58 protein-coding genes are annotated in these 55,589 nt (G+C 67.6%); 26 read left to right on the forward strand and 32 right to left on the reverse strand.

Annotated features, from left to right (window positions below; translation table 11 throughout):
- Positions 1-669 precede the first annotated feature (669 nt).
- Positions 670-1,137, forward strand: a complete 468-nt coding sequence (locus A3CU_RS48865; RefSeq protein WP_063628975.1) for a MarR family winged helix-turn-helix transcriptional regulator — start codon at positions 670-672, stop codon at positions 1,135-1,137.
- 163 nt (positions 1,138-1,300) lie between these two features.
- On the opposite strand, the gene A3CU_RS0138955 is transcribed toward A3CU_RS48865, so the two are convergent.
- The 5 genes from A3CU_RS0138955 to A3CU_RS0138975 are packed head-to-tail and all read right to left on the reverse strand — an operon-like array spanning position 1,301 to position 6,620.
- Positions 1,301-2,623 (reverse strand): MFS transporter, encoded by a 1,323-nt coding sequence (locus A3CU_RS0138955; protein WP_043844056.1) that lies wholly within the window; start codon positions 2,621-2,623, stop codon positions 1,301-1,303.
- 15 nt (positions 2,624-2,638) lie between these two features.
- Positions 2,639-3,907 (reverse strand): M20 family metallo-hydrolase, encoded by a 1,269-nt coding sequence (locus A3CU_RS0138960; RefSeq protein WP_156960779.1) that lies wholly within the window; start codon positions 3,905-3,907, stop codon positions 2,639-2,641.
- A gap of 34 nt (positions 3,908-3,941) precedes the next feature.
- On the reverse strand, positions 3,942-4,466 hold the full coding sequence (locus A3CU_RS0138965) for a hypothetical protein (RefSeq protein ID WP_084144184.1): 525 nt from the start codon (positions 4,464-4,466) through the stop codon (positions 3,942-3,944).
- Positions 4,456-5,235, reverse strand: a complete 780-nt coding sequence (locus tag A3CU_RS0138970; protein ID WP_052372930.1) for an IclR family transcriptional regulator — start codon at positions 5,233-5,235, stop codon at positions 4,456-4,458. The genes A3CU_RS0138965 and A3CU_RS0138970 overlap by 11 nt, the downstream gene beginning before the upstream one ends.
- A 5-nt stretch (positions 5,236-5,240) precedes the next feature.
- Entirely contained in the window at positions 5,241-6,620 is a 1,380-nt protein-coding gene (locus tag A3CU_RS0138975; RefSeq protein WP_052372932.1) for a dihydroorotase, read from the reverse strand.
- Positions 6,621-6,971: 351 nt separating this feature from the next.
- On the opposite strand from A3CU_RS0138975, the gene A3CU_RS0138980 reads away from it, so the two are divergent.
- Complete coding sequence (locus A3CU_RS0138980; RefSeq protein ID WP_027946802.1) at positions 6,972-7,754, forward strand: nuclear transport factor 2 family protein; 783 nt, start codon at positions 6,972-6,974, stop codon at positions 7,752-7,754.
- Positions 7,755-7,938: 184 nt separating this feature from the next.
- Here the strand turns inward: A3CU_RS0138980 and A3CU_RS0138990 are convergent, their stop codons facing one another.
- The gene (locus A3CU_RS0138990; RefSeq protein WP_027946803.1) at positions 7,939-8,778 is read right to left on the reverse strand and encodes a helix-turn-helix domain-containing GNAT family N-acetyltransferase; all 840 of its coding nucleotides are present in this window, start codon (positions 8,776-8,778) and stop codon (positions 7,939-7,941) included.
- Between the two features lie 100 nt (positions 8,779-8,878).
- On the opposite strand from A3CU_RS0138990, the gene A3CU_RS0138995 reads away from it, so the two are divergent.
- From A3CU_RS0138995 to A3CU_RS0139005, 3 genes are read left to right on the forward strand one after another with little or no spacing between them, the layout of a single operon-like run.
- Entirely contained in the window at positions 8,879-10,216 is a 1,338-nt protein-coding gene (locus A3CU_RS0138995) for an FAD-dependent oxidoreductase (RefSeq protein ID WP_027946804.1), read from the forward strand.
- A 12-nt stretch (positions 10,217-10,228) separates the two neighbouring features.
- Positions 10,229-11,443 carry an MFS transporter gene (locus A3CU_RS0139000; protein WP_027946805.1) on the forward strand — a complete coding sequence of 405 codons (1,215 nt, stop codon included), beginning with the start codon at positions 10,229-10,231 and terminating at the stop codon, positions 11,441-11,443.
- The gene (locus A3CU_RS0139005) at positions 11,440-12,489 is read left to right on the forward strand and encodes a flavin-containing monooxygenase (protein ID WP_027946806.1); all 1,050 of its coding nucleotides are present in this window, start codon (positions 11,440-11,442) and stop codon (positions 12,487-12,489) included. Before A3CU_RS0139000 ends, A3CU_RS0139005 begins: the two co-directional genes overlap by 4 nt.
- Positions 12,490-12,973: 484 nt before the next feature.
- Here A3CU_RS0139005 and A3CU_RS0139010 read toward each other — a convergent pair whose 3' ends face one another.
- Positions 12,974-13,552 carry a TetR/AcrR family transcriptional regulator gene (locus tag A3CU_RS0139010; RefSeq protein WP_027946807.1) on the reverse strand — a complete coding sequence of 193 codons (579 nt, stop codon included), beginning with the start codon at positions 13,550-13,552 and terminating at the stop codon, positions 12,974-12,976.
- A gap of 81 nt (positions 13,553-13,633) precedes the next feature.
- Here A3CU_RS0139010 and A3CU_RS0139015 point away from each other — a divergent pair, with 81 nt between their 5' ends.
- Positions 13,634-14,689, forward strand: coding sequence for a saccharopine dehydrogenase NADP-binding domain-containing protein (locus A3CU_RS0139015; RefSeq protein WP_027946808.1), 1,056 nt, complete (start codon positions 13,634-13,636; stop codon positions 14,687-14,689).
- Positions 14,690-14,739: 50 nt separating this feature from the next.
- Here A3CU_RS0139015 and A3CU_RS0139020 read toward each other — a convergent pair whose 3' ends face one another.
- Complete coding sequence (locus A3CU_RS0139020; RefSeq protein ID WP_027946809.1) at positions 14,740-15,480, reverse strand: SDR family oxidoreductase; 741 nt, start codon at positions 15,478-15,480, stop codon at positions 14,740-14,742.
- Positions 15,481-15,539: 59 nt separating this feature from the next.
- On the opposite strand from A3CU_RS0139020, the gene A3CU_RS0139025 reads away from it, so the two are divergent.
- Positions 15,540-16,109, forward strand: a complete 570-nt coding sequence (locus tag A3CU_RS0139025; RefSeq protein WP_027946810.1) for a TetR/AcrR family transcriptional regulator — start codon at positions 15,540-15,542, stop codon at positions 16,107-16,109.
- Positions 16,110-16,277: 168 nt separating this feature from the next.
- Here A3CU_RS0139025 and A3CU_RS50385 read toward each other — a convergent pair whose 3' ends face one another.
- Positions 16,278-16,829, reverse strand: a complete 552-nt coding sequence (locus A3CU_RS50385; protein ID WP_156960780.1) for a hypothetical protein — start codon at positions 16,827-16,829, stop codon at positions 16,278-16,280.
- A gap of 223 nt (positions 16,830-17,052) precedes the next feature.
- Between A3CU_RS50385 and A3CU_RS0139035 the strand changes: the two genes are divergently transcribed.
- Positions 17,053-17,877, forward strand: coding sequence for an aldo/keto reductase (locus A3CU_RS0139035; RefSeq protein WP_027946811.1), 825 nt, complete (start codon positions 17,053-17,055; stop codon positions 17,875-17,877).
- Between the two features lie 75 nt (positions 17,878-17,952).
- Positions 17,953-18,747, forward strand: coding sequence for an SDR family NAD(P)-dependent oxidoreductase (locus tag A3CU_RS0139040; protein WP_027946812.1), 795 nt, complete (start codon positions 17,953-17,955; stop codon positions 18,745-18,747).
- 189 nt (positions 18,748-18,936) lie between these two features.
- Here A3CU_RS0139040 and A3CU_RS0139045 read toward each other — a convergent pair whose 3' ends face one another.
- The 3 genes from A3CU_RS0139045 to A3CU_RS0139055 all read right to left on the reverse strand — a co-directional run bounded on the left by A3CU_RS0139045 (position 18,937) and on the right by A3CU_RS0139055 (position 20,601).
- On the reverse strand, positions 18,937-19,209 hold the full coding sequence (locus A3CU_RS0139045; protein WP_027946813.1) for a hypothetical protein: 273 nt from the start codon (positions 19,207-19,209) through the stop codon (positions 18,937-18,939).
- A 174-nt stretch (positions 19,210-19,383) separates the two neighbouring features.
- Complete coding sequence (locus A3CU_RS0139050) at positions 19,384-19,860, reverse strand: DUF2269 family protein (RefSeq protein ID WP_027946814.1); 477 nt, start codon at positions 19,858-19,860, stop codon at positions 19,384-19,386.
- 30 nt (positions 19,861-19,890) lie between these two features.
- Positions 19,891-20,601, reverse strand: a complete 711-nt coding sequence (locus A3CU_RS0139055) for a DJ-1/PfpI family protein (RefSeq protein ID WP_425388314.1) — start codon at positions 20,599-20,601, stop codon at positions 19,891-19,893.
- Between the two features lie 130 nt (positions 20,602-20,731).
- On the opposite strand from A3CU_RS0139055, the gene A3CU_RS0139060 reads away from it, so the two are divergent.
- Positions 20,732-21,685: a GlxA family transcriptional regulator gene (locus tag A3CU_RS0139060; protein WP_027946816.1), complete on the forward strand. Its 954-nt coding sequence runs from the start codon at positions 20,732-20,734 to the stop codon at positions 21,683-21,685.
- A gap of 10 nt (positions 21,686-21,695) precedes the next feature.
- Here A3CU_RS0139060 and A3CU_RS0139065 read toward each other — a convergent pair whose 3' ends face one another.
- From A3CU_RS0139065 to A3CU_RS50390, 3 genes are read right to left on the reverse strand one after another with little or no spacing between them, the layout of a single operon-like run.
- Positions 21,696-22,133, reverse strand: a complete 438-nt coding sequence (locus A3CU_RS0139065) for a hypothetical protein (protein WP_027946817.1) — start codon at positions 22,131-22,133, stop codon at positions 21,696-21,698.
- 53 nt (positions 22,134-22,186) lie between these two features.
- Entirely contained in the window at positions 22,187-23,455 is a 1,269-nt protein-coding gene (locus A3CU_RS48875; RefSeq protein ID WP_052372938.1) for an alkyl sulfatase dimerization domain-containing protein, read from the reverse strand.
- 29 nt (positions 23,456-23,484) lie between these two features.
- Positions 23,485-24,123 (reverse strand): TetR/AcrR family transcriptional regulator, encoded by a 639-nt coding sequence (locus A3CU_RS50390; protein WP_169739742.1) that lies wholly within the window; start codon positions 24,121-24,123, stop codon positions 23,485-23,487.
- A 406-nt stretch (positions 24,124-24,529) separates the two neighbouring features.
- Here A3CU_RS50390 and A3CU_RS0139080 point away from each other — a divergent pair, with 406 nt between their 5' ends.
- Positions 24,530-25,171, forward strand: coding sequence for a hypothetical protein (locus A3CU_RS0139080; protein ID WP_156960781.1), 642 nt, complete (start codon positions 24,530-24,532; stop codon positions 25,169-25,171).
- A 72-nt stretch (positions 25,172-25,243) separates the two neighbouring features.
- On the opposite strand, the gene A3CU_RS0139085 is transcribed toward A3CU_RS0139080, so the two are convergent.
- Positions 25,244-25,630, reverse strand: a complete 387-nt coding sequence (locus A3CU_RS0139085) for a hypothetical protein (protein ID WP_156960782.1) — start codon at positions 25,628-25,630, stop codon at positions 25,244-25,246.
- A 125-nt stretch (positions 25,631-25,755) separates the two neighbouring features.
- On the opposite strand from A3CU_RS0139085, the gene A3CU_RS0139090 reads away from it, so the two are divergent.
- Positions 25,756-25,962, forward strand: a complete 207-nt coding sequence (locus A3CU_RS0139090) for a hypothetical protein (RefSeq protein ID WP_027946820.1) — start codon at positions 25,756-25,758, stop codon at positions 25,960-25,962.
- A 94-nt stretch (positions 25,963-26,056) separates the two neighbouring features.
- Entirely contained in the window at positions 26,057-26,365 is a 309-nt protein-coding gene (locus A3CU_RS0139095) for a hypothetical protein (protein ID WP_027946821.1), read from the forward strand.
- Between the two features lie 38 nt (positions 26,366-26,403).
- Here the strand turns inward: A3CU_RS0139095 and A3CU_RS0139100 are convergent, their stop codons facing one another.
- Positions 26,404-28,536: an MMPL family transporter gene (locus A3CU_RS0139100; protein WP_027946822.1), complete on the reverse strand. Its 2,133-nt coding sequence runs from the start codon at positions 28,534-28,536 to the stop codon at positions 26,404-26,406.
- A 181-nt stretch (positions 28,537-28,717) separates the two neighbouring features.
- Between A3CU_RS0139100 and A3CU_RS0139105 the strand changes: the two genes are divergently transcribed.
- From A3CU_RS0139105 to A3CU_RS0139125, 5 genes are all read left to right on the forward strand, one after another.
- Complete coding sequence (locus A3CU_RS0139105; RefSeq protein WP_043844062.1) at positions 28,718-29,305, forward strand: TetR/AcrR family transcriptional regulator; 588 nt, start codon at positions 28,718-28,720, stop codon at positions 29,303-29,305.
- Positions 29,306-29,753: 448 nt separating this feature from the next.
- Positions 29,754-31,031 (forward strand): sugar ABC transporter substrate-binding protein, encoded by a 1,278-nt coding sequence (locus tag A3CU_RS0139110; RefSeq protein WP_027946824.1) that lies wholly within the window; start codon positions 29,754-29,756, stop codon positions 31,029-31,031.
- Entirely contained in the window at positions 31,031-32,017 is a 987-nt protein-coding gene (locus tag A3CU_RS0139115) for a carbohydrate ABC transporter permease (RefSeq protein ID WP_027946825.1), read from the forward strand. Before A3CU_RS0139110 ends, A3CU_RS0139115 begins: the two co-directional genes overlap by 1 nt.
- Entirely contained in the window at positions 32,014-32,844 is an 831-nt protein-coding gene (locus tag A3CU_RS0139120) for a carbohydrate ABC transporter permease (protein WP_027946826.1), read from the forward strand. The genes A3CU_RS0139115 and A3CU_RS0139120 overlap by 4 nt, the downstream gene beginning before the upstream one ends.
- A gap of 2 nt (positions 32,845-32,846) precedes the next feature.
- Positions 32,847-34,292: a glycoside hydrolase family 3 protein gene (locus A3CU_RS0139125; RefSeq protein WP_027946827.1), complete on the forward strand. Its 1,446-nt coding sequence runs from the start codon at positions 32,847-32,849 to the stop codon at positions 34,290-34,292.
- An 18-nt stretch (positions 34,293-34,310) separates the two neighbouring features.
- Here A3CU_RS0139125 and A3CU_RS0139130 read toward each other — a convergent pair whose 3' ends face one another.
- Entirely contained in the window at positions 34,311-34,751 is a 441-nt protein-coding gene (locus tag A3CU_RS0139130; protein ID WP_027946828.1) for a VOC family protein, read from the reverse strand.
- 471 nt (positions 34,752-35,222) lie between these two features.
- Here A3CU_RS0139130 and A3CU_RS48885 point away from each other — a divergent pair, with 471 nt between their 5' ends.
- The 4 genes from A3CU_RS48885 to A3CU_RS0139150 all read left to right on the forward strand — a co-directional run bounded on the left by A3CU_RS48885 (position 35,223) and on the right by A3CU_RS0139150 (position 38,838).
- Positions 35,223-35,987, forward strand: a complete 765-nt coding sequence (locus A3CU_RS48885; RefSeq protein WP_052372941.1) for a histidine kinase — start codon at positions 35,223-35,225, stop codon at positions 35,985-35,987.
- Positions 35,988-36,244: 257 nt separating this feature from the next.
- Complete coding sequence (locus A3CU_RS48890; RefSeq protein WP_156960783.1) at positions 36,245-37,366, forward strand: AI-2E family transporter; 1,122 nt, start codon at positions 36,245-36,247, stop codon at positions 37,364-37,366.
- A 48-nt stretch (positions 37,367-37,414) separates the two neighbouring features.
- A complete protein-coding gene (locus A3CU_RS48895) occupies positions 37,415-38,305 on the forward strand; it encodes a DMT family transporter (RefSeq protein ID WP_052372944.1) in 891 nt (296 codons plus the stop codon).
- 128 nt (positions 38,306-38,433) lie between these two features.
- Positions 38,434-38,838 (forward strand): ChaB family protein, encoded by a 405-nt coding sequence (locus A3CU_RS0139150; RefSeq protein ID WP_027946829.1) that lies wholly within the window; start codon positions 38,434-38,436, stop codon positions 38,836-38,838.
- A gap of 686 nt (positions 38,839-39,524) precedes the next feature.
- On the opposite strand, the gene A3CU_RS0139160 is transcribed toward A3CU_RS0139150, so the two are convergent.
- On the reverse strand, positions 39,525-40,439 hold the full coding sequence (locus tag A3CU_RS0139160) for an MBL fold metallo-hydrolase (protein WP_169739743.1): 915 nt from the start codon (positions 40,437-40,439) through the stop codon (positions 39,525-39,527).
- Positions 40,440-40,695: 256 nt separating this feature from the next.
- Between A3CU_RS0139160 and A3CU_RS0139165 the strand changes: the two genes are divergently transcribed.
- Entirely contained in the window at positions 40,696-41,286 is a 591-nt protein-coding gene (locus A3CU_RS0139165; protein WP_027946832.1) for a TetR/AcrR family transcriptional regulator, read from the forward strand.
- A gap of 238 nt (positions 41,287-41,524) precedes the next feature.
- On the forward strand, positions 41,525-41,938 hold the full coding sequence (locus A3CU_RS0139170; protein ID WP_156960784.1) for a peptidase inhibitor family I36 protein: 414 nt from the start codon (positions 41,525-41,527) through the stop codon (positions 41,936-41,938).
- 15 nt (positions 41,939-41,953) lie between these two features.
- Here A3CU_RS0139170 and A3CU_RS0139175 read toward each other — a convergent pair whose 3' ends face one another.
- The 7 genes from A3CU_RS0139175 to A3CU_RS48905 form a co-directional block, all read right to left on the reverse strand.
- Positions 41,954-42,913: an isopenicillin N synthase family dioxygenase gene (locus tag A3CU_RS0139175; RefSeq protein WP_027946834.1), complete on the reverse strand. Its 960-nt coding sequence runs from the start codon at positions 42,911-42,913 to the stop codon at positions 41,954-41,956.
- Entirely contained in the window at positions 42,910-43,869 is a 960-nt protein-coding gene (locus A3CU_RS0139180) for a nucleoside hydrolase (protein ID WP_027946835.1), read from the reverse strand. Before A3CU_RS0139180 ends, A3CU_RS0139175 begins: the two co-directional genes overlap by 4 nt.
- A complete protein-coding gene (locus tag A3CU_RS48900) occupies positions 43,862-45,268 on the reverse strand; it encodes a purine-cytosine permease family protein (RefSeq protein WP_052372948.1) in 1,407 nt (468 codons plus the stop codon). The genes A3CU_RS0139180 and A3CU_RS48900 overlap by 8 nt, the downstream gene beginning before the upstream one ends.
- On the reverse strand, positions 45,265-46,491 hold the full coding sequence (locus A3CU_RS0139190) for a cytochrome P450 (protein ID WP_027946836.1): 1,227 nt from the start codon (positions 46,489-46,491) through the stop codon (positions 45,265-45,267). Before A3CU_RS0139190 ends, A3CU_RS48900 begins: the two co-directional genes overlap by 4 nt.
- 106 nt (positions 46,492-46,597) lie before the next feature.
- Positions 46,598-47,518, reverse strand: a complete 921-nt coding sequence (locus A3CU_RS0139195) for a pseudouridine-5'-phosphate glycosidase (protein WP_027946837.1) — start codon at positions 47,516-47,518, stop codon at positions 46,598-46,600.
- A complete protein-coding gene (locus tag A3CU_RS0139200) occupies positions 47,515-48,375 on the reverse strand; it encodes a carbohydrate kinase family protein (protein WP_027946838.1) in 861 nt (286 codons plus the stop codon). Before A3CU_RS0139200 ends, A3CU_RS0139195 begins: the two co-directional genes overlap by 4 nt.
- 17 nt (positions 48,376-48,392) lie before the next feature.
- On the reverse strand, positions 48,393-49,439 hold the full coding sequence (locus tag A3CU_RS48905; protein ID WP_063628976.1) for a LacI family DNA-binding transcriptional regulator: 1,047 nt from the start codon (positions 49,437-49,439) through the stop codon (positions 48,393-48,395).
- A gap of 186 nt (positions 49,440-49,625) precedes the next feature.
- Here A3CU_RS48905 and A3CU_RS53755 point away from each other — a divergent pair, with 186 nt between their 5' ends.
- Positions 49,626-49,784 (forward strand): hypothetical protein, encoded by a 159-nt coding sequence (locus tag A3CU_RS53755; protein WP_169739744.1) that lies wholly within the window; start codon positions 49,626-49,628, stop codon positions 49,782-49,784.
- A 28-nt stretch (positions 49,785-49,812) separates the two neighbouring features.
- Here the strand turns inward: A3CU_RS53755 and A3CU_RS48910 are convergent, their stop codons facing one another.
- The 6 genes from A3CU_RS48910 to A3CU_RS0139235 all read right to left on the reverse strand — a co-directional run bounded on the left by A3CU_RS48910 (position 49,813) and on the right by A3CU_RS0139235 (position 54,707).
- Positions 49,813-50,751, reverse strand: a complete 939-nt coding sequence (locus tag A3CU_RS48910) for an SDR family NAD(P)-dependent oxidoreductase (protein WP_052372952.1) — start codon at positions 50,749-50,751, stop codon at positions 49,813-49,815.
- A 136-nt stretch (positions 50,752-50,887) separates the two neighbouring features.
- On the reverse strand, positions 50,888-51,616 hold the full coding sequence (locus tag A3CU_RS0139220; RefSeq protein WP_027946840.1) for a class I SAM-dependent methyltransferase: 729 nt from the start codon (positions 51,614-51,616) through the stop codon (positions 50,888-50,890).
- Complete coding sequence (locus A3CU_RS48915) at positions 51,609-52,109, reverse strand: cytidine deaminase (protein WP_052372954.1); 501 nt, start codon at positions 52,107-52,109, stop codon at positions 51,609-51,611. Before A3CU_RS48915 ends, A3CU_RS0139220 begins: the two co-directional genes overlap by 8 nt.
- 100 nt (positions 52,110-52,209) lie before the next feature.
- Positions 52,210-53,187 (reverse strand): HNH endonuclease signature motif containing protein, encoded by a 978-nt coding sequence (locus tag A3CU_RS48920; protein ID WP_063628977.1) that lies wholly within the window; start codon positions 53,185-53,187, stop codon positions 52,210-52,212.
- A complete protein-coding gene (locus A3CU_RS54970) occupies positions 53,141-53,461 on the reverse strand; it encodes a hypothetical protein (RefSeq protein ID WP_245617530.1) in 321 nt (106 codons plus the stop codon). Before A3CU_RS54970 ends, A3CU_RS48920 begins: the two co-directional genes overlap by 47 nt.
- Before the next feature lie 541 nt (positions 53,462-54,002).
- Complete coding sequence (locus tag A3CU_RS0139235; protein ID WP_043844130.1) at positions 54,003-54,707, reverse strand: nucleotidyltransferase domain-containing protein; 705 nt, start codon at positions 54,705-54,707, stop codon at positions 54,003-54,005.
- Between the two features lie 232 nt (positions 54,708-54,939).
- On the opposite strand from A3CU_RS0139235, the gene A3CU_RS48925 reads away from it, so the two are divergent.
- Positions 54,940-55,566: a TetR/AcrR family transcriptional regulator gene (locus A3CU_RS48925; protein WP_043844064.1), complete on the forward strand. Its 627-nt coding sequence runs from the start codon at positions 54,940-54,942 to the stop codon at positions 55,564-55,566.
- Positions 55,567-55,589: the final 23 nt, after the last annotated feature.

Here is a 55,589-nt window from a genome sequence, read left to right on the forward strand (position 1 = left end):
GNCGGGGACGTCCAGTGTTCGGTGCTCCAGTCCTGCACGTGCAGGGTTTCCGGCTCGGCCGCGTCCGGACCGAACAGCTGGGTCAGCTGATGGTTTCCGCGCGTGCATGACCAGTTTGCCCAGCGAGCAGGGGAAGCGCAGCGCCGTCGAATCCGACGACGGTGAGCTGCCTGTGCGGACTCAGTCCGTCGATGAGCCCGGCCAGCCTCGGGTCCGCGGCGGCGTCGATCCTGAGCCATCGTCGCCGCGGTGGCCGCCGGGCTGGCCGGCCCCCTCATGACCGTGATCGGTTTCGGCGGACTCAACGCATTCGCCGCAGCACTCATGCTTCCCGTCCTTGTCTTCAGCTGCTTCCTCGCCCGAACGAAACGGTGACCGCACAGTGCCCGACCGGAGCGAACGGCGGCGCGACCGCCGCAAAGCCCAACGAGTCATCACCATCGCACGGCGGACCCGGCGCAGCCGGGTCTCCCTGACCATCTGTGTCGTCGCGGTCGTCGTGCTCGCCGCCGTCGTCATCGGCGGCGTCCGGTACGAAAAACACGGCGAAGCCGAAGCCGCGCGGGACGTGGTTAAGATGTCTGCGCAAACAAATGTTTCCGGAGATGCGCTGCCTGTGCAGTCAGGTTCTGGGAGTGACGCGGCCCGGCGTCACGGTAGTGTTCATGCATGGCGACCCCGCGTTTGACCGAGATCGAGGACGAGGCCTGGCAGGGCTTCCTGTACGCGCACGACCGCATCTGGCGAGAGATCGAAGCCGGCCTCGCCCCGCTGAACGTGAGCATGGCCGAGTACAGCGTCCTGTCCCTGCTCGGCCGGGCCGGTCGAACGGGCATGCGCATGTCCGAGCTGGCCAAGCGCCGCGTGATGTCCACCGGCGGCTTCACCCGGCTGGCCGACCGGCTCGAGCACCGCGGGCTCATCGAGCGCCGGCGTGCGGCAGAGGACGGGCGCGGATACGTCGCCATCCTCACCGCCGAGGGGCGGACTCTCCTGCGCAAGGCATGGCGGCAGCAGTACGGCGACCTGCGTCGTATCTTCCTCGACCGGCTGGACGACGACGACCTGCGCGACCTGGCGCGTGTCTGGTCGCGGCTCGACCCAGACCGTGGTGACGACGCCACAAGTCAGCGGTGAACGACCGAACACACCGGGGCGATGAGGCGGCGCAGGGCCGTCGAGCGCGAGACCGACCGGCAGACCGCTGGTCGCGCTGAGCCCGGTCGATAACTCCGATGCCGGGGGCGCCTGGGGTGGCGTTCTGGATGAAGAGGCCGAGTGCCTCGACGCTGTTCGTGTCTTAGGTTTCCAGTGCTGGTTCGGCGGCTTCGCCGGCCGTTTCGTCCGCGGCGACGCGGTCGATTCGACGGAATAACGCGGGCACCGATGCCAAGCAGGCAACCGAGCCAACGGCCACCCACAACGCGGGGGAGTAGACGCTCACGCGCGCTACCGCCCAGGTCATCAACGCCGGGGTGAAACCGGCGAAAAAGATTGCCGCGATGTTGTAACTCAGCGCCAGGCCGGTGGAGCGCACCGCGACAGGAAACATCCGCGGCAGCGTGGACGGTGCCACACCGGTGAACGCGGCGACGTTGGCGCACAAGGCCATGTGCACGATCAACAGGACCGGAAGGGTCGGCTGGGCGTGCAACCACAGCAGGCACAACACCGGCAGCACCAGCATGGTCGCCGAGCTGTACACCACGATGCGCCGGGCCCCGTACTTGTCCGCGGCCTTACCGGCGAGCATGCAGCCGATCACCAGCACCACGTTGCCGACCAAAGACGCCAAGAACGATTGTTGGGAGGTGAAACCCAGCCCGGTCGCTTTGTCCTTGTAGTAGGTCGGCGCGTAAATCACGAAAGCGTAGACACATACCGTCCACAACACGGAGAACGCGAACCCGATGATGATCTCTTTGGGATGTTCGGTTACCAGCTTGCGGAACGGGTTGCGCCCATCGGTGTTGTCCACCCGATGTTGCTTGAATGACTCGGTTTCCGGCAGGCTGCGGCGAATATACAGGCCAACCGGAATGATCAGCAGTCCGATCACGAATGGAATCCGCCACGCCCAGTCGTTCACCGCCGAATCGGAAAAGGCCGTTGTCACCGTCACGCCGATGATCGCGGAGATCAGGTTGGCGATGCCCATCGACGCCTGTAGCCACGCGGCATACCGTGCCCGGCGGCCGCGTGGCGCGTGTTCGAGCAGGAAGGCCGCGGCGCCCCCGATCTCCCCGCCGGCGGAGAATCCCTGCAGTAGCCGGCCGGCCAGCAGCAGGACCGGCGCCGCGATGCCGATCAGCGTGACCGAAGGGGTCGCCGCCAGCACCAGAGTGCCCAGCCCCATCGTCGCGATGGACAACATCAGTGCGGACTTCCGGCCCACCCGGTCGCCATAGATGCCGATCAGCACCGCGCCGAGCGGGCGGGCCACAAAACCGGCACCGAACACCATGAACGTATTGATCAGCGCCGAGGTCGGGTCGTCCTGCTGAAAGAAGTTATGTGCCACGTAGGTGGCGAAGAAGGCATAAACCGAGAAGTCGTACCACTCCAGCGCATTGCCGATGGAGGCAGCGATCACGGACTGGCGGGCGACCGATTTGGACGTCATGATGTGCTGCCTTTCTTACGCGCTACGCAGTCCGTCGCGCTGGTCGAGCGTGAAGAGCGTGCTGGCGAGCATGTGCGCTCCGCGCGCGATGTCCGCGGTGTCGGTGAACTCTTCCGGACAGTGGCTCTTGCCCGCCACGGACGGCACGAAGATCATCCCCATTGGACCGAGCCGAGCGAGATGCGCCGCGTCGTGTCCCGCGCCGGACGGCACCGCTTGCCAGGTGTACCCGGTACCTCCCGCCGTCTCGGCAATCACGTCTTGCACCGCGGTCGCCGCCGGCACCGGATCCTGATCGGTAAGCCATTCCACGTCGAGTTCGACACCGCGCGCCGCGGTGGCCGCGACTACCTGATCCACCAGTTGCTGGCGGGCGCCGTGCAGCCAGGAACGATCCACGCTACGCAACTCGGCCCACAGCCGCGCCTCGTTCGTGATCACACCCATCGACCCGGGCGACGACTCGATCGAGCCTGGTGTCGCGACCCCATGCACCGGGGCGCCGCACCCCACGCGCTCGACCGCGAGCACCGCCTCGGCCGCCGACACCAACGCATCGTGGCGGTCGCTCATCGGGGTGGTGCCCGCGTGTCCGGAGGAGCCGGCGAACCGCAGCAGGACCCGGTCGATACCCGCGATAGCGGTCACCACGCCGATCTCCGTACCCGCGCGTTCCAACTGCGGTCCCTGCTCCACATGCAGTTCGAGGTAGGCGTGCACATCCGACGACGACCAGGCCTGGCGCAGGGCCGCGTCCGGGTCCAGGCCGAATCCGGCCATGGCGTCCCCGAGCCGGGTGCCGGTGTTGTCGGTTCGATCCAGGTGCTTGGCCGCCAGGGTGCCGGTGATCGATCGCGACCCCATGCAGGAAATACCGAATTCGTTGGCTTCCTCGCCGAGGAAGTCCACCACGATCAGGTCGTGCGCGAGCGTGATGCCGCTCTCCTGGAACCGGATCGCCGCCTCGATACCGGAGAGCACGCCGACGATCCCGTCGTAGCGTCCCCCCTGGCGCACCGTGTCGGTATGCGACCCGGTGACCAGCGCCGGACCGCCGCCGTGCCGGCCGGCCAGCCGGCCGACGATATTGCCGGCGGGGTCCACCGTGGGATTCAGCCCGGCCGCGGCCATCCGGGCGCGGACCCAGTCCCGGGAGGCACGGTACGGCTCGGAAAACACCTCCCGCGTCCAGCCGGCGAAGCTCGAGTCGTGAAAGGCTGCCAGCTCGTCGATGCCGTGCGACAGCCGCTCGATATTCGGCCGCAGTGCGTCCAGGTCGACCATCATCCCGCCTCTCGGTTGGTCGGCAATTCGCGCATCAGTCCTGTTCCTCGTGTTTGACGTCGGTCCACGGATAGGACTCCATGAATCCGGGAATGGTCAGGACTGCCTTGGCCTGGCGGGTGTCAAGCACCGAGGCCGCCTGCACGCGTAGGTTGTTGCTGTTTTCGGAAACCACCGCGCCACGGTCGGCGGGACGGAGCATGGCCACGGCCTGCCGGGCCATGCCGGCGCGGGCCTGTCGCGCTACCTCGTCCGGCTCGGTCTCCCGGCGAGCCCGCCACTGAGCGAGGTCCATACCTTCTGGCACATAGCCATACCGGGCTTCATGTGCCGCGGTCTGGTCGGTGACGATGGCGGGTAGTTGCCGGCCGCGTTCCGCGATTTCGGTGAAAACCGTGGCCGCCGCGTACACCACCAGATCCTGCGGTCGCTCGCCGACTTCGCGCACATTTTCCAACATGCGCAACAAGGCTTCTGTGCGCCAACTCCGGCAACGCAGGCCGGTACCCCGAGCGGCGACCACACCCCCGGTAGTCCCGTGCACCGGCTCAGCCGCCATGGCGCACCTCGTCGTCCGGCGGGGTCCACACGGTCGAGACGCTGCTCGGCAGCTGGGAGACGATGTCCGCCGCGGCGGCCCGCAACAGCTCGATCGGCTCGGCAGGCTCGGCGAGGTCGCGATCCCGGCCAACCATGGACAACGCGCACAGACAGGACCCCGCCACCAGCACCGGCACGCCGATCGCGCTCATACCCGGCGTCAGCCAACCGCGCGAAACGTGAAAGCCCTGCCGGCGAATGACCGCCAGCTCCCGGCGCAATGTGCCCGCATCGGGTGTGGCGGCGGTGAATCGCGGCAGTTTGCCCTGCAACACTTGGCGGATCACCGGTTCCGGGGCGGTCGCCAGCAGCGGTGTGGCACTGGCCCCGGCGTACAACGCCAGGATCTGCCCCGGTCGAAACGCAACGCTGCCGCTACCGCTGTACCGGGCATCCAAACACAAGGCGGCGGCATGGACTCGGACGGTCAGCGCGACGTTGAGCCCGGAGTCGCGACGCAATCCGATGAGCACCGGCCGAGCAAGATCGACGAGGTGTTCGGACCGATCCGCGGAGCGGTCGGCGAGCCGCCTGCTCGGCTGCAGCATACCGTCGACCTCGGCGAGAAAACCGGCCTGTTTGAGCAGCCGCACGTAGCGATAGGCGGACGAGGATGGCAGGCCGAGCCCGGCCATGACGTCCGAGACCTCGGCCTGTCCTCGGTCCTGGATGAACGCCAGCACCCGCAACCCTCGATCAAGCGAAGTCAACTCGCTACGTTCGGCCACTACCGTCACCTCCGGCGCACCTGCTCTCCATGTCCGGGAGCGCCAACGAGGCCGGTGTTCGCGTCCCACACCACGGTTCCACGACTCAGTGTGAGCGTGACCCGCGCACCGGGCAGCCGTTTGTGATACGGGCTCCAGCCCGCGTTCGAATGCAGTGCCGAACCGTCGATCTGCCACTGTTCGTCCGGGGTCAGCACCAAAATGTCGGCGTCATAGCCGGTCGCCAGCCGGCCCTTGCGGTGACCAATGCCATATCGGTCGGCCGGGTTGGCGGTCAGTGCCGCGACCGCCGCGGTGAACTCGGGGCCTTGCCCATACCGGCGAAGGCATTCACCAAGTGTGGTAGCCACCATTGTTTCGGTACCTGGCGTGCCGGAATGGTTGTCCAGGATCCGGTCGTGGTCCTTCTGGGCAGCCGGCCAGGGTGCATGGTCCGAGGAGATCACCGAAGCGGTCCCGCTGGTCACCGCCTTCCACATGGCTGTCCGGCTGGCGTCGTCCCGGACCGGGGGGTTGATCTTCAACCGGCCACGCAACGTGGCCATGTCGTCCTCGGTGAACAGCAGGTAGTGCGGGCACGTCTCGAACGTCACGTCCACACCCTGGCTTTGGTACCAGGACACCAAATCCGCCGAACGCCCCAGCGAAAGGTGGCACAGGTGCAGCGCGTTGCCCTGGTTGGCGGCGATCTCCATGGCCGTCAACACGCCGAGGGTCTCCGATACCGGTGGCCGGGTCCGCCCGTGCACGGCAGGGTCGGTGGACGCCTGGTTGGCGGGATCGGCCAGCAACGCCTTGATGATCTCGTTGTTCTCCGCGTGCGTGCACAGTGTGGAGCCGGCCTCCCCGGCCGCCTTCATCACGTCCAGCAGTTCACTGTCATTGATCCGGGGAAACCGGAACGGGTCGGTGTCGAACAGCGACACCTTGAACCCGACCACGCCGGCATCCACGAGGTCCGCGGTCCGTCGCCACCCGCCGCCAGGCTCCATCGTGCCCAGCAGGGCGACATCGACGACGGCTTCGTCGGCGACGAGATCCAGCTTCGCGTTCACCCGGTCTCTGCTGTTCACCGGACCGGTCGCGTCGAACGGCATCTCGACGATCGTGGTGACCCCGCCCGCGGCTGCCGCCGAAGTGGACGCCCGCAGCCCTTCTCCGGCGTGCGAGTACGAGTGCACATGAGCATCGACCGCTCCGGGCAAGAGCAAGGACTCACCGACGTCGATCAGATTTTTCGCGCTGGACGGCTCGCCGAAGGCAACGTCCACGATCCGACCGTCCGCAACCCACACCGCGCCCCGGTGGTAGCGGCCTTCACTGTCGGGAATCCGTCCTGCGAGCACCGTCTCGGCTCGTGCGGTGTCAGGTTGCGCGGTGTCCATGCCGGCAACCTAGGTACCAGGGCCAAACCCGAGACACCGGATTCCCGCAAAATGGGAATCCCTGCCATGAGCCGGATCATCGGCAGCCCCGCCCACGGTTCGGGTTGTTTTGTCGGGTACCAGGACCGCGCGGCCGGTGAGGCGTCCCGATGCCAGGTCGGCCGGTGCCGTGTCGTGGACAGCGTCCGCTGCCCGGGCCAGTCCCCAACGGAGCTGTCACCAGCCGTCATCTGAGGCGTTTTTGCAGGTCACCGGCATGGTGAGTGCTCGCCGACCCGCGGTTTGACGGTGTGCCGCTCGGCGAGGACCGTTGTCGGTAGGGGACCGCGCAGAGGAAGGGCGTGTGACTCGATGAGCAATATGCACAGCAGGCCGATGTTCGACGTCGAGGCGTTGCGTCGCGGCGTCGAGGAGCGCGACGCCGCGACCATGCGGAGCCTGTACGCGGAGAACGCGCAGATGACCGTAGTGGACCAACGCGACCAGCCAAGCCACCCGCACCAGATTTCCGGGAACTCCGCGATCGGCGAGTTCTTGGACGAACTATGCAGCAGGGACATGGAGCATCGCCTGGAGCAGGTCGTCGTCTCCGCCGACGGCAGCCACGCGGCCTACCTTGAGCGCTGCCGCTACCCAGACGGCGCGACGGTGCTGGCGACCTCGATGCTGGACCTGCGCGACGGGCGGATCACCGCGCAGACCAGCCTTCAGGCATGGGACGAGGAGAGCGGCGGCGCGAGGCCGCAAGACGCACCGGCCGCAGCCGCGGAAGCGGCCGAGCGGGTCGAGCACCTGGACTTCGGCAAACCGGACGAGGTGCGCACCTTCGACCACGGACGCGCGGAGATCCTCAACGTGGGCGGCGGGATCATCGGCCGCCTGGTGCTCGAGCCGGGCTGGCGCTGGTCTCGAGACGTCAAGCCCCTGGCCGGGACGCAGTGGTGCGAAGCACCGCACTTCCAGTACCACGTATCCGGCACGCTCCGCGTCCACATGGCCGACGGAACCGAGTTCGACGCGAAGCCAGGGGATCTGACGATGTTGCCCTCGGGGCACGACGCCTGGGTGATCGGCGACGAGACGGTCGTGGTCGTGGACTGGCAGGGCGCCGTCCACTACGCCGAGAAGTCCTGATCCCCAGCCGGCAGCCGATCGACCGGCGCGGGCTTCGGTGGCTCGATCTTCTTCGGACGGCATCGGACCAACAGCGCCGCAGCCGTCGGGAGCACGACCGCGCGGCTTTTCACCAGATGCTCGATGAGGCGACGGCAGGCGATCGCCAGCTCACGCTGGCTTCTGGTAGCGGCAGCCGCTGAGGTCAGTCGACGGGTGAGCGGCGTTCGAGGAAGACGGTGTCGTGCCAGGTGCCGTCGCGTTGGGCGATGCGTTCGCGGATGCCGACGGTGCGGTAGCCGGCGGCGTGGTGCAGGGCGATGCCGGCGCGGTTCTCGGTGAAGACCGAGGTTTGCAGGGTCCAGAGCCCGGCGGCGTCGGCAGCCATAACTTGCTTGTACAGCAAGGCTTTCCCGACGCCGCGTCCGCGGTGGCCGTCGGCGACGTAGACCGAGGTTTCCGCGACCCCGGAGTAGCAGTCGCGGGTGGAAACAGGACTGGCCGCGGTCCAGCCGACGACCTCGCCGTCGATCTCGGCCACCCACCGGTGCTCGGGCAGCCACTTGGCGTCCAGGGTGGCGCGGCTTGGCACCGTGGTCTCGAAGGTGGCGATCCCGGTGGCAATGCCCTCGCCATAGATGCGGCGCACCGCCCGCCAGTCGCCAGGCTCCAAGGCGCGCACGGTGACCTCCGCTGGCAGGTTGTCCGGGCAGCAGGGGCGCGGGGCGAGCAGGCCCATGACGGCGTCCGCAGCGTGCGGCAAGCCCGCGCAGCACGCTGCGTTGACGGTAACGATGGTGGCCGTGCCCTCCTTGCGCACATGCACGAACCCGACGTCGGCGAGCTTGCGCACGTGGTGCGAGGTCGTGGACTGGCTGGTACCCACGATCTCGGTCAGCGCGCCCACCGTGATGCCTTGAGGACTGGTGGCTACCGCGTGCAGCAGTTTCACCCGCACGGGCTCGGCCAGGCAGGCAAACCACTCGGCGTAGGTGGCGGCCTCCCCGGTGGGCAGGACCTGGGCTTGCGGCAACGCGATCGGCATGCCGCCAGTGTATCGATCCGTATCGATGGTTGCATTCATCGAACGTGGTCGATACTCTCGTCGTGTTCAATCGAGGTTGATCGATGAAAGAGGTAGTGGGATGAGCGACTTGCCGGTGGTGGTCGTCGGAGCCGGGCCGGTGGGCCTGGCCGCTGCGGCGGAGTTGGCCGAGCGGGGACTGCAGCCGTTGGTGCTTGAACGCGGCGGGCAAGCGGGGGCGGCGGTCGCACAGTGGCATCACGTGCGGCTGTTCTCCCGATGGGCCGAACTGGTGGCCCCGGCCGCAGGCCGGCTGCTGGAGCCCCACGGCTGGCAGCACCCGGATCCGGACGGCTATCCGACCGGGGCCCAGTGGGCGCAGCGGTACCTGCGTCCGCTGGCCGAGGCACTGGGCGAGCGGGTCCGGTTCGGCACCGAGGTCGTGGGGGTGGCCCGGCGTGGCCGTGACCGGGTGGTCGACGACGGGCGGGAGTCCGAGCCGCTGACCGTGCATGTGCGCACCGCCGACGGCGACGAGGCGCGCATCATCGCGCGGGCGGTCATCGACGCCTCCGGCACATGGACATCCCCGAACCCGCTCGGTGGGGACGGCCTGCCCGCGATCGGGGAGGCCGCAGCCGGCGACCGGATCGCCTACCAGGTCCCAAACCTCGTCGACGCCGCCACAGCCGGCCGGTATGCGGGCAAGCACGTGGTGGTCGCCGGCAGCGGGCACTCCGCGCTGACCGCGTTGGTCGCCTTCGCCGAGTTGGCCGAGCAACACCCGTCGACCCGGATCACATGGCTGCTGCGCCGCGGCGTGGTCGGGGCGGTGTTCGGCGGCGGTGAGGCCGACCAGTTGCCGGCCCGCGGTGCGCTGGGGTTGCGCGCGAAGGCGGCGGTCGAGGCGGGCCACATCTCGGTGGTCACCGGGTTCCGCACCGAATCGGTGGTGCGAGACGAGGCGGGGCTGCTGACGTTGGTGTCCGCCGAGGGCCATCGGGTGGAGGCTGTGGACGAGGTCGTGGTCTTGACCGGCTTCCGCCCGGAACTGTCGTGGCTGTCGGAGGTCCGGCTCGCGCTGGACGCGACGTTGCAGGCGCCGGTGGCGTTGGCGCCGCTGATCGACCCGAACGTGCACTCATGCGGCACGGTGTACCCGCACGGGGTCACCGAGTTGTCCCATCCGGAACCCGGGGTGTTTCTGGCAGGCATGAAGAGCTACGGCCGCGCCCCGACGTTTCTGGCGATGACCGGCTACGAACAGGTGCGCTCGATTGCCGCCGCATTGGCCGGTGACCGGGAATCCGCCGAGCGGGTCGAGCTGGTGTTGCCCGAGACCGGCGTGTGCGGCGGTGCGGGTCTCTTCGACGGTCCCGCCCGGGAGCGGGACGGCGGGTGCTGCGGCGCACTGGCCGAGCCGCAGCTGCTGACCGTGTCCCCCTCGGCCACGCGCTGAGCGGGGAACGCGGTGGCTTTCGGGGCGTTCGCACGGCCGGACGCGGTCAGCCAAGCGGGGTTACGTCGTGTGCTGGTGACCTTGTGCGTCACCGAGATCACCAGTTGGGGCGCGCTCTACTACGCCTTTCCCGTGCTGGCCGGGGATATCACCGCCGCGACGGGCTGGCCGACCGCGGCGATCACCGCGGCGTTGTCGGCCAGCCAACTCGTCGCCGCCTTGGTCGGCATCCCGGTCGGCCGGTGGCTGGATCACCATGGCCCGCGTGGGGTGATGACCGCGGGGTCACTGCTGGCCGTGCCCGCCCTGGTCGCGGTCGCCACCGCGCAGAACCTGGCGTGGTTTCTGGGGGCGTGGCTGCTGGTCGGAATGGCGATGGGCGCGGTGCTGTACCCGCCGGCCTTCGCTGCTCTGACCCGTTGGCACGGACCGGGCCGCGTCCGCGCGTTGACCATGCTGACCCTCGCCGCCGGGCTGGCCAGCACCGTGTTCGCCCCGTTGACCGCCGCACTGGCCGCCCACCTGGACTGGCGCGCGACCTACCTCGTGCTGGCGGGCATCCTTGCGCTGGTCACGATTCCCGGGCACTGGTTCGGTCTTGTCCTGCCATGGCCGGAACGCCCGAAGGCCGAAGCCGGGTACGAACACGCTCATCCGGGAAAGGTGGCACGCAGCCCGGCGTTCGTCACGCTCGCGATCGCGTTGAGCCTGGCCGCGTTCGCCACCTTCGCCGTCGTGATCAACCTGGTGCCGCTGCTGGCCGAACGTGGCATTGGCACCGGCATCGCCTCGGTCGCGCTGGGCCTCGGCGGCGCGGGCCAGGTCCTCGGGCGGCTCGGCTACACCACCCTGACCCGGCGCACCACGGTGCGGGCGCGCACCGCGCTGATCCTGCTGGCGATGGCGGTCACCACCGCCCTGCTCGGAGTGCTCACCTCCGCAGCCGCGTTGATCGGCGCCGCGATCCTGGCGGGCATGGCACGTGGTGTGTTCACGTTGCTGCAGGCCACCGCCGTGACCGACCGGTGGGGACCCCGGTACTACGGGCAGCTTTCCGGTCTGCTGTCCGCGCCGTTGACGGTCGCGATGGCGCTGGCCCCGTTCGCCGGCGCCGCGCTGGCCGGCCCGCTCGGTGGCTACGCCACCACCTTCCTCGTCCTGAGCACGGTCACCGCCGCCGCTGCCGTGCTCTCCCTTGCCACGAATCCGGAAAGGAATCTCTCGTGACCGATGTCGATGCTCTGGTGATCGGCGGTGGGCAGTCCGGCCTCGCCGCCGCCCACGCCCTGCGGCGAGCCGGCCGGGTACCGGTGGTCCTCGAAACCGGCCCGGAACCGGTGGGGTCGTGGTCGTCCTACTACGACAGCCTCACCTTGTTCTCCCCGGCCCGCTACAGCGCCCTGCCTGGCATGGCCTTCCCCGGCGATCCCTGGCACTACCCGCATCGTGACGAGGTGATCGACTACCTGCGCCGCTACGCCAAGAACCTCGACGCCGAGATCCGCACCGGCCACCGCGTCGAGCGCATTCGCCGCGACGGCAAACGATTCGTGGCCGATGTCCACAATGGTGAGACAGTGGGTGCGCCTGTGGTGATCGCGGCGACCGGTGCATTCGGCCGTCCCTACCGGCCGAACCTGCCGGGACTGGACTCGTTCACCGGCACCGTGCTGCACGCTGCCGACTACCGCGAACCCACCGGTTTCGCCGGGCAGCGGATCGTCGTGGTGGGTGCGGCGAACTCGGCGGTGCAGATCGGGGCCGAACTCGCCGGGCACGCCCGGGTCACGCTGGCCGCCCGGCACCCGATCAAGTTCGCACCACAGCTCATTCTGGGGCGGGACGTGCACTTCTGGTCCGTGGCCAGCGGATTCGACCACCTACCGATCGGACACCTGATGCGCAACCCGCCGCACATGCCGGTCAACGACGACGGCCGCTACCGCCGCGCCATCAACGCGGGCAACCCGGACCAGCGACGGATGTTCACCGCCATCGAGGGCAGCCGGCTCACCTGGCCGGATGGCACCCGGGAGCACGTCGACACGATCGTCCTTGCCACGGGCTACCGCCCGGAACTGTCCTACTTGGACTCGACTGGGGCACTCGGCGGCAACGGGCTGGCCTATCAGAAGCGCGGGCTGTCCACGACCGTGCCGGGGCTGGGCTACGTCGGACTGGAATGGCAGCGCAGCTTCGCTTCCGCCACGCTGCGAGGAGTCGGCCGGGACGCCCGTTATGTCGCCGCGCGACTCCTGCGCGTCCGCCCCTGACCTCCAGGCCCCGTACCCCAGCAGGTACAGGCGCGGCTCGTCGACCGATCGCGTGCCCACGGTCAACTGGAGACGCGCCGCCCCGACCGGCCGGTACCGTCGCGGTCGGGGCGGTTGTGCAGCTGCTGGCACCGTATTGGCGTGCAGCGTCTTCTCCTTGGAGCCGAAGGCGTCGAACAGGTCCAGGGCCAGTTGCCGGCCGATGGCGATCACCCCTCCCGCGTAGCCGACCGGGCCGCCGACCTCGGGCAGCGAAAGGAGGCAGTGAATCGCATGGTCGTGCCTTTCGGGAGTGCTCGTGAACGGCGCTCCCGGACGACCTATCGTCCTACCGTGACCCTCGAGGGGAGCACCCATGTCGATACGTTCACGGGTACCACCTGCTCGTTCTCTCGCACGGTCTCCGGCAAAGTAGCAGTGGCCGCCGTGGTCCGCCACCAGTTTCTGCGGAGGCTCCGTGGCCGGACTCCACGGAGCCGCTCGCCTAGGTCGACGGCGTATTCGTCAGGTGCCTCATCGCCGCCAGGGTCTGGTTGATGGTGTCCGGGAGGTCCGGATCGCCGTGCTGGTTGAGCCAGCGGGTCACCGCTATCCGGAACGTGGTCACGGCGATCTCGGCCGCCAGCCGGGCGGTCAGGTCGTCGACGCCGCGGTCGCGGAAGCCCTGCTCCAGGGCCTCTGACATAAGCGAGAACTTGCGCAGCTCGCGCTCATGCAGGGCGGGTTCGGCGTCGATCACGGCCCGTCGGCGTAGCAGGTAGTCGAGGCTGCGGCCCTCGAAGATCTTGGCCGCGGTCGGGGCCAGGGCCTCGGTGATCAGTTCCAGCGGGCCCAGCGACGGCGGGGCCTCGGCCATGAGGCGGGCCACCCGCTCGGGCACCAACTCCTCGCCGGCGAACAGCACCTCACGCTTGTCGGCGAAGTGCCGGAAGAACGTACGGGTCGTGAGCCCGGCCCGCGCCGTGATCTGCGGCACGGTGGTCTCGGTGAAGCCCTGCTCGAGGAAGAGATCGAGCGCGGCCTGCTCGAGCCGTTCTCGCGCACCCGGCTGCCATCGACCCATGCGGCAAATTCTAGTGATGACACGTCGTGTCATGCTATGCAATAGTGATGACACGACATGTCATGACTGACGGAGGGGAACATGGCGGGTGAGATCTGGGTGCTCGGCGCGACCGGACGGGTCGGCCGGGAGGCGGTGGAGCGTCTGCGGCAGGCGGGCGCCGAAGTGGTGGTGGCCGGCCGCGATCGGGAGCGGCTGACCCGGGTGAGTCCGGACGCCCGGGCGGTGACCGGCTCGCTCGACGAGGTCTGCGCGCGGCTGGCCACCGAGGCGCCGACCGTCGTGATCAACACGGTGGGCCCGTTTGCGGTCACGGCTCCGCAGGTCGCGCAAGCCTGCCCGCCAGGCACCCACTACGTCGACGTCGCCGACGAACTGAGCGCGTTCGAGCTGCTCCACGGCATGGACCGGGAGGTGGCGGCGACCGGTCGCACGCTGGTCTCCGGGGCGGGCTTCGGCGTGCTCGCGACCGAGAGCATCCTGCTGCATCTGCTGGCGGTCGAGGAAAAGCCTTCGCGAGTACGCGTCGACGCCGTCGCGTCGGTCGCGATCGAACCCGGCGCTCTCGGCGAAGCCCTGGCCGCCACCATCGTGCACGCGTTGCTCGACGGCGGCCGCGAGGTCCGGCAGGGCCGCATGGTCCGCGCCCGGGCCGGCCGTGCCGCCGAGCGATTGACCACCCCCGACGGCGACGTGGTCACCACCGCTTCTCTGGGCGGCGGCGAGCTCTTCGCGGCCTGGCAGGCCAGCGGTGCCCCGTCGGTGATCGGCGCCTCGGCTCTCGCCCCGGCCAACCCGGCCGTCCGAGCGGTTCTGCCGGCGATCGGTGGCGTGCTGCGTTTGCCCGGCCTGGCCGGCTTCGCCACTCGGCGGCTCTCCCGCATCACGACGACCACGGCCAAGGAGCGCCCGCGCCGATCGTCCTGGGGCCGCGCCCGAGTCGAATGGCCGTCCGGTCGCGTGCGTGAGGGCTGGCTGCGCACCGGCGAGGGCATGACGTTCACGGTCGGCGCCGTCACCGAGGTGGCCCAGCGCCTGGCCAAGGGCGAGGGCCGCCCCGGTGCGTTCACCCCGGCCAGGCTTTTCGGCCCCGAGGTGGCGCTGGCCGCCGGCGCCGAGTTCGTGGTCACGGACTGAAGGCAGGCGTTAGGCTCCAGGGAGTCCTATCGTGCCGATGAGCGGGTCACTCAGCCTTGCCGGGTCGGTCGAATAGTCAGGTCCCCGATTTCGACGTCGTCGGGTTGGTCGATCACGAATGCGATGGCCCGAGCCACTGCCGTGGGGTCGATACCGAGCTCGGCCATGTGCTGCCTGGCCTGCTCACGCACGGCAGGATCGTCGACGGCGTTGTCGATGAGCTCGGTGCGGACGTAGCCCGGGGAGATCGACGTCGTCCGCAGAACCCCGTCGGTGCTCTCTTGCCGCAGACCCTCCAGGAGCGTGCGTACCGCGTTCTTCGTCCCGGCGTACACCGCCTGGGTGGGGACGATCTTCAGTCCGGAGGTCGAGACGACAGTGACGAGGTGACCACTGCCCTGACGGCGGAACACTGGCAAGGCCGCGGCGATCCCGTGCAGGATCCCCTTGACGTTCACGTCGACCATCGCCGACCAGCCCTCGACGTCCAGGTCGGCGACGGGGCTGATCCTGCTGATCCCGGCATTGCCCACCAAGACGTCCAGACGGCCGAAGCGCTCGACGGCGACGGTGACGAGCGACTGGAGGTCGTCGGGATTGGTGACGTCCACGCGCGTGGCGGCCGCCTTGCCACCGGCGGCTTCGATCTCGGCAGCCAGCCGGTCCAGCCGGTCGGTGCGGCGGGCGCCGAGGACGACGGCCGCACCGAGTGCGGCGAGGTGGCGAGCTGTTGCTTCACCAATTCCGCTGCTGGCGCCAGTGATGGCAACGACCTTGCCGTGGATGGTCATGAAGATCCTCTGCCTAGAATGGACACATGTCCGGTTACTCCCATGACCTTAACGGACACATGTCCGGTTCTGTCAAGAACGCCGGACCCCGGCGTGCGGACGCACAGCGCAACCGCGAACGGATCCTTCAAGCGGCGCGCGATCTCGTGCACGAGCCGGGAGAGCTGAAACTCAACGCGGTCGCGAAGGCCTGCGGCATCGGGCAGGGCACGCTGTACCGGCACTTCCCGACACGTGAGGACCTCCTCGCCGAGGTGTACCGCCGTGATGTGGACGAGCTGGTCGCCGCGGCTCCGCGTCTGCTGGCAACTCACCAGCCACTGGATGCGTTGGCGGCGTGGTTCGACCGGGTCGCCGCCTACGCCCGGGTCAAGCGCGACGTATTCGCCGCCGTCGAAGCAGCGACGTGGCAGGACCTCGCCGCCCACAGCCTCGGCCCGATTGGTCAGGCGGTGGAACTGCTGCTGGCCGCCGGCCGCTCGGCCGGCAGCATCCGCGCCGACGCCGAAGCCCGCGACGTCATCGTGCTCATCAGCTGGTTATCGCGGCTGGACGACGCCGAACTCGACGCGCGAGGGCCACGGTTGCTGTCGATCCTCGTCGACGGTCTCCGCGCACACCGTCGCTGAAGCGAATGCGCTGTGGGCGCGCTCGTCACTTCATTGGGGCCGTCACCGGGCATCACAGATCGCCAAGCCCGATCGGCTGCGTGTCCGTCTACAAGCGACAGCGAGCGGAGAGCTGTAGACCAGTAGCAGGTTCTCTCGGTAGGGCGGCGTGTCGATCCGACGGACCGATCAGGGGCACGTCCAGCCGTTTCGGCGTCTCCGTTTGCCGCCTGCGTCCGGCCACTCCATGACCAGTTCTTCCCCGGGAGCGAGCCGCGCCCAACGCTCGGCCACCTGCCGGAGGACGTCGGCAGCTGCCATCACTCGCAGCTCGTCGACCCGGGCGTCGGGCAATGTCGAGAGCACGTCGCTTGCCGCGGTGCGGACCTGCGCTGTGCTGGTTATTCGTTCGTCCGCGACTCTGGCCACCAACCCGGCCATCAACTCGGCCCGCTGTAGCCGGTCCGACCGGGCACGGATGGCGGCGGCCGACCGGTCAGCAGCATGCGGCGGGCGTCGGCCGTCGAGATGTTTCATGCTCTTGAACACCGCGCCCTCGGCGACCGCACCCCAGAACCCGCCGTCCTCGCCGGTCTCGCGTTCCGCCACGAAGTGCACCAAGTCGTGCGGGACCGCCGAACTGGCGATGCCCTCACTTATTTGATAGCGGACCCCGTCCGATCGTTCGACAACGCAGTAAGCCCGCCTGCCGTCCACGAGACGGGGGAACCTGACCTTCACCCGACGATTCTGACACGCATGCCCGGATCGCACGCAACCATTTTCAGGCTGTTCCGGGGCCCTCGCGTCTGATCGCGTGCACTGCTCCCGCAGTCGCGGTCCACCTGGGCTCGTGCCAGTGTGAAGTACGACGCGCCGCGCACCGGCCCCGTCACCGGAGCCCGACCGGGTCGGGTTGGCTTGGCTCGGCTCCACGGACCAATACGCAAGACAGGAAGGAATCATGGTTTCCATCCCCACCTTCACGCTCAACAACGGCGTATCAATGCCACAGCTGGGCTTCGGCGTCTTCCAGATCCCCGACGAGGAGACCACCGCTGCCGTGGCCACCGCTCTGGAGGCCGGCTACCGCAGCATCGACACCGCTGCGGTCTACGGCAACGAGCGCGGCGTCGGCAGGGCCATCGCCGACTCCGGCATTCCCCGCTCCGAACTGTTCATCACCACCAAGCTGTGGAACGACGACCAGGGTTACGACACCGCGCTCCGCGCCTTCGACACCTCCCTGGACAAGCTCGGCCTCGACCACGTCGACCTGTACCTGATCCACTGGCCTACCCCCGCCCGCGACCGGTACCTGGACACCTGGCGCGCCCTGGAGAAGCTGCTCGCGGACGGCCGCACCCGCGCCATCGGCGTCTCCAACTTCCAGCCCGCCCATCTGAAGCGCCTTCTGGAGCACACCGGGATTACGCCGGCGGTCAACCAGGTGGAGCTGCATCCCGCCCTCCAGCAACACGAACTGCGTGCCTTCCACGCCGAGCACGGCATCGCCACCGAGGCCTGGAGCCCGCTCGCCAAGGGAAGGATCCTGGGCGAGGAGGCCATCGTGACAATCGCCAAGGCATACGGCGTGACTCCGGCGCAGGTCGTGCTGCGCTGGCATCTGCAGACCGGCAACATCGTGATCCCCAAGTCCGCCACCGCCGAACGAATCCGGGAGAACCTCGACGTCTTCGGATTCGAGCTCACCCAGGCCGACCTGACCGCACTCGCCGCTCTCGACCGGGGCATGCGCACCGGCCCTGATCCCGACACCCTCAACTGATCCGCGCAGTCCCGGGGGCCTGCCCGTGATGTCGCAGGGCGGGCCCCGGGACAACTGCAAGGAGGGCCGCACACCATGCAGATCGATCTTTCCAGCCGGAGCGCCTTGGTCACCGGCTCTACGCAAGGCATCGGTCATGCCATCGCCGCCGGCCTCGCGCGGGCCGGCGCCCGCGTCGTCGTCAACGGCCGTGGCAGTGAGCGCGTCGCGGACGCCGTCCGGACCGTGCGTGCCGAGTCCGGCAGCGAGAACGTCGTGGGCGCGCCCGGCGACCTGGCAACAGAGGAGGGCGCCCGCTCCGTATTGGAAGCTGTACCGGCGGTTGACATCCTCGTCAACAATCTCGGCATCTTCGGCGCCGCACCGCCCCTGGAGATCGACGACGCCGAGTGGCGCCGCTACTTCGAGGTCAACGTGCTGTCCGCGGTACGGCTCATCCGCGCCTATCTGCCGGGCATGAAGAAAGACGGCTGGGGGCGCATCCTGAACATCGCGAGCGACTCGGCCGTGGTGATCCCGTCCGAAATGATCCACTACGGCATGACGAAGACCTCCCTGCTCGCCATCAGCCGCGGCTTCGCCAAAGACGCCGCCGGAACCGGCGTCACCGTCAATTCCGTGATCGCCGGACCGACACACACCGGCGGCGTGGAGGACTTCGTCCGTCAACTCGTCGGCGACCAACTGCCCTGGGAGCAGGCGCAGCACGAGTTCATGGTGAAGTACCGCCCACAGTCACTGGTCCAACGCCTCATCGAGCCCGAGGAAATCGCCAACCTCGTCGTCTACCTCGCCTCGCCCTACGCGTCCGCCACCACTGGTGGCGCCGTCCGCGTCGACGGCGGCTATGTCGACTCCATCCTCCCCTGACCGCGGCCCAGCCAACGAAACCGGGCGATCGGCCAGCCTTTTCAGGCGCAGATCCATGTCGTTCGTAGTATTGGGAAGTACCCGGTGAAGAAAGATATTCCATGGGCAAGTATTGGTTACTGAAACCGTCTGGAAATACCGCGTTTTCGTATTGATGAATGACATGGCGTTCGATGCCGCCACACTTCGCTATGGGCTGGGCTTCGAGCCCTGGCGCATGCGGGCGAGTTGCCGCATGACGAGCAGCCCACCGATGCCGGGAACCAGGGCCGTCGCCCGCGTGCGGGTGGTTCGGCTCTGGCGGAGGGTGAGGACGATGACGAACAGGTAGGCACATCCGTGCGTGGGGCCGACCGTGGAGGACAACTGCGGCCAGTGCACGGTGGCCAGATTGGTCAGTAGCACAACCAAGGTGGCAAGCTCCACGCCCGCCGCGATGCGCAGGGCCTGTGGTGGATTCATTGCTGTTTCCTCCGCGAGTTTGCGCGCGACGGCGATCGTGTCGACGGGGCGCTTCATGAGTGAGCAAGTCACGTCCTCGACGACGGCACCCCGCCGCCCCGATAGCGGGGCCTGGCGGCGGCGCGCGCGGTGGTCACCGTGATTGCCGCGAGTTGACACAAAGGGTGTCATGCCCTACACCCCCGTCGTGGAGCCGGGGCGGACGATCATGAGCACGGTGACCGCGGCCCACAGCAGGTTGAACATTCCGGTGTACATGGCCAGCCGCGCCGGCCCGCGTTCATCGGGTCTGGGGTTCGGGTGCCCTGGGCCCGGTACCGCGGCGAGGATGTGTTGCTGGCGGGGGAGAACCAGCAGCACAAGCACACCGGCGGCGGCCGCGGTCAACGCGATCGAGGTGATCAGCCACGCGTCGCCCAGCACGCCGAGGGAGTTCGCGGTGGCGAGCCCGAACACCGGAACCACGATTCCGACCGCGGCGTAGACCCGGCAGATCCGGTGCAGGGAGCGCAGAACGGCGAGGTCCCGGCCGGCGTCGGACGCCGCCAGGGTGCGGCGCGCCGTGGCCGGAAACATGCTCGCAGCCACCGTTACCGGTCCGATCGCGACAATGGCGGCGAGCACGTGGACCGAGAGCAGGAACTTCGTCATCGGCGTTCTCCCGCGGACATTCCACCCACCTCAGCCGTTGACCGTGGGTGCGAGTCCGGTGTTGCGCCAGACGATGCCGCGGCGTTCGTGGGCGAACAACCTCTCTGCGGCATGGGCGATGCGTGGGCCTAGTTCCCGCTCCAGCAGGTATAGCCCGAGGTCGAGCCCGGAGGTCACGCTCGACGCCGTGACCAGGTCTCCGTCGTCGACCACGCGGGCGTCGATCGCGACGACGCCGGTGGCGGCCAGACCGTCCAGCCCGAGATGGTGCGTGGTCGCTGGACGGCCCGTGATCAGCCCGGCCATCGCGAGCACCATCGAACCCCCGCACACCGTGGCCACGGTCAGGCCGGGGCGGTCGAGGGCCTGCTTGAGCAGGCCGGGCAACGGCGTGTCGAGGGTGCGGGCCAGGATGCCCGGAATGCTGTCGTCCCGCACGTCGTCTTCTCCTGTGGGGAAGCTACCGGCAGCTCCGGGCACGACGATCAGGTCGGCGCGTTGCGGCTCCAGCCGGGCTGTCGCCGCCAACGACAGCAGGCTCATCCCGCTGGGTACCTGACGTGGCCCCTCGGCCGAGACGAGTTCCGCTTCCAGCGTCCCGTCCGTGATCGCACCACCGGCGGCCAGTACCTCGTACGGTGCGATGGCGTCCAGCGGGTCGAACCCGTCGAACAACACGATTTGCGCGAGCAATCGGATCAATCCCTCCTCGTTGGTGGTGACGCCGACGCTAGTCACCACATGCGACTGGTGGAATCGGCTGGATTGCCATATTTCAACGGATTCTCGCCAGGGCTGCTGAACAGCGGATATTCACGAACAACCTGGCCTGTGCCTTGGCGGCAATGAGCGGAAGACCTATCTTGTTGCCATGCACACCGTGGCCGTGCTCGCCCTGGACAAGGTCATCCCGTTCGATCTGTCCACCCCGATCGAGGTGTTCACCCGCACCCGGCTGCCCGACCAGCGCCCCGCCTACCGCGTCCGGACCGTCGGCGTCACCCCCACCGTCGACGCCGGAGCATTCACGCTGCAAGCACCGTGGGGTCTGGACGCCCTCGGTGACGCCGACATGATCATCGTCCCGGGCTGCGCCGATCCCACCGCCCCCGTCCCGGACGACGTTCTCAACGCACTTCGGCAGGCTGCGGCGCGCGGCACCCGGATCGCCTCGATCTGCGTCGGCGCGTTCGTCCTCGCCGCCACCGGCCTGCTCGACGGGTTGCGCGCGACCACGCACTGGCTCGCCACCGGCCTGCTCGCCGACCTTCACCCCGCCATCGACGTCGACCCCGACGTCCTTTACGTGGACAACGGGCAGTTCCTCACCTCGGCCGGAGCCGCGGCGGGCCTGGACCTGTGCCTGCACCTGATCCGCCGTGACCACGGCTCCGCCGTGGCCGCTGATGCCGCCCGGCTGTCCGTCATGCCTCTGGAACGTGAAGGCGGGCAGGCCCAGTTCATCGTCCACGACCAACCGCCCACCCCACGCGGGTCCGTGCTGGAACCCGTGCTGCAGTGGATGGAGGACAACGCCGCGAAAGACCTCACCCTCGAAGAAATCGCCGCCCACGCCGGCATGAGCACCCGCACGCTCAATCGCCGGTTCCGCGAGCAAACCGGCACGACACCGCTCCAATGGCTGCTGCGCAGCCGTATCCGGCAGGCCCAGTACCTGCTCGAAGCCACCGACCACCCCGTCGACCGCATCGCCGCGCAGGTCGGATTCGGCTCACCTACAGCCTTCCGCGACCGTTTCAAACGGATCGTCGGCACCAACCCACAGACCTACCGCTCGGCCTTCCAGACAGTCACCACAGACTGAGCCGAAGACCTCACGACGTTGATACGTCCCGCCCCGGATCGCGGTCGGCGCTGATGCGGCGCAGCAGCGTGTGATGCAACGACGGCCCGCCCACGGCCACCGTGATGGTGAGCGCCAGCGCGGTGAGCAGCGCCGACCACGAGGTCCAGTGGTCCAGCAATACCTCCAGCCCGATGGCGGCCGCGACGAGCAGGACCTTGGCCACCACCAGGTGGCGCAGTGGCGGGTGGCCGGCCGTCCGGCCGGTGCGCCGCCGCACGAGGTGGATGATGGGCGGCACGACGAGGACGAGCACGAGCAGGCGCAGGGCGTGCTCCCATATTGGTCTGTCCCAGCCGAGCGCCCACGCGACGCCGATCGCCAGACCTGCCGCGGTGTAGCCGAGGCGAACCGCCCATGTTTTCGGCGGCCCCGGTCGTGGCCTCCCGGTTGACGATTCGGTTTGCATGGACACTCCCGAGTTTTCCTCGACACGGTGCCGTCCGGCGGCGCTCGGTGCTGTCAGGCGAAGGGGCGGCCGGCGCGCGCGTAGGACGCGGCGGACCGGTACAGGTTGGTGGCCATCAGACCGGGCTCCGCGTCGGCCCTGGTGTCGTAGAGCCCGGCGACACCTTCGGCGATCGACGAGTCGCTCGGCTCGGCCTCCAATGCGTAGTCGGCAAGATGGCAGGCCAGCGCCAGGTCGCGAGCGGCCAGTTCGCGGGCTGGGGCCAGCAGCGCGCGGGCACCACCGGCAAGGTCGGCGATTTCGGTGGCCAACGTGGCGCGGGGCGCGGGTTTGAGTTCGCTGGGACGGCCACTCCACCATCCACCGTAGTAGCGGATGACATTGCGAACGATGAACTCTGCTTCGTCGTAAACCGGTTGCAGCCAGGGAGAATCCGAGTGCGGAAGTTCGACGCGGCGCACGATGTCCACATGCGGTGGGGAGCCGTCTTCCAGCACCGCGAGAGTTCGCTCCACGATCCGGTCGAGCAGGTCTGCGGTTTCCACCAGGACGCGCCGCACCAGCACGGGGTCGTCCACGATCGGGCCACCGTGGCCCGGGCACAGCGATCGCGCGCCCGTCGCCGCCATCACGCGCAGTCCGCGCGCCCAGTCCCACGGATAGCGTTGGGCCTTCTGCGGATTCCCAGCGTTGGGCACTCCCCAGATGATGAGGTCGCCGGTGCACAGCACGCCCCGTTCCGGGCAGAAAACCCAGGTGTGGTCGTCTGTTTCACCGCGGCAGGCGCGTAGTTCGAAGTGGACACCGCCGACGGTGAGGTCCAACTCGTCCTGGTAGTACTGGTTGGGTGGAAGGTCCGGGGTGCCGAATCGCAGCTCGGTGCCACCGAAGGTGGGGTCGTCGACCTGGCCGCCGAACTGCCGGCTGTTGATCGCGGTGTTGTGTCGCGGAGTGGCGTCGTACCGGGCGAAGCGTTCCGCCATCCGGGCCTGGCCGATGATCCGGGGGGTTGGCTGGCCCTCGGTCAGGAACGCGGGCAGCCCGTAGGCGTGGTCGATGTGCCCGTGCGTGTAGATCGCGGTGTGGACGCTTCGGGTGGTCCGGGTCCGCAGCCGCTCGGCGAGTTGCGGGGAGAACAGCCGGGTTCCGGAGTCCACGAGCACCAGCCCATCGTCAGTGGCGAAGGCGGTCACGCCCGAGCCGAGGGAGGTGAACCAGGTGTCGGTGGCGACCTGGACCGGGCCGCCCGTCCAGAAGAACTTCGCTTCCCTCGGGTCCTCGTCGCCGTGGTGGAGCCAAGCCTCGGTGGGGTTGTCGGTCATCGTGTCTGCTCCTTCGCGTGCGCTGCCCGTCAGGTCCGGGCCGATCCGGCGTCGGTTACCGGTGCGGTCAGCAGACCGGTTACCGCGTCGATCAGCGCCAGCGCGACCGGTTCGAGATCGGGACGTTCCGTCTTGGACATCGCGGTGCCCTGCCGTTCGAGGTCGGCGAGCGCCGCAACGATCAACTGACCGGCCCACTGGACGCGCGCCCGGGTTCGGGGTTGAGAGAGGGCCGGGAGCCGGTCGGCGACCAGGCGTCCCACCGCGACCGCGTCCTCGAGCCCGCCGATCTCCGGCAGCGCGGTTACGTCGCGGCCAATGTATTCCAGAACCGCGTCGAGAAAGCGGACGTAGTGACTCCCGGGTTCGGTCGCCTGTTCGGCCAGCGGCCGCACCAGTACTTCGACCAGGTGCCACGGCTCGGAAAGCCGCCCGGCATCCTCCGCGAGTTTGACCAGCTCTCTGCGGCGTGCGTCGATCACCTCCAGGCGGTGGTCGAAGATCGCCCTGATCAGCGCGCGCTTGGTGGTGAAGTGGTACTTCGCCGCCGCGGTGTTGCGCTGTCCGGCCGCGGCGCTGATCTGGCGCAGCGAGGTGGCATCGATCCCCTGCGTCGCGAACAGGCGCTCCGCGGTGCACAGGATCCGTTCTCGGGTCGACATCTCCATGGTTACCAACATGTCCGGTCGTGGTCGTTGTCAGATCCGCTCGTCGGCGCGCGATACTCGTGCCCTGCGCGACATCCACCATTAAACCACGTGGTTGAAAGATGTCCACCCTTGGGAAGGCTAACATTAAACCAGGTGGTTGTACACCTGGTGGACACGTTGCTGCTGAGAGGGTAAGACGGGTGCCGCTAACGCCGTAGCGTGATCAACCTGCCCAGTCGGGGGGGCAAAATGGGACCATTTGGGCACCACGCCTGGCGAAATGGCGTGAAAAGGAGCGTGCTGTGTGGGACGCGGCCCATGTGCGTGCTCGGCTCTCTGCGATGGCCGTTGCTGAGCCGGGCGTGCGATGTTCGGTGCTGGTCGGCACCGTTACCGGCTGGGCGCTCGGTTGGACGAGTCCGAGGTGACTGGGTTCGAGCGGCGTTACGGGATCACGTTGCCGGCGTCGTATCGAGCGGTTGTCACGGAGGTCGGGGCGGTGACTGGTACCTGGTGTGGCTGGACGAAGAACGACAGGCGTTCCACGCGTAGGCACCTGGACAAGGCGGGTTTCATTCCGATCGACCTCGATGTCCTGACCGTTGAGCAACAGGGTAAAGTCAGAGAATATTCGCACAGTTTGCGGCACAAATGTTTATTCTGGAGTGACGTGTCCTGGATTTTTGTTCTTCACACTGGGCGTGCTGATGAACGCGAGCATGTGGTTTTCTGGGATTCCGGCCCGGTTCGCTGGGTGGTCGAGCAGGTCGGGGTCACTGTTACGGACGAGTATCTCAAAGCGGGGATCCGCAGGCACCAAGAAAGCGGCGAGCGCATGTTCGCCGTGAGTGACTTCCCTGAACCTCAGATCGAGCAGGCGGTTGCCGTCATCCTTGGGCCGTTGCTGTCGGCTGCGCGTCGGGAGTGGCCGCCCGACAATGATCCCTACGGCATGACGAGCGCGATCGAGGAACTTGTCGACTTGACCCGCGAGTGGCTCGCTGGAGTCAACGCGCAGCGCCGCGCGGAGGGGCGGCCCGAGTTCCATCCGTCCCTCGATCGTTAGGCCACGTCGCCCGGTTGCAGACCGCCACATTGCGACTGGCCGTACTCGGGAATCCGTGTTGGCCACCGACGCTCATGAGCATTCCGGCACGAAATAGGTTGGGTAAAGCATGGCATCGATCACAGTTACGTAACCCCAGGTTGCCACGGCGGCCAGTGCCACGGCGGCGACGAACCAGAGCCACATCTTCCGGCCGCGCCGCCACACTCCCATCGCGACGAGCCCCACGACGGCGAAGCTTGCGGGCAGCAGCACGAACTTCAGGCCACCTAGGCCGGTGGTCACGAAGAACGGATCGCCGATGACGCCGCCGTTGTCGATCTGGCATCGCCAGAGCCCGTATGGCGCCCGATACGCAACCGAATCCGCGAAACGTAGCCAAGGCAGCCACAAGACGCACGCCACTACCACGGCGACCACGATGCCGGCGCCTGCACGTAAATCGGTCCTTGCCGCCAACTCGGTCCTCCTCCATTCGTTACTCGAAGGACCCGCGAGTGACGCGACAGTTGTGCCGTCGACATCCCGCTGAGCCCGCCGGTGTCGTCACAGGAGCACGGATTGCCGTGGGAGAGAATTGCTGGGTGACCGACGAGGAAGGCTGCTTCGTGATTGCCCCGCCCGGCTCGACCCAGCGCTGGGTTGTCCATCAACCCGTGGACTTCTACGGCGATGGATACATCCACAACATGTTCGTCGAGGTCAGTGATGACGGGATAGGCCAAGAGTTCGGCGTCGGCGAACAACTACGCCAACTCGCAGCCGCTGCTGACCACTTCCTACGCCCGTAGCCTCGAGGTTCTGAACGACCCAACGCCGATGGTGATCTCACCCTCAAATTCATACGTTCGCTGGCCCCATAATCCGCATTTTCTGGAGTGAGCCATGAAGATCAAAGTCAGGAACCGTCTGCTCATGACCAAAGGTGTGATCGCCGCGCGCCGAGAGGCCGGCCAAGCGGATCACTACTCCTGGGTGTGGGTTCTCCCATTGAGGTCCGGCGAGTTCAGGGTGGCGGCCATCGAAGTACCTAAGGATCTCATTGACAATGATGAGTGCTTTTTCGAAGACGATATGACCAGGCCGTACGTCAAGATTGTGGACAGCGTCGATGACGTGGACCATGCGGTTCGGGAGGCTGGCGTGGATCCGGAAACACTGGATGCGCCCTGGTATAGCGACTTTCCACTTTAACCGCGTGGTGTTCGACCAGGCGACTGGATCACGAGACGCTAGACGGTCGCCAACTCCTTCTCCGCCGGTCGCTTGGTGACCTTCTCTCCCTCAACGTCCACATTGGGCAGTACGCGGTCGAGCCACCTCGGCAGCCACCACGCCTTCGCGCCGAGCAGCGACATCACCGCGGGCACGATCGTCATCCGCACCACGAAGGCGTCCACCGCGACCCCGAACGCGAGCGCGAAACCGATCGACTGGATCAGCGTCGTGTCCGAGAGCACGAACCCGGCGAACACGCTGATCATGATCAGCGCGGCCGCGACCACGACCCGCGAACCGTGCCGGAAGCCGGTGACCATCGCCTGTTGCGCCTGGGCGCCATGCACGTGTTCTTCGCGCATCCGCGTCACCAGGAACACCTGGTAGTCCATGGCGAGCCCGAACAGCACGCCGATCAGCAGGATCGGCAGCATGCTCATGATCGGCGCGGTCGACTTGACGCCCAGCAGGTCGTTCAGCCAGCCCCATTGGAAGACCGCGACGACGGCGCCGAAGGTCGCGATGACCGAGCCGAGGAATCCGAGCGTCGCCTTCAACGGCACGATCAGCGAACGGAACACGAGCATCAGCAACAGGAACGCGAGCCCGACGATGAATACGAGGTAGGGCACCATCGCGTCGGCGAGTTTTTCGGAGATGTCGATCTGCAAGGCGGTCTGGCCCGTGACGGCGAGCTGGGTTCCGCCCGCGTGCGCCCGGATGTCCCCGACGAGTTTCTCGGTCTGCTCACTGCTCGGGCCGCTTTTCGGGATCACCGTGAACATCGCGGTGTCGCCCTGCGCGTTGAACTGCGGCGGGGTTACCGCGGCGACGTCGGTCAGCCGCGAGATCCGGTTGTTGGCCGCGGTGGTGCTCTCGGGGGTCGCGTCGGAGATCACCACGATCAGCGGCCCGTTCACGCCGGGGCCGAGGCCTTCTGTGACGATGTCGTACGCCTTGCGCTGGGTGGAGTCGGGCGCGGCGGTCGCGTCGTTCGGCAGGCCGAGTTGCATGCTCAGCGCGGGAATCGCGACGATCAGTAGCCCGGCGACCCCCGCGAGTACCACCGGAATCCGGTGCCGCGCGACGAACCGGGCCCAGCGCTCGCCGTTCGTGGTCTTCGCCTGCTTCTTCGCGTGTTTGCCAAGGACCTTCGGACCGGCGAAGCCGAGGACCGCGGGCAGGAGGGTGAGTGCGATCAGCACGGCGACGGCGACGGTCGCCGCGGCGGCGATGCCCATCTGCCCGAGGAACGGAATGCCCACGACGGTGAGTCCGACGAGCGCGATGATCACGGTCAGCCCCGCGAACACCACGGCGGAACCGGCGGTGCCGACGCTGCGTGCGGCGGCTTCTTCCGGTTCGTAACCTTCGTTCAGCTCATGGCGGTACCGCGAGACGATGAAGAGCGCGTAGTCGATCCCGACGGCGAGACCGAGCATCAGCGCGAGGATCGGGGTGTTCGAGTTCAGCTCGATGAACCTGGAGACGGTCATGATGCCGGCCATCCCGACACCGACACCGATCAACGCGGTCAGCAGCGGCAGGCCCGCAGCGATGAGCGAACCGAAGGTCACGGTCAGCACGATCGCCGCGATGATGACGCCGATCCCTTCGGTACCACCGACTTCCGGCATGCCCTGGATCGCGTCGCCGCCGACCTCGACGGTCAGCCCGGCGTGGCGGGCGGTCACGGCGGGCGCGGTGAGGCCCGCACGATCGGCCTCGGTCAGTTCGGCGGCCTGGACCGCGTAGCTGACCTGCGCGAGCGCGACCCGGCCGTCGGGGGAGACGGTCCCGGTCTGGAACGGGTCGGTGACCATCCGCACCTTGGGTGCGGTCTCGAGTGTGTTCACGAGCCGCTCGAGGTTGGCCTTGTTGGCGGGATCGGTGAGCTTCTGCCCGGCCGGCGCCTCAATGGCGACGCGGGCTGTCGCACCGCCGACGGATGCCTGTGGGAAGCGTTCCTTGAGATGGTCGATCGCTTGCTGCGATTCGGTGCCGGGGATCGTCACGTCGTTCGTCATCCGCCCGGAAAGGATCACGGCGCCCAACCCGAGCACGATCAGGACGGCGGCCCAGACGGCAGTGACAAGCCGGCGACTGCGGAACGAAAAACGGGCAAGTCGGTATAGCAGGGCGGCCACGAGCGCAACTCCAATGCCGTCGTCCATCGTGCGGTCGAGTGATTTCGACGCTAGCCGATCGGCAAGTAGAGGTACAAGCCGATCGGCTAGCGTGTGACTTGCCGCACGGCTAGTATTCTGGCTTGATTTGTGGCGTGTGGGACGCGACGCGTACTCTCTGCATGTTCACTGGGAGGGTGCTATGGCAGCCGATTCCGCGGCCGTGTCCGCGAGCGGCCAGGAGGATACGCGGACACGTCTGCTCACGACCGCGCTACGGCTGTTCACCGAGCATGGCGTGGAGGGCACCTCGCTGCAGATGATCGCCGACGCGCTGGGCGTCACGAAGGCGGCGGTCTACTACCACTTCAAGACGAAGGACGAGATTACCGGCGCCGTCGCCGAGCCTGGGTTGCGTGAGCTCGATTCGCTGGTGGAGGACGCTTCGCGCCTCCGCGGCCGCAACGCGCGGGTCGACCATCTGCTGAGGGGGTTCGTGGACATCGTCGTGCGCCACCGAACCTTGATGGCGCTGTTCAGTCGTGACCCGGGGGTCACGCGCGCGCTGACGACTTCGTGGACGACCCGGGGGAGCTTCAGCGGGACAATGCTGGAGATCCTCGCCGGCCCCGAGGGCGAAATGAACCAGGCGATCGCCGCGCACGCCGCCATTGCCGGCATCGCTATGACCGGCGGAGCGCGGCAGTTCGCCGATCTTGACGACGAGACCCTCCGCGCGCATCTGCTCGATGTAGGCCGCCGTCTGCTGGGCCGCCCTCGTCGGCGTTGAGTTCGACTGGCTCGGCCGCGGAACACTCACGAGGATTGACCGGTTTCATCCGGTCCTCGCCATCAGTGTGGGATGCGAGGCCGCCGATGGCCGCTGTCTTGGTGTTCGACGCCGGCGGCCGGTCCCGTGGTCGAGAATGTTGTCCTTTGTGGATTCGCCGAGATTCGGTAAGCCGCGGGATCGTCGTTGCCGAGCAACAACTCCGAAGGCCTGCCCGCAGCGTCGGTTGCAAACCCCGCATCACCTGATTACAGCCCGCGTGCGAATGCGGTGCTTGCGGTGGGTGCAGGCTCGCCAGCCGGCCGTACCAGCCACCTGAACTCGTGCCTCGGGGCCGATAACGACTTCCGCAACCGCCTTGACAGAACCAGTCGACCGGGCCACGCTCAATTGGTCTACACCAATCGTCTCCCCGGCCGGACGACCGGGCGTTGAAGGGACGGCACGAGTGAAACCCTGGCTCAAACTGGCGGCAGGAGCCGCCGCACTGGCTCTTGCGGCCGGAGGCTGCGCCGGTTCCGGTGGGTCCGGCGCCACCGGTGCGCCGAACGACACGCTGACGGTCTGGCTGATGTCCGGGTCGGCGCCGACCACGCTGACCGACGAGCTCAACAAGGAATTCGAGACCTCGCACCCCGGGGTCACGGTGAAGTACGAGGTCCAGCAGTGGGACGGCATCCAGCAGAAGCTGACCACCGCGCTCGCCAGCGAGCAGCCGCCCGACGTGATCGAGATCGGCAACACACAGACCCCCTTCTTCGCTTCGCAGGGGGTCTTGGCCGACCTGTCGGGGTCCGTCAACGACTTCAACGGCTCGCAATGGCTCGCCGGTCTCAAGCCCTCGGGTGAGTACGGCGGGAAGACCTACGGCATCCCGTTCTACGCGGCCAACCGTGAGGTCATCTATCGCAAGGACATGTTCGAGCAGGCCGGCATCACCGCACCGCCGACCTCGACCGCCCAGTGGCTGGACGCGATCGCCAAGCTGCGGGCGAAGTTCGGCAGCGACCCCGACTTCCAGGCGCTGTATCTGCCCGGGCAGGACTGGTACGCGTTGTTGTCGTTCATCTGGGACAACGGCGGCGACATCGCCCAGCCCTCGGGCACATCCTTCAAGGCGACGCTGGACAGCGCCGGCTCGAAGGCCGGGCTGGAGTTCTACAAGCAGCTCGTGGACGCATCCGCGACGAAGGCACCGAAGGACACCGACGAGGCTAATCCGCAGCAGGCGACCATTTACGGTGCCGGCAAGGTCGCGATGTTCATCGGTCTGCCGTGGGAGGTCGCCACGGCGGCCAAGACCGATCCCAGCCTGACCGACAAGTCGGGTGCCTTCCCCATTCCGAGCAAGACCGCCGGGCAGACCGCACCGGTGTTCCTCGGCGGTTCGAACCTGGGCATCCCGGCCAACAGCAAGAACCTGAACGCGGCCAAGGATTATCTCAAGCTGCTGTCGAGCGCGAAGTACCAGACCGACCTCGCCGCCGCCGGTGATGTGCCCGGGACTTCCAGCGATGTCAACGCGCTGACCAAGGACCCGCTGGGCAGCGTCATGGCCGAGGCCTCGAAGAACGGCCGTGCGGTCCCGGCCAGCCCCAAGTGGGGTGACGTCGAGTCCGGTCAGAACCCGCTCAAGGACATGCTGACCGCGTATCTGACCGGGAAGAAGACGATCGACCAGGCGACCGCGGACGCGGACGCCGCGCTCGACAAGCTCATCGGCTGATGACCGCGACCCAGGACGTGTCGATGCCGGCGAGGAGCACCCCGCCGGCATCGACCCGCGTTGCCCCGCACCGCCCCCGGCGCACCGGCCGGATGAGCGAGCGCATCGTGCCGTACCTGCTGATCCTGCCGGCGCTGGTCGCGATCCTCGTGCTGCTCGGCTGGCCGACCCTGCAACTGCTCGGAATCAGCCTGCGCAGGCTGGACCTGCGCGAGCTGGTCACCGGGCAACTGGTGTGGGTGGGCTTCGACAATTTCACCGCAACGCTGTCGGACCCCGAGTTCTGGCAGATCACCGTCCGGACCGTGGTGTTCACCGCGGCCATCGTGCTCGCCACCTTGCTGGTCTCGCTGTTCGTCGCGCTGCTGATGCGGCACCTCAACCCGGTGATCCGGGTGGTGCTGCAGGTGACGCTCGTGCTGGCCTGGGCCACCCCGGTGATCGCCACGACCACGGTCTTCCAGTGGATGTTCGATCAGCAGTACGGCATCCTCAACAAAACACTGGACCGGCTGGGTTTCCACGGTTTCATCGGCTTTTCCTGGTTTTCCAGCGGTGCGAGCACGCTCACCGTGATCGGGTTGCTCATTCTCTGGCAGGCCGTGCCGTTCGTGGCCTTCACCCTGTACGCGGGCCTGCTCGGGGTGCCCGCCGAGCAGTTCGAGGCGGCCGCCATCGACGGCGCCGGCGCGTGGCAGTCGTTCTGGGCGGTCACCTGGCCGGCCATCCGGCCGATCGTCACCATGGTGACGTTCCTGTCCGTGCTGTGGGACTTCAAGGTCTTCAGCCAGGTCTGGGCTATTCGCCAGGGCGGGCCGGACGGGGAGAGCACCACCCTGCCGGTCTACCTGTATCTCAAAGGTATCGCCGGCAGCCACTTCGGGGCGTCGGCGGCGATCGCCACTCTGATGCTGATCGTGCTCGCGGTGCTCACCGGCCGGTACATCCAGCTGCTGGTCCGGACGAAGGAGGGCGACATTTCGTGAGAAAGTCCTTGTCCCGGCGCATGATCTTGTCTGCGGTCGGCCTGCTCGTCGCGTTCTTCTTCGCCTTTCCGACGTACTGGATGATCAGCACGTCGCTCAAGACGCCCGGTCAGGTGCTCTCTCCCCGCTACGACCTGATCCCGTTTTCGGCGACACTGGAGAACTTCCGATCGGCGCTGACGAAGCCGGGGTTCGGCATCTACCTGACCAACAGCCTGATCGTCACGCTGGGCGCGGTGCTGTGCTCACTGGTTTCGGGCGCGCTCGCGGCGGCGGCCCTGGCGCGGATGCGGTTCCGTGGCCGGAAGGGCTTCCTTTTGCTGGTGCTTGTCGCCCAGCTGGCGCCGACCGAAGCGCTGTTGATCCCGATGTATCTGCTGATGCGGGACGCGGGGCTGCTCAACAGCCTGCCGTCGCTGCTGCTGGTGTATTTCGCGACCACGCTGCCGTTCACCGTCTGGATGCTTTACGGCTTCGTCAAAGGAATCCCGTACGAGCTGGAAGAATCCGCGATGATCGACGGCTGCAGCGCCTCGGGCGCTTTCCGCCGGGTCACGCTGCCGCTGCTCGGCCCCGGGCTGGTCACCACCTCGGTGTTCAGCTTCATCACCGCGTGGAACGAATTCCTGTTCGCACTGGTGTTCATGCGCGATCAGTCGAAGCAGACGCTACCGGTGTGGCTTGCCTCGTTCCGGACGGCGTTCTCGGTGGACTGGGGCGGCGTCATGGCCGCGTCGGTGATCTACGCCGTCCCGGCGGTGGTGTTCTTCGTGCTGGTGCAACGCAAGCTCGTGTCCGGCGCGACCGCCGGGGCGGTAAAGGGGTAGGGATGTCCTCGCTCGAAACACTGGCCGAATCGGTACTGCTACCGGGTTTCGCCGGCACCTCGGCACCGGACTGGTTGCGCCGCCGGCTCGGCGCGGGCCTCGGCGGCGTGATTCTGTTCGGCCGCAACGTCGTCGACGACGAGCAGGTGGCCCGGCTGACCGCTCAACTGCGGGCCGAACGGGACGGGGTGGTCGTCGGCATCGACGAGGAGGGTGGGGACGTGACCCGCCTCGACGCCGCCACCGGTTCGTTCGTGCCGGGACCATTGGCGCTCGGCGCCGCCGACGACCCGGAGCTGACCGCGGCGGTCGCCACCGCCATCGGCGAGCGGCTGGCGGCCTGTGGGATAACGGTCAACCTGGCGCCGTGCGGAGACCTGGCGCTCTCCCCGGAAGACCCGGTCATCGGGGTCCGGGCGTTCGGATCGGACCCGGTGAAAGCGTCGCCGCATGTCGCGGCCTACGTGACCGGGCTGCAGAAGTACGGCATCGCTGCGTGTGTGAAGCACTTCCCGGGGCACGGCGCGGCGACGGAGGATTCACACCTGGCGCTGCCGGTGTTGCCGCGGACCGAGGACGAACTGCGGGCGACCGAACTCGTCCCGTTCGCCGCGGCGATCCGCGCCGGCGTCCGCTCGATCATGACCGGGCACCTGGTGATCCGGGCGTGGGGCGATGAACCGGCCACCCTCAACCGGAAGGCGCTCACCGAGGTACTACGCGGCGAACTCGGCTTCACCGGCACGGTGATCACGGATGCGTTGGAAATGGGCGCGGTTTCCGGGGCGTATCGCAGGCACGACGGCCTCGGCGATGCGGCCGTGCGGTCGTTGGCGGCCGGTGCCGACGCGCTGTGCCTGGGCGGCGCGGCCTTCGACGCCGACGTACTGGACCGGATCACCGAGGTCGTGGTTGCCGCCGTGAAGTCCGGCCGACTGCCGCTGGAGCGGCTCGCCGAAGCCTCGGCGCGGACGGCGGCGCTGGGCGAGGCGCCCACATTCGCCCGGGTCGGGCCGGTGGACCACCGGATCGGCCTGGAGGCCGCGCGCCGGGCGTTGCGGATTCGCGGAAATCCACGGCTGGACGGCCCGCCACTGGTAGTGGACGTGTGGGAGGAACCGACGATCGCGGCCGGCCCGGTACCGCGCGGCCTCGGCCCGCACCTGAGCGAACTCGTACCGGGCACGCACGTGCTCAACGTTTCGGGAGCCGACGTCGCCGAAGTTCTCGAAGCGGCACAAGGGTTCCGCAGCGTCGTGGTGGTGACCAGGGAGGGGCACCGCAACCCGCGGGTGCGCGCGCTGCTGGCCGCGCTCGGCGAGTCTGCCGCGAACCTCATCCGAGTTGAGACCGGGGTTCCGGGACCGGACGACGAGGGCGACCGGATCGACACCTTCAGCGGCTCGTACGTAAGCCTGCGGGCAGTGGCCGAGTCCCTGGCGGCTTAGGCGTGTATCGACGGGCCTTCAGCCAAGCTGCTCGGCGAGTCCGACGACGATGCCCTCGGGACCGCGGACGTAGCAGAGCCGATAGATGTTCTCGTACTGCTCCAGTTCACCCACGAGTTCGGCGCCGTGGGTGCGCAGGCGGGCAATGACATCCTCGATGTCGTCGACCGCGAACATGATGCGACGAATGCCCAGCGTGTTCGTCGGCGCGTCCTTCGGCTCGGGATCGATGGCCTTCGGCTTGTGGAACTTCGCCAGCTCTATTCGTCCGTGACCGTCTGGGGTCTTCAGCATGGCGACGTCCTGCCGGACGTCATCAAGCCCGATGACACGTTCCACCCAGCGCCCCTCGATCGGCCCCTTGCCCTCCAACTCCATGCCGAGTTCGACGAAGAACGCAACAACAGCCTCAAGGTCGTCGACGACGATGAGGACGTTGTCCATCCGCTGGATCGCCACGCTGGTACCTCCTTCGTTTGGTGCGGCCACGATGGCCGCGTCTACCCCGAGACGGAGCCGACAAGCCGTTCTGGGCATTGAGGGGCGGTCCCTGCCTGCCGTTAGGACGCTGGGGTACCCGGCAGACCGTAGTACAGCCCGTTTCTCGTTGATCGGAGATACCGAACGGCGTTGGTTTCCGTTGTGCGGTCCGCCGAGTACGAGCCCGTCTTTGCTGCCGCCCAAAGCTATTGGTCGAAGACAAAAGACATTGTCAAATAATGGTGGGTAGTCCAGGTTTCCTGGTTGTCGACGGCGGTGATGAGGGCAATTGCCCGAGGTATGGCTGTGTTGCTGTCCTCGGTGCCGGGCGCGCCAAGGGCGTTTGTTGTGGCGACTCCGCGGTACCAACTGCGTACTCAACGGAGATGCCTGGTCTGGGGGCTCGCCCCCGATCCGGCCTGAGCCGTGCCGCTCGGCCAGGATACGGACATGCCGGCACCGAGGCCGCTGCGACCGTTCGTGGCGCGTGCGACCTACCGCCGGTGGACCCACCTGGCCCTCGGTGCGGCGCTGGCCGTGCCCTATTTCGCGGTGGGGTGGGCGCTCGGGGAGATCCTCCACGCTATGGCGATCGGCGAGTCCAGGTCGTGGCCGGGCCGCTGGCGGACCTCGCTGTGGTTCGTCCTGCATCTCGGCGCCGGAATGGTGATCGGCACGCTGACGCTCGTTGTCCCACCGCTGATCGTGCTGCTGGTCGCACCACTGCTCACCGAACCCGCCGGCATGTTCACGGACACCGCGATCAACACCTTGCTCGGTGTCGACACACCGTGGTCGCCACTGGCCGGTATCGCGCTGACCGCTGCCGGGTTCTACCTGGTCGCGGGTGCCGGGGCGATGCTGGCGAGAGCTGCGCCGAGGCTGCTCGGCCCGTCCGCGGCCGACCGGCCGGCCGAAGCCCAGCGGCGGGTCCGTGAACTGTCCGAGCGCAACCGGATCGCAGCGGAACTGCACGATTCGGTCGGGCACGCGCTGAGCGTGGTGACCCTGCCGGCGAGCGCGGCCGCGCAGGAACTCGACCATGATCCCGAGTTCACCCGGCGGGCGCTCACGGTGATCGAGGAATCCAGCCGTGCCGCGCTCAACGACCTGGACGGCGCACTCGCGACGTTGCGGCACGAGGGGGCAGACTCCGGCCGCCCCGGGTGGCCTCGCCGACCTGTCCGGGCTGTTCCGCTCGGCCGCCAGGTGTGATCGCCGACGAGGCCGGCCGACCGGAACCCGGCCGGGTGAACTGCGGTGAGTAGCTCGGTCGTCGCGTAGCGGTCAGTCAGCTCTGCGTCGACCGGTGGATGGCGGCGGTTGTCGTATTCCGCAATCAGAGGTCGGCGCGGGGTTGCCCGAGCGGGATACGGGTAGTCGAGCAGGTATGACGACGACAGTCCCTCAACGACCACTCGCGTTGGTGTCCGGCACGTCCGCCGGTGGGCCGTGAAGGGTACGTCGGCGTCATGTTCTCCCGCAACGGTGACCCTTTCTTCCGCAACGGTGACTCTTCCCGGGCCGGCATGTTGCCGCGCATCGCTGCGGTCTGCTTCGATCTTTTGATCATCTTTGTGGCGCTGTGGGCTCTGACCATCGTCGTGCAGCACCTCAACGTCGTGTTCATTCCGTTGGCGGTCGCGATATTGCTGGCGGCGTTGGTCTCGCCGTTGGTCGAGCAGCTGCGACGGCATGGCGTGCCACGGGCGTTGGCGACCGCTTTGTCCGTGCTACTGGGACTGGCCTTCGTAGGCGGACTGGTGACCTTCGTCGCGTACACGTTGTCGAATGGGTTCAGCGAATTGCAGCGGACGCTGGAGGAGAGCCTGCGGCGGATCCACGGATGGTTGGTACACGGTCCGTTGTCGATCAGTGAGGCTCAGTTCGACAGCATGCTGCAGCAAGCGCAGAACTGGCTGACCCAACACCGCGAGCAGGTGATTGCGGGGGTGTTCGGCGCCCTGAACACGGCAGCCAGCCTGTTGGTGGGATCGGCGCTGGCTATCTTCATCCTCATTTTTCTGTTGTACGACGGCCGGAAGATCTGGCAGTTCCTGTTGATCCCCTGGCGGGAAGATGTCCGGCGAGTGGTGGACTTGGCGGGCCACCGGGTGTTCGCGGTGTTGACCACCTACATCCGGGTCACCGTGCTGGTCGCGTTCATCGATGCGGTCGGCATCGGCGTCGGCTTGCTCCTCGTCCGGGTTCCGCTGGCATTGCCGCTGGCGGTGCTGGTGTTTCTCGGCGCGTTTGTTCCGATCGTCGGCGCGTTCGCCTCCGGGCTGGTCGCCGTGCTCGTCACGCTGGCCACCAACGGCTTGACCGCGGCTCTCATCGTGCTCGGCATCGTGTTGTTCGTGCAGCAGTTGGAGGGCAACGTACTGCACCCATTTTTGACCGCCGGCCTCATTCGGCTGCATCCGCTGGCGGTCGTGCTCTCGGTCACCGTGGGGACCACCCTTGCCGGAGTCATCGGCGCGCTGCTCGCGGTACCCGTCGTCGCGTCGGTGCGGGCGGTCGTGCGCACCGTGATGGACTCGCGGAAACCCGCCGAAGTGCCTGCGTCGCCGGACTCATCGTGCGAGGAGTAGCGCACCGTGGCGCGTGTGGACGGACATTTCGCGGGGTAGCCGTACCCTGTGGTACTGAGTGTGATCCTGGCCGTGCTCGCCGCGGTCGGCAACGCGACCGCGTCGGTGCTGCAACGCAAAGCGACCCGGCGCGAGCCGGAGAGCGATTCGCTCTCGGTGTCGCTGCTCTGGGATCTGGTGCGGCAGCCGGTGTGGTGGGGCGGGATCAGCGCGATTGTGATCGGGTTCGCGCTACAGGCCGCCGCGCTGGCGACCGGTCCGATTCTGCTGATTCAGCCGATCCTGGTGGTGGAGCTGGGATTCACGTTGCTGCTGTCGAGCATCGTCTTCCACACCAGGCTGCACACCAGGGAGTGGGGTGCGGTGGTGGGCATGAGCGCCGGGGTGGCGTTGCTGCTGGTAGGGCTCGCGCCATACGGAGGCGACCCGCTCGGCGCGCCGGTGCTGTCTTGGCTCCTGGGGTGTGGGATCACGGCGCTGGTGGTGGGTGCGCTGGTGGTGCTGGGCTACCGCACCCGTCATGCCCGGCGGGCGGCCTACCTGGGGGTCGCGGTCGGGATCTGGTTCGGGTTCACCGCGGCCCTGGTGGCCGGGATGACGGCGGCGTTCGACGCGGGTTTCGGTGAGGGGGTGCGGGCGTGGCAGACCTGGGCGTTGGTGGTGGTCGGCCCCGCCGGGTTCGTCCTGTTGCAGAACGCGTTGCGTGCCGGTCGGTTGGTGGCTTCGCAGCCGGGTTTCACCCTGGCCAACCCGTTGTCCTCGGTCGGCTGGGGCGTGGTGGTGTTCGGCGAGCAGGTGCGCGGCGGCCTGTGGATCCTGGCGCAGGTGAGCGGGGCGGCCATGATCGCCGTCAGCACCGTGCTGCTGGCCCGTTCGCCGCTGCTTCAGGGGGCACAGGGGGCGACGGAGACGGAGCAGGCCGGCCAGCAGCACGCTTGAGCAGAGCGAAAGAGTGCCGGTCTGGTTGAGCTTCCCGACGCGAAAGCCTGGCCACGCGGTTTCGGCGTGAGGTCGTGGGTAACCGGTGTTGTGCCCTGTTGTTCGAGGACCAGCAGTCAGGAGGGACGATGCCGGGCCGGGAAGATTTGCCGAGCACGCTGCGACGTTCACCACGGCAGGCACAGGACACGTGGGTGGCCGCGCACGATTCAGCGCTCGGAACCTACGGTCCCGGCCGGCGGGCACAACAAACAGCGTTCTCGGCGTTGAAGCACTCTTTCGAGAAAGTCGGCGACCACTGGGAGCCCAAGGCCCGGCGTGGCCCCTCCGACGAGCAAGCAGCCGGAGGCGCCGGTCAGCCGACGAAGGCCACGCACGGAGGTGTCGACGCCAACAGCAGCAAGGAACATCTCTACCGGCTCGCCCGCCAGCTCGATATTCCCGGGCGATCCCGGATGTCCAAACAGGAACTGGTCGGCGCGCTCGAAAAGGCGAGCAGGCGTCAGACCGCCCGTGCACGCCGCAAGAGCTGACCTGGCAGCTGCATGTGATGCTGGCGAGTTTGTCGTAGTGGGTGGCGATGGCGCTGTGTTCCCGCTTCAGGCCGCTGTGTTCTCGTTCCAGGAGGCTGTGTCCCTGGTTCAGGAGGCTGTGTCCCCGGTTCAGGACACGAGTTCGTCGCGCGGACGGGAGGTGGGGCGGTCCTGGCGGCATGCCTCGTAACGCTGCCGAGGTGATCCTGCCTTCGGTATCAGTTGTTCCCAAGCCGGAACTCAAGTGCCTGGCCCGGGGACACGCCCGGCTGAACCGGGAACTCACGTGCCTGAACCGGGATCTCGCGTACCTGGGCCGAGAACTCGGGTGCCTGAACCGGGGACATGCCAGGTGCTGGCGTGTCCCCGGCTGGGGAGGGCGAGTTCTGGGTTCGGGTGGGTGAGTTCTGGGTTCGGGTGGGCGAGTTCTGGGTTCAGGGGGGTGAGTTCTGGGTTCAGGGGGGTGAGTTCTGGGGCCAGGCCTTGAAGTCGGTGTGCACCACGGCGTCGGCGCGGAGCCGGCCCCGGATCGGAGTTCGACGGTGCAAGCGCATCCGATACGCATGACCTAGCCGATTTCGTTGTCCTCAAGGAAGGCCCGCAGTCTACCTGAACGGGCACAACAGGGTGCGCCCGCCAGACCTGAGCCGCCAAGATCACCCGAGCGCCCGAGCGCGGCGGCAGTACTAGAGTTCGAACTGCTCGAGGTGGCGGGGGTCGAGGACTCGGCCCCGGTTGCCGAGGATGCCCTGCAAGGTGGCGACGACCTCGCGGTTGACGGTATTGTGCACTTCCGGGTTGTCCAGCGCGGTCACCATGTCGTCGTGGTGACAGGGGATGACGATCCGGGGCCAGCCCAGTGCCTGGAGTGCGCGCTCGAAGTAGTCGTGCACCCCCGCGTTGCCGCTGGCGCCGAGCACGAGCACATCCGGCCTGGCGCCGGCGACCTCCCGTTCGGCGAAGTTGGCCGTGCCGCTCAGGAACATCACGCGTAACCGGTCTGCCACGGTGATCTGGTAGCCCAACGTGCCACCCTCGACCAGTTCGCCGATGGTCGCCGGTTTCTTCGGTCGCGAGGTGAGAGTCCCGGCCGGAGCGAAACCGTAGCTGCCCAACTGGCTGTGCAGGCTGCGGAACACCTCGATGGTGTAGTCGGGGCGCGGTTTCTCGGGACTGCGCAGCGGGTAGCGCAGGTATTCACCACCGGTGACCAGCACCAGGTCGGCCTCGCGCGTCGCCGGGATTCCCATCGCGCGAACGAGGTTGAGGTGTGTCTCGCCACCGAGGACGCGGATGCGCCGGCCGTTCCACTTCGGATGGTTCAGCAGCGTCGGCACATCGGCGAGGTGGTCCCAGTGCCCGTGCGTGGCCAGGATGAACTCCGGCGCGCCGGTCACGTGCTCGCTGAGGACCCAGTCGATGATCCGCTTGTTCACCTCCAGCGGGCGCCGCAGGTCCGCAGTGCCGTCGGGACCTGCGTACTGCTGCCGCGTTAGGTACGGATCGACGAGCAGCCGGTGTCCGTCGAAGACCATTTCCCAACCTGCTATGCCGAGCCAGCGCAGGCGTACCCCCGTACCGCCGTTCGGTACGGGTGCCATGACGTTAGACGTTGTGGCCTGCGCCGTGCCTGCGGTGGCGAGTGCGGCAGCACCCGCCAGTCCGGCCGCCATTGTCGTCCGCAGCACGTCTCGACGGCTCCTCCCGCCGGCGGGCACTGAACACGATTCGCACATGATCGATCCCTCTGTATTGCTTCCGTGGTCAACGGCGTCCGCTGCCGTTGTGATCAAGTTGAGCGGAGCGTAGCAAACGAACTGGTTCGTTCGGTACGGGTGTGGCAAACTCCTTGTTGCCATGCCCCGGGATGCCACACCAACCAAGAGACGGATCCTCGCTGCCGCCGTCGCCGAGTTCGCCGAGTACGGCATCAGCGGCGCGCGGGTCGACCGAATCGCGGCTCGTGCCGAAGCCAACAAGCGCGCGATCTACGACCATTTCGGCGATAAGCAGGAATTGTTCGGCATCGTGCTCGCCGACCAGCTCGACCGGCTCGCCAAGATGGTCGAGCTGCGCGCCGACCGGATTCCCGAGTTCGTTGGCGAGCTGTTCGATTACTGCGCCGAGCACCCGGAACTCGTTCGCCTCGTGCAGTGGGAGGCGCTGTCGCTACCGGCGAACCAGGTACCCGGCTTCGCCGAGCGCTCGACGAGTTACCAGGCCAAGGTGGACGCCATTGCCGAAGCCCAGCGGCTTGGTCGAGTCGACCCGCAGCTCGACCCCCGCCGGGTCATGCTGCTGCTGATCGGCATGGCGGAGTGGACCCTGTACGTCCCCCAGCTTGCCACCATGATCGCCGGTGCGCCCACGAACAGCGCGGAACAACGCGCCGACCAGCGGGCCTTCCTGGTCACCCTCGCGCAACGCCTGCTCGAACCCCGGCGCTGAGCCCACGATGATCCGCTCGGCTGTCAGCGTGGCGAAGCGGCCAGGTAGGTGATGTGCTTGTCGCGGCCGAATCAGTCGAGGAATTGTTTGTCAGCCAGATTGTTTGGCGGAACTACAAACCGGACTAAACCGGCGCCGAACAAGAGTCGTCGACCGACTCAATGAACTCCTGAACTACCTGCCCCAAACCTTGACATCTTCGGCGGGGCCACGGTTTGATTCCTGGCACTGGGTCTGGGTGTACTGGTTCTTCGTTGCGGGACGGGAGCGTGCTGTGCAAAAGATCATGAATGCTCGTCGGGCGATCCGGTTGATGGCGACGGTGGCAGTCGCCGGCGCCTGTGCGGCCTTGTCCGCTCCGTCGGCGTCCGCGAGTCAGTCGGACTGTGCCAGCGGCTTGTGCGTGTGGTCCGGCGAGAACTACACGGGAACCATGGTGAATCTGACCATCCCCGGGCTCAACAACTGCTTCACGCCGACGGCTGAAGGCTTCGACGCCACCAGGTCCGCGGACGTCACGGACCCCACCTTCAACCTCGTGTTCTATGACAACGCCGATTGCACGGGTACTGGGCAGTTGGTCATGTACCGCTCCGTGGCGGCCTTCGATTCGCCGAAACACGGGATCAAGGCGTACCTCAATCGCAGCTGAACTCTCCCAGCCTGCTCAAACCAGGGTCGACCGGAACTTGTCCATCAAGTGCGGCCCCGCTTTGACGGCTGGATACCGTGGCCCCTCGCCAGGACGCAGACACGTCGGCAAGCACTCGACCACAGCGGCCCAGTTGGCGTTGTAGAAGAAGGGCATACTCTGCCGCCGCGTCGCCTGGCCGGGCACGGTCTCGGGATTCACCACCCGGTGCAGCGTCGAACGCCATTGATCGTTGGTCCACCGGGCGAGCAGGTCACCAATGTTGATCACGTAGGCATCGGGCACGCTGGGCACGCCGATCCACTGACCGGTCGCCGAACGCACTTCCAGCCCACCGGGAGCGTCGTCCTGGCGCAGGATGGTGATCATGCCGTAGTCCGTGTGTTCCCCGGCCCGCAACTGTCCCGGCACCGGCGCAACGTTCTGCTCGGGATAGTTCAGCGCGCGCAATGAGCTCGGGGATGCGTCCAGTTTGTCATCGAAGAAGTCGGCCGGCAGGCGCAGACCGCGGGCGAACAACGACATCAGCCGTCGCCCGAGCTTCAGCATCTCGGCGTAGTAGGCGCGCCAGATGGCGCGCAGTTCGGGAAGTACCTGGTCGGGCCACGGTGTGGGCACGTACACCGATGCCTCGTCCGGATCGACGTACTCGCGCGTGGGTGGTTCGAAGGGCCCGGCGTTGAAGGACTCCTTGAGATCGCCGAGCCCGGCCGCGCCGAGGGAGCGGCTCAGCGACTCACCGGACAGCGGGCTGTATCCGTACGGGTAGCCGGGTTCGGGCATCGCGACCGCCATCCGGTGCTCCAGTGGCAGGTCGAAGAAGGCGCGTGTGACGTTCCAGGCGGCCTCGGCGAGGGTTTCCGGAATCCCGTGCGAGGTGATCTGGAAGAACCCGATCTCCCGGCACACCTCGTCGAGTTCGGCGGCGACCACGGCGGGGTCGCGGTTGATGTCGATGATCGGAACCACGGTCACTGCGTTCCTCCACTGTGGTCGGACAGGGTGGCGATGGCGTCGACGATCAGGTCCCAGAACCTCTTAGCGTCGAGTTGCATCGCGACCTCGGCGTTGGCCGGACGCCCGGTGCGGTTGTACAGGTCGACGACCGTAGCACCTCTGGTATGGGTGCCGGTGAGTTCGATGTCGACCCGCGCGTGCACACGCGTGACGACGTCCGGATCGATGAGCAGCGCCACCGTGATCGGATCATGCAGCGGTGGGGCCGGGAAGCCCCACAGCTCCCGGTATGTTTCGCTGAAGAACTCGAGCAGCGAAACGCAGATCCGGGACAATGGGCTGCCGAGCGCGCCGATCCGGCTGAGCACGGTGTCGTCGGCGAGCGCCTGGTGGGTGACGTTGAGTCCCACCATGGTGACCGGGACACCGCCGTGCAGCACGATGTCCGCGGCTTCGGGATCGGCGTAGATGTTGAACTCCGCGTACGGGGTGCTGTTGCCGCGCTCGGTGCTGCCACCCATGAACACGATGCGGTCGATCCGATCGGCCACGTCAGGCGCGGCGCGCAGCAACGTAGCGATGTTCGTCAGTGGCCCGGTGGCCACGACGGTCACCGGCCGTGTCTGGCCACGCAGCAGGTCACGTACGTAACCGACGCCGTCGGCGGAGGTCAACGGCGTGCGAACCGGACCGAACTGCGGTCCGTCCAAACCGGACTGCCCGTGCACGTCTTCGGCGATGACGGCCGGTCCGCGCAACGGCCCGCGAGCACCGCTGACAATGGGGACACCGCCGATGCCGGCGACATCACAGATTCGCCTGGCGTTCAGGGCGGTCTTGTCCAGGGTCTGGTTGCCGGCGACCGTGCTGATCGCGAGCAGGTCCACCGCGGGATTGGCCGCGGCGAGCATGATCGCCAGCGCGTCGTCGTGCCCGGGGTCGCAGTCCAGCACGATCGGGGTCGGATCAGTCACGGATGTCCTCACTCACCGGCCCCGCCGCCTTCGTCGCTTTCGCCGCCTTCGCTGCGCGGATTCGTGGCCAGCCGAGCGCCACGAACACCAGCGCCGAGACGATTCCGGCGACCACCGGCAACGGGGCGATCTCGTAGCAGAAACTCGGCAGGAAATCTTCGCCGAAGAAGCCGATCAACACGCCGACGCCGCAGGCCAGGATCGCGTCGAGCCGCCACTTGCCGAGGAAACCGCGCGGCGAGCGGAAGAACTCCTCGCTCGGTGTCGACCTGCGTTGCACCAGAACCCAGTCCACCAGCATGACGAACGTGAAAGGGATGATGAAGTTCCCGCCAGCTTCCAGAAAGTCGGACGCGCGCTCGAGAATCCCGCCGGCCGCGAGGGCTACGCCGGCGATGCCGAGCAGTACGGTCGCCACCGGTTGCTCCCAGCGCCGGGGGCGGCGGACGGTGTTGATCGCGACCAGCAGGTCGATCATCGCCGGGTACAGGTTCATGGCGTTGGTGTGCAGCACCGCGATGGCGACGCCGACCGCGGCGACCAGACCCCAGATCGGGATCTCCTGCGCCAGCAGCGCCACGTTCCACTCGCCCGTCGCGGACTGCGAATAGAGGCCGATGACTCCCATGCCGATCAACGCGACCATGATCCCGGCGGACGGCGCGATGAAGAACGACGGCCGGCGGCCGCCGGTTCGTTCGACCGGAACGGCGAACCTGGACACGGTCGACAGCTTGTACGTCCAGGACAGGATCGAGAAGGACAGGATGATCGTGAGTGCGCTGCCCCAGTTCATGGGTTTGGTCTGCGGGGCGGCGACGAAGTCGTACTTGACGACCATGTAGCCGAACAGGGCCGCGTAGCAGACGATCATGAGCGCGGCGGTGTACCGGTAGAATCGCTCCAGCCACTTCATGCCGAACAGCACGAGCACGATCTGGACACCACCGACGATGATGTTCCACATGGCCAGCGAGGAGTGGGTGATGGCGGAGAGGATCTCGGCACCGACCGCGGTGTTCAGTCCGAACCAGCCCAGGTTGACCACCGTGAACAACACCGAGAAGCCGAAGGCGCCGAACCAGCCGTAGGTCTTGCGGGCGACGACGAGCGCCGAGAGCGGCCTTTCCCTGCCCATCTCGGAGAACAGGCCGGCCGGGATGATCGCGATCGCCCAGGCCACGAATCCGGCGATGACGAAATTGGTCAACCCGTAGTCGAAGAGCAGGTCGCCGATCAGCGGTGTGGTCGCCGAGCTCGCGGCCATCAACCACACCACGAACATCCGGTACGGGCGCATGGTGCGCTGGGCATCCGGAACCGGCAGCACACCCACCGTCTCGACCTCGGCGCCGACCCTGGACCGCAGCGTGGGAGCGTCCGAAGTGGACTTGCTCATGCCTGGTCACCGCCTTTGGCGCGCAGGCGGGAGCCGGGAGTGAATCGCACCGGGACGGTCGCTCGGGCGAACGTGGTCCCGCAGCTCACCGTCGGCCGCACTCTGGCTCTGTCCACTGTGTAGTCCGGCATTCGTTCGAGCAGGCGGCGCAGCACGATCGCCAGCTCGGCCTTGGCCAGGGTGGCGCCGATGCATCGATGCGGGCCGATGCCGAACGAGAGGTGGGGGTTGGGCGAGCGGTCGAGCCGAACGGTGTCCGGGTCCGGGAAGGCTTCGGGGTCGCGGTTGGCCGAGGCCCAGGCCAGCAGTACCTTCTCACCACGGCGAATCCGCTCACCACCGATCTCGGTGTCGGCCCGGACGAACCTGGCGAAGCCCTGCACCGGTGCCTCGTAGCGCAGCAGTTCGTCGACGGCGGCCGGCACGAGCTCGGGGTGTGCGCTGAGCCTGGCGCGCAGGTCCCGGTCGGAGTCCAGGTACAGCGCCATGTTGCCGATCGCCGCGACGGTGGTGTCCACTCCGCCGAAGAGCACCATCATGGTGATGTCGACGATCTCGTCCTCGTCCAGCGGCCGGCCGTCGACGGTGGCGGCCAGTAGCCGGGTGACGAGATCATCGCCGGGAGCTTGCCTGCGGCGCCGGATGTCCTCGGATACGCGCCGGCGCAGGGCCGCGAGACGTTGCCCGGCCGCGGCCCGTTCCGGCTCGCCGACCCGGTGGGTGGAGAAGTCGCGGATGGGTTCGACGACCTCCGGCCAGTCCCGCTCGGGCCAGCCGACCAGGTTCATGGTGACCAGCCCCGGCACGGGCAGGGCGAGGTCGGTGACGAGATCGGCGGTGCCCCGCTCGATGAACTCGTCGATCGTGTCGTCGACATAGCGCCGGATCGCCGGCTCCATCGCGCGGACCGCGGAGACGGTGAAGAGCGGATTGATCAGTCTCCGGTAGGCCGTCGCCATCGGCGGATCCGCCTGCACGGGCAGCAACCGGCCCGGGTTCTCCGACGGGATGAGCAGATCACCGCCGTCGGAGGAGAACGTCTCGGTGTCGACTGTGCACCGCCGAACGTCCGAATAGGAGGTGAGGACCCAGAACCCGTCCTCGTAGGCGGCGGAATGCGCGACCGGGCAGGTTTCGCGCAGCTTCCGGTAGATCCGCCAGGGGTCCTCGGCGAACTCGGTGGTGTGGTGGTCGAACTCGTAGTGCACATCTTGTCGGGTCATCGCGGGACCAATCTGTGTGCGCCAGCGTTGATACCAGGGAAGTCGACAGCGGCCGGAGTGCGATAGCCTTAAGTTAAGCCTTTAACCTTCGGCATACTACGATTTCCTAGCTCGTGGTGGCAAGGCTTGCGACCGCTTTCGCGACCTCGGTGGCCACCCGGGCGTTGTTCTCGGCAAGGGCCAGGTTCGCCGGCACGCTCGCTCCGTCGGTCTCGGCCTCCAGCCGGCCGAGCACGTACGGGGTGACCGCGGCGCCGGTGACACCGGCTTCGGCGCAGGCCGCGAGCGCTGCGTCCAGTTTCGCGGTGAGCTCGTCGCCGTCCAGTTCGGCCGGTGCCGGAATGGGAACCGTGAGCAGCACCCCGGAGTCCGGTCGTGATCGGTACGCCAGTACCCGCGCGACCTCGTCCGCGTCCGTTACCCGGTGGGGGACACGGAGTCCGCTGGAGCGCGTGTAGAACGCCGGGAAGTCGTCATGCCGCCAGCCGAGTACCGGCACCCCGGCGGTTTCCAGATATTCCAGTGTGCGCGGCAGGTCGAGGAACGCCTTCGCGCCCGCGCACACGGTGATGACCGGATGGTTGGCGAGTGCGTCCAGATCCGCCGAGATGTCCCCGGAGACCTCCACGCCCCGGTGCACACCGCCGATGCCGCCGGTGGCGAACACGGAGATGCCGACGCGGTGGGCCAGCGCCACGGTCGCGGACACAGTGGTGGCGCCCACCGGCCAGCGCTGTGCCGTGGCCACCGCGAGATCCCGTTCGGCGACCTTCGCGTCCGCGGCGAGGATCCGCTCCTCTTCGCCCGCGTCGAGGCCGACCCGCCAGGCACCGTCGACGATGGCGGTGATGGCCGGCACCGCGCCCCCGTCCCGAATCGCGGTGACACAGCGCCGTAGCGCCTCGCCGTTGTGCGGTGCGGGTAGCCCGAGTGTGGAGAAGATGGTCGACTCGAGCGCGACGACGGGGGTGCCGTCGGCGAGCGCGGAACTGACCTCCGCGGACAGCCTCAGTGGTGTGTCAGTCATGAAACCTCCCTGGTCGATGCGCCCGGCGCGGCGAGCACCGTGGCGGCGAGTGAATGTCCGGCCGCCGCGGCGGCCGCGGGGGAGCGGCCGTCCGCGAGGGCGCACAGATAGCCGGCGGCGAAGGCGTCGCCGGCGCCGGTGGTGTCGCGTGCCTCGGGGACCGGCGGAACGGGGACGGTCAGACGCCGGCCCGTCCCGTCGATGATCGTGGTGGGGCGGGCACCGTCCTTGAGTACGAAATGTGTTCCGGCCGGCGGGGTTTCCCCGGCCAGGCGAAGCAGATCGGCCTCGGCGGCGTTGGCGAACAACACATCGGGCCGCAGGCGGCCCATGAGCTTCATCCACCGTTCGGTGCCGAAACCGGTCAGCAGCGCGGTGGAGGAGGCGTCGACGGTGACCATGCCGCCGGCCGCGCGGACGGTGCGGATCATGTCGAGTGCGCTGGCGGCGCTCGGTGCCGTGGCGAAGGTGTACGCCGGCACGTGGAGCAGTTCCACCCCGGTGAGCCAGTCGGGCGACACCGGGCCGAGTTCCGCCGACGCGCCCCGGTCGGGGAACATGGTTCGTTCGCCGTCGGCGTCCACGATGATCACGATGCTGCCGGTGTGCCCGGCACGTTGCACCCGAACGTCCACTCCGGACTCGGCGAGTGCCGCGACCAGCTGGGTGCCGAGCGGGTCGGCGCCGACCCGGCCGATGAACCTGGTCGGCCGCAGACCGGCGGCGAACATCGCCACGTTGGCCGCGCTGCCGCCGCGTGCGCGCCGGATCAGGGCAGGATTGTCGGTCGCCGGTCGCACCGGGCCGGCGGGCCAGACAACCACATCCTCGACGAGATCACCCGCAACGGCAAGCACGCCGCTACGTTATGCGTTTAACCCCTTGCGCGCAACCGCCGTGCAGGACCGACCGACGACCGGTTGATCAGCATGGCGGGCAGCGATTCCTGTCGCGGCGCCGGTGACTCCTCGGCGAGCTGCTCACGCAGGATCCGAGCCGAGGCGTACCCGAGGTCGTAGGCGGAAAGCCGCACCGTTGTCAGCGCCGGCGAGGTGAGCTTGGAAAACGGGAGGTCGTCGAAGGACACCAGCGACATCTGCTTGGGTACCGAGACGCCGGCCGCGCCGAGTGCGGACAGCGCGCCGTAGCCGAGCACGTCGGTCGCGCTGATGATCGCGGTCACGCCGGCGCGGCGCCAGTCCGGCAGCGATTCGGCGACCAGCGTGCTCGCGTCGTCGACCTTGATGTCCGAACGAACTCGGGTCAGCGCGGTTCCCGGTGTCCGGCGCAGCCGGTTGGCGACCTGCCGACGCCGGGTTTCGAACGTTTTGCCCTCCCGCGAGGCGTCCAGGTAGACGATGTTGCGGTGGCCGAGTTCGACGAGCTGGTCGACCATCTCCCGCGTCGCCGCCCTGGTGTCGAAGTAAACCCTGGACAGTTCCGGCGGGCCGGAGGGTTCGTCGAGCAGGACGACCGGGCAGCCGATCTGGCCGGACGGCGGCTCGGCTCCGGGGAACTCCAGCAGGATCCCGTCCACGCCGAAGGCCACGAGCTGGTCGAGGTCCGGCTGGTCGTGCTCCGCGCCGGACACGGCGAGGAGCAGCCGGTACTCCGTCCCGAGCGCGGTCGCCACGCCGGCGGCGACCTGGGAGAAGAACGGGTTCCCGACATCGGGGGCGACCAGCGCGACGCACTGCCGGCGGCCGGTCACCAGGCTGCGCGCGGCCGAGTCGACCACGTAGCCGAGATCGGCGATCGCCTTCTCGACACGTGCCTGCGTCGCCGGTGAGACCCGCCCGGCCGCCTTTCCGTTGATCACCAGCGACACGGTCGCGATCGAGACGCCGGCCGCCGCGGCCACGTCGGTTGCCTTCGGGCGTTTCCCGGACGCGCGAGCACGACCGGAGGAAGAAGCGGTCACAGCAGACCCCTCTTTGCGCTGTCGATGTGGTAAGTATGCCAATGTCAAGGCCGTCGGGGAGTCAGGCGTGTCCGTGTCGCCGCCGGTCCACTGAGAGTTCGATGTCCGATCCCGTACGACCCGGCGGGCGGATCCTGCAGCAGCCAGGTCGGCGGTCCGGACGTGCTGCCGGCCGCGAAGGCCACCATGAGCGGGAACGCGATGACCTTCGCCCTGACGACGATCGTGTTCCAGAGCGTGGTGTTCTACTTCGGTTTCGGCAGCCGCTACGTGTTCCCGGCGCGGTCGGAGCGTCTTCTGGGCCGCGGTCACCACACCGTATGCCAGATGCGGCACCGACCGTGATCGTTGTGGCCAGGGTGGATTCGCCGCATCACGTCGGGTCGCGGTGCTGGTGGAATCGCTCGGCCGCGGTCCGGGTCAGGCGGGTCGCGGCCCTGAACCACGCGGGCTGGTTGCCTTCCTCGGCGTGTCCCGGGGTCGGCGCCGCGTTGTCCTCGGCGCGCGGGAGCAGGCGATCGGCGACCCCAGCGATCCGCGTGGTGAGGCCGGGTGCCACGCCGTGCGCGACAGCGGCCAGCTTGGCCATCGGGGTCAGCACCAGCTCGGCGCGCCCGCGCAGTGCCCCGGCGACGATCCGGCGCGCCGCCCGCTCGGCATCCATGGACAGCAGCGGCAGGCTGGCCCCGAGCGTGAACCATCGGTATTCCGCCGCGCGGTTCCCGGTGAACAACGCATTGCGTGGAGAACCGGTGCGCATCAGTCCGGGTACCACCGTGGTCACCGAGATGCCGTACTTGCCCAACTCCACGCGCAGTCCCTCGGAGAAGCCTCGCGCGGCATACTTCGCGGTGGTGTAGGGCAACAGATGAGGCGCCGGCACCCGCGCACCGATCGACGTGATGGTGACGATCCGGCCTTCGCCCTGGTCACGCATCACCGGTATGGCCGCCAGACTCGTGTGTACGACTCCCCACAGCATCACGTCCAGAGCCTGGGCGAACTGCTCGGCTCGCATGGTTACCGCCGGACCGACCTGTATCACGCCGGCGTTGTTGACCAGAACGTCCAGGCGGCCCAACTGTTCGACCGCGGTCGCGACGACGCCCTCGGCCTCCTCTCGCACCGACACGTCGGCGGGCACGGCGACCACGTGCACGCCGATCGACTCCAGTTCCTTTCGCGCTCCCTCGAGACCGTCCGCGGACCGTGCGCAGATCACCAGGTCGAAGCCTTTCCGGCCCAGTTCACGCGCCAGCAGCAGGCCCAACCCGCGGCTCGCTCCGGTGACGACCGCCGCCCTGTCAGCCATACCCGTCCTCCTATCGCCTCAACTGCCGAATACCCAGGAGACCGCGCGCCACGCGGGAGGTACGGATCCATGTAGCCGGGTACCCGGCGAGAGCGGTCCCCAGCGCCGTCATCCGGAATTCAGGGCTGACGTCGGGCTAGAGAACTGAACCGGGATGCCGGATGGCCTTGATCCACAGGTGCCAGGGCAGCCGATGAGGAGAGCCGTCCGCACGGGTAGCGATCGGTTCACGAACGGCTTCGATCAGAAAGCCAGTCTCCTCCAATGCGCGGGTGTATGCGCTGAGAGGACGTTGGTAGCCGGTGAACTTCATCGAGATGCCTTGACGCTCAACGAGGTCTTCGGTTCGCCTGCTCGTGAAGTACGACCCGTCCACCACGAAGGCGAGATCGTCACCTTCTCCAGTCCTGATGCCCGTGTTGGCGGGATGGAGTATCGACAGCACGAGGCGACCACCAGGCCTGAGTACCCTGCCTGCTTCACGTACTGCTCCGGGAAGATCATCCACGTCGATCAGGCTGTTGTAAGCGATTGCCAGGTCGAACGAGTCGTCGGGAAAGGGAAGGTCCGCCGCGTCGGCGACGGTGTATTCACCCTCCGGATGAGCAGCGCTCGCGGCACCGATCAGTGTCGGCGACGCGTCCACCCCGGTGACACGGTGCCCACGGGCAGCGAGATCCCGCGCGACGCGGCCCTCGCCGCAGCCGAGATCCAATGTGGACCGTCCGGAGTCAGGGACCAGTTCGAAGAAGGCGGACCGATAACGCCAGTACGAATCAAGCTCGGGTGTTCGCACCCAGGTGATCCAGTTCCTCGCCTGCTCTTCCCACGCCTGACCGGTTGATGTGATCGCCTTATCACTCACGTCCTGAGCGTATCCCGCTACGGCGCCGTTGGTCGAAAGTGCGCATCACCAACGGTGCAGGCCCGCCCCCCGGCCAAGCATTGCCGTCGGTGAAACTGGTTCCCCAGTAAAATGGGTTGACTTCGCGTAACGTCCGGGCGGTCCAACCGCGGTCCGTGCTGTTATCAGGGACGGCCACCTGGACACCAGGCCCCCACAGCGCCAACCGCTCCTGGCAGATTCCACACGGCGCCAGGACACCGATCGTCGTCTCTCCAGGCTCCACGCTCACGCATGCCGACGCCGTGACCCGTCGGTCGAGGGTGTACGCCTGGCACAACGCGCCCGTTTCGGCGCATAACCCCGCGGCGGCGTTGAGGTTGTCGAGGCTGACGCTGGTAAGGATCTCGCCGTTGTCGAGGTACACAGCCGCCGCCACCGCTTCCTCCGCCTCCGGCCACCGAGCCCTCAGTTGACCCACCGCTGCATCAATCAGACGCTGATCAAGGTCCATCCAGGCAGGCTCTCACCAAACGCTTGCCCATTCAACGCGAACCGACCTCGCAGGCTGTGTGCTCGCGGATCGCTGATCGCTACGTGGCTTGGATGGTGGCTCAGAATGGCTGCTCCTGGTTGTCTTCGTTGCTCGAGTTGTCCTTTGTGGACTCGTTGGAATTTTCGACCGTGGGTTTGAAGATCGGATCCGGCCGGGTGGTGTGGGCGCGTCCGGCCGGGGTCATCACTGTCAGCTTGCCTGCCTCCCCGTCGAGGTGGAAACTCCATCCGGGTGCATCCTTCAGGGCATGGTGATTTCTGCACAAGCAGATGAGATTGTCGTGGGCGGTGCGGCCGTTCTTGCCGCGCCGGAAGTCGCGGTGGTGGTCGACATCGGACCGTTGTGCGGGTCGGCGGCACCCGGGAACTCGACATTCTCGGTCGCGGACGCGGACGAATTCGTCGAGGGCGGCGGGTGGCCGGTAGCGGGTACGGCCAACATCCAGGACGGCGCCGGAGACCGGGTCGCACGTAACCTTGCGCCACACGCTGTTCCGGTCGCGCATAATCTCGCAGGCGATCTCGCCCGGGATAGGGCCGTGTCCTTCGAGTTCGCATCCTTTGCTGGTGATGCCCAGTGCCGCGTCGATCGGAACGTGGATGTAAACCTGGGCGACGACCCTGGGTAGTCCTTCGTGCTTGCCCAATGCCAGATCTGTCAGTACATCAGCGCGGATTTGATCAAGCGTGCGGTTTTCGTCCTTCGTCTTCAGCTTGTGGGCGATGCCGTCGACTTTGGCGTAGATGGCGCTGGCGATTTCGGCCGGGAGGTACGCAAAGAGGGATGCCATTCCGTCCTCGGCATGGATCAGCTCGACCCGTCGATCCTTTCGACGCTTCTTCGCCCGCTCCGCATACCCATCAGGATCGACGGCGCACACAGCATCCCGCGCGATCCTCCGCACCCTCTCGGAGTCTTTGCCTGCCACCCGTCCGGCGATCCGTTCGTCCACCTCGCGGGCCTGCTCATCCGACAACAATGCCGTCACCTCACACACTTTGGTCGCGGTGCGCAGGTCGATCTCGCCGTTCTCCATGGCGGACAACAGCTTTTGGCAGCCGGGTGGTCAACTCCGCTGCCGCACTGACCAAACCCGCCGCGGCCTGTCTGCTTACGCAGAGTTCGAGTGCGATTTCGTCGGCCGCCCATCTTGTCTGACCTCGGATCTTGCAGAGTCGGGCAATGGTACGTACCTGGATGGCTTGGGCGCGGCAGATCGCTTCCCGGGCCACGGCCATGGTCTCGACCGAGGCGTGGTCGGACATGCGGGCGATATCCTCGCCGCACAGCGAGAACAAGTTATACAACACGGGGGAATCCTTTACTCGAAGACGGAATACGTCGATTCTATCGATCAGGTGAGCGACTATCCATCGAACACAACATGAAAAATCGCCGCCCGGGTCGCCGGAAGACCTACGGCACCCAATGTTTTCGCCTCAGCGAAAACACCGCGTCCTGTCATGGAGGTCCTCGTAGCCTCGCGAGATGCCGTTCCGAACGCCTGCGGGGCAGGGCCGAGTTCGACGAAAGGAAGCATCATGTCCAGTCCAACACCCGGCCAGCACGGCGGGAAGGTCGCCGGGCCGCTCGATCGTGCTCGTGCTGTCTGCCGTGTTCGTAGTCGCAGTGGCTGTCACCGTCGTCGTGCTGGTCCGCCGAGCCGGGCGGCGACTGAAGCGACAGGGGCGGCCGTGTGGCCACTGCCGCGCGGCTAGTTCGGCCAACTCCTGGCCGTGAACGCGTTCCTGCGCGGCCGCAAGGTCTGCGCGGACCTATCCACCGTCTGGCCCGGCATCACGTTGTTCAGCTACCGTCGGGCACGCGGCTGGCCAGGTCCCGCCCGTCGCGTCACGGATTACGCGGATCGGTAACCCGATAGCCGTCCCGCAGCGGGCCGCCCACGTCGTCGAGCACCTCACGAGCCATTGCGGCAAGCCGCGCGGGCACGCGGAGGGCGTGGGCCAGGCGATCGGCCAGATCCGGGTCGTGGTCGCGCAGTTCGCGCAGCAGCCATTTCCCGGTGCCCTGCCAGTGCCGCCCGGAAAGCAGGGCCAGTTGGGCGGTCTTGGTCAGGACCCGACAGGCGATGAAGGCGATCTCGGCCGGGTCCTCGGCACCGGTCAGGTCGTCGAGCAGATCGGTGAGCTCGTAACGGTGGGCCGCCAGTTCGGCCGGGCTCGCGGCGGCCGGACCTTCGGCCAACCGACGGCGCATTTCGGCTTGCAGGCGTTCGCCCAGCGCGCCGCGGTCACTCACGATCGTTCCTTCGGCGATCAGCCGAGGAATCCCCGGCCAGCGGCGGGCCAAGTTGTCTTCGCAGTAGGCGGCCAGCGTTTGCTCGTCGTGCACCAGTACTTCCACCGGCCATCCCGCCCAGGTCAACGAGTGGCGATAGGGGCTCTCCCGGGGCCTGGTCACCACGACCATGTCCAAATCGGACGCCGGGGTACGTCGTTCGGTGAGCACGCTACCGCCCACGATCACGGTGAGAGCATCGGGAAAGGAGTGGTGGGCGAATCCGCGAGCGGCAGCGACAGGCTCCGTCTGTACCACGTCCACCTCGAAAGCTCGTGCCGGTCTCTCGCTGACCAATCTTGTCACAGCTCGAAGGTCTGAAACACCGGCCGTTGTAGAGACCCTGCGGGTAGATTTCCGCGATCAACCGCAACTGCTCGAAGCACGCAGACGTCGCCGGGTTCCTTCTCGCGCAAGGAATCGCCGGCTCCGCATCCATCGTCAACAGTCCAACCTTGCCGGTCCGAGCGCCGCGAGCTAAGTTGGTCATGTGGCTAACTTAGTCGATCGACCAACTTCGCCGCGAGGGCGGCAACGCCGGGAGCAACTGGAGGAGGCGGGGGTCGCGTTGCTCGCGGAGGGTGGCTGGCCGGCGGTGACCACCCGGGCGGTGGCCGAGCGTGCGGACGCCAATGTGGGATTGATCCACTACCACTTCGGCGGGTTGCCCGGCCTGCACGCGGCCATTGCCCGACGGGCCGGCGACGAGGTGATCGGCCCGGTCGTCGAGGCGTTGCTCGCCGCCCCCGACGCGAAGGATGCTCTGGCGACGCTTCGTCGCCTGCTGCCGGCCACCACGGGTGATGACCGGGTGCTGCGGCTGGCGGTGGAGCTGATGGCCGGCGCCGGGCGGGATCCGGCGCTGGGTCAGGCGCTGCGCGATGGGCTGCGGGAAGCGCGCGGCCGGCTCGCTGGGCGGCTGGGTGAGCTGTACCCACGTTGGCCGCCCGCGCGGTGCACCGGCGCGGCGACGGTGATCACGGCGTTGGTGGACGGACTGATGCTGCACTATCTGCTCGACGGCGAGCTGCCCGCCGAACAAGCATTGGCCACCCTGGGCGAGCTGATCGGCTTCGGCGACACCGCCAGCATCCTCGCCCCACCCAACGGAGGCTGAACCGACGGCGGCGCGCCGCCGCC

This window comes from Amycolatopsis taiwanensis DSM 45107, assembly GCF_000519205.1.
In the GTDB taxonomy this organism is placed as follows: Bacteria; Actinomycetota; Actinomycetes; order Mycobacteriales; family Pseudonocardiaceae; genus Amycolatopsis_E; species Amycolatopsis_E taiwanensis.

What these genes read in the sequence shown, in the direction of transcription:
- A3CU_RS48865 (WP_063628975.1), top strand. Translation starts at nt 670, where the DNA reads ATGGCGACCCCGCGTTTGACCGAGATCGAGGACGAGGCCTGGCAGGGC.
- A3CU_RS0138955 (WP_043844056.1), bottom strand. Translation starts at nt 2,623, where the DNA reads ATGACGTCCAAATCGGTCGCCCGCCAGTCCGTGATCGCTGCCTCCATC.
- A3CU_RS0138960 (WP_156960779.1), bottom strand. Translation starts at nt 3,907, where the DNA reads ATGGTCGACCTGGACGCACTGCGGCCGAATATCGAGCGGCTGTCGCAC.
- A3CU_RS0138965 (WP_084144184.1), bottom strand. Translation starts at nt 4,466, where the DNA reads ATGGCGGCTGAGCCGGTGCACGGGACTACCGGGGGTGTGGTCGCCGCT.
- A3CU_RS0138975 (WP_052372932.1), bottom strand. Translation starts at nt 6,620, where the DNA reads ATGGACACCGCGCAACCTGACACCGCACGAGCCGAGACGGTGCTCGCA.
- A3CU_RS0138980 (WP_027946802.1), top strand. Translation starts at nt 6,972, where the DNA reads ATGAGCAATATGCACAGCAGGCCGATGTTCGACGTCGAGGCGTTGCGT.
- A3CU_RS0138990 (WP_027946803.1), bottom strand. Translation starts at nt 8,778, where the DNA reads ATGCCGATCGCGTTGCCGCAAGCCCAGGTCCTGCCCACCGGGGAGGCC.
- A3CU_RS0138995 (WP_027946804.1), top strand. Translation starts at nt 8,879, where the DNA reads ATGAGCGACTTGCCGGTGGTGGTCGTCGGAGCCGGGCCGGTGGGCCTG.
- A3CU_RS0139010 (WP_027946807.1), bottom strand. Translation starts at nt 13,552, where the DNA reads ATGGGTCGATGGCAGCCGGGTGCGCGAGAACGGCTCGAGCAGGCCGCG.
- A3CU_RS0139015 (WP_027946808.1), top strand. Translation starts at nt 13,634, where the DNA reads ATGGCGGGTGAGATCTGGGTGCTCGGCGCGACCGGACGGGTCGGCCGG.
- A3CU_RS0139020 (WP_027946809.1), bottom strand. Translation starts at nt 15,480, where the DNA reads ATGACCATCCACGGCAAGGTCGTTGCCATCACTGGCGCCAGCAGCGGA.
- A3CU_RS0139025 (WP_027946810.1), top strand. Translation starts at nt 15,540, where the DNA reads ATGTCCGGTTCTGTCAAGAACGCCGGACCCCGGCGTGCGGACGCACAG.
- A3CU_RS0139035 (WP_027946811.1), top strand. Translation starts at nt 17,053, where the DNA reads ATGGTTTCCATCCCCACCTTCACGCTCAACAACGGCGTATCAATGCCA.
- A3CU_RS0139040 (WP_027946812.1), top strand. Translation starts at nt 17,953, where the DNA reads ATGCAGATCGATCTTTCCAGCCGGAGCGCCTTGGTCACCGGCTCTACG.
- A3CU_RS0139045 (WP_027946813.1), bottom strand. Translation starts at nt 19,209, where the DNA reads ATGAATCCACCACAGGCCCTGCGCATCGCGGCGGGCGTGGAGCTTGCC.
- A3CU_RS0139050 (WP_027946814.1), bottom strand. Translation starts at nt 19,860, where the DNA reads ATGACGAAGTTCCTGCTCTCGGTCCACGTGCTCGCCGCCATTGTCGCG.
- A3CU_RS0139060 (WP_027946816.1), top strand. Translation starts at nt 20,732, where the DNA reads ATGCACACCGTGGCCGTGCTCGCCCTGGACAAGGTCATCCCGTTCGAT.
- A3CU_RS0139065 (WP_027946817.1), bottom strand. Translation starts at nt 22,133, where the DNA reads ATGCAAACCGAATCGTCAACCGGGAGGCCACGACCGGGGCCGCCGAAA.
- A3CU_RS48875 (WP_052372938.1), bottom strand. Translation starts at nt 23,455, where the DNA reads ATGACCGACAACCCCACCGAGGCTTGGCTCCACCACGGCGACGAGGAC.
- A3CU_RS50390 (WP_169739742.1), bottom strand. Translation starts at nt 24,123, where the DNA reads ATGGAGATGTCGACCCGAGAACGGATCCTGTGCACCGCGGAGCGCCTG.
- A3CU_RS0139095 (WP_027946821.1), top strand. Translation starts at nt 26,057, where the DNA reads ATGAAGATCAAAGTCAGGAACCGTCTGCTCATGACCAAAGGTGTGATC.
- A3CU_RS0139105 (WP_043844062.1), top strand. Translation starts at nt 28,718, where the DNA reads ATGGCAGCCGATTCCGCGGCCGTGTCCGCGAGCGGCCAGGAGGATACG.
- A3CU_RS0139115 (WP_027946825.1), top strand. Translation starts at nt 31,031, where the DNA reads ATGACCGCGACCCAGGACGTGTCGATGCCGGCGAGGAGCACCCCGCCG.
- A3CU_RS0139125 (WP_027946827.1), top strand. Translation starts at nt 32,847, where the DNA reads ATGTCCTCGCTCGAAACACTGGCCGAATCGGTACTGCTACCGGGTTTC.
- A3CU_RS48885 (WP_052372941.1), top strand. Translation starts at nt 35,223, where the DNA reads ATGCCGGCACCGAGGCCGCTGCGACCGTTCGTGGCGCGTGCGACCTAC.
- A3CU_RS48890 (WP_156960783.1), top strand. Translation starts at nt 36,245, where the DNA reads ATGTTCTCCCGCAACGGTGACCCTTTCTTCCGCAACGGTGACTCTTCC.
- A3CU_RS0139150 (WP_027946829.1), top strand. Translation starts at nt 38,434, where the DNA reads ATGCCGGGCCGGGAAGATTTGCCGAGCACGCTGCGACGTTCACCACGG.
- A3CU_RS0139160 (WP_169739743.1), bottom strand. Translation starts at nt 40,439, where the DNA reads ATGGCACCCGTACCGAACGGCGGTACGGGGGTACGCCTGCGCTGGCTC.
- A3CU_RS0139165 (WP_027946832.1), top strand. Translation starts at nt 40,696, where the DNA reads ATGCCCCGGGATGCCACACCAACCAAGAGACGGATCCTCGCTGCCGCC.
- A3CU_RS48900 (WP_052372948.1), bottom strand. Translation starts at nt 45,268, where the DNA reads ATGAGCAAGTCCACTTCGGACGCTCCCACGCTGCGGTCCAGGGTCGGC.
- A3CU_RS0139190 (WP_027946836.1), bottom strand. Translation starts at nt 46,491, where the DNA reads ATGACCCGACAAGATGTGCACTACGAGTTCGACCACCACACCACCGAG.
- A3CU_RS0139195 (WP_027946837.1), bottom strand. Translation starts at nt 47,518, where the DNA reads ATGACTGACACACCACTGAGGCTGTCCGCGGAGGTCAGTTCCGCGCTC.
- A3CU_RS53755 (WP_169739744.1), top strand. Translation starts at nt 49,626, where the DNA reads ATGAGCGGGAACGCGATGACCTTCGCCCTGACGACGATCGTGTTCCAG.
- A3CU_RS48910 (WP_052372952.1), bottom strand. Translation starts at nt 50,751, where the DNA reads ATGGCTGACAGGGCGGCGGTCGTCACCGGAGCGAGCCGCGGGTTGGGC.
- A3CU_RS48915 (WP_052372954.1), bottom strand. Translation starts at nt 52,109, where the DNA reads ATGGACCTTGATCAGCGTCTGATTGATGCAGCGGTGGGTCAACTGAGG.
- A3CU_RS48920 (WP_063628977.1), bottom strand. Translation starts at nt 53,187, where the DNA reads ATGGAGAACGGCGAGATCGACCTGCGCACCGCGACCAAAGTGTGTGAG.